47 protein-coding genes and 1 pseudogene are annotated in these 56,976 nt (G+C 65.0%); 16 read left to right on the forward strand and 32 right to left on the reverse strand.

All coding sequences use genetic code 11. The annotated features are described in order from the left end of the window. Window positions 1-87 precede the first annotated feature (87 nt). The 5 genes from M2S36_RS22585 to M2S36_RS22605 are packed head-to-tail and all read right to left on the reverse strand — an operon-like array spanning window position 88 to window position 5,419. Complete coding sequence (locus M2S36_RS22585) at window positions 88-1,152, reverse strand: 2,3-butanediol dehydrogenase (protein ID WP_243434184.1); 1,065 nt, start codon at window positions 1,150-1,152, stop codon at window positions 88-90. Between the two features lie 52 nt (window positions 1,153-1,204). Continuing rightward, a complete protein-coding gene (locus M2S36_RS22590) occupies window positions 1,205-2,311 on the reverse strand; it encodes an acetoin dehydrogenase dihydrolipoyllysine-residue acetyltransferase subunit (protein WP_207832803.1) in 1,107 nt (368 codons plus the stop codon). Further along, complete coding sequence (locus tag M2S36_RS22595) at window positions 2,308-3,330, reverse strand: alpha-ketoacid dehydrogenase subunit beta (RefSeq protein WP_013970705.1); 1,023 nt, start codon at window positions 3,328-3,330, stop codon at window positions 2,308-2,310. Before M2S36_RS22595 ends, M2S36_RS22590 begins: the two co-directional genes overlap by 4 nt. Window positions 3,331-3,363: 33 nt before the next feature. Further along, complete coding sequence (locus M2S36_RS22600) at window positions 3,364-4,341, reverse strand: thiamine pyrophosphate-dependent dehydrogenase E1 component subunit alpha (protein WP_207832806.1); 978 nt, start codon at window positions 4,339-4,341, stop codon at window positions 3,364-3,366. Between the two features lie 22 nt (window positions 4,342-4,363). Continuing rightward, entirely contained in the window at window positions 4,364-5,419 is a 1,056-nt protein-coding gene (locus tag M2S36_RS22605; protein WP_207832808.1) for an ATP-NAD kinase family protein, read from the reverse strand. Between the two features lie 283 nt (window positions 5,420-5,702). Between M2S36_RS22605 and M2S36_RS22610 the strand changes: the two genes are divergently transcribed. After that, the gene (locus M2S36_RS22610; protein ID WP_063911097.1) at window positions 5,703-7,556 is read left to right on the forward strand and encodes a sigma-54-dependent Fis family transcriptional regulator; all 1,854 of its coding nucleotides are present in this window, start codon (window positions 5,703-5,705) and stop codon (window positions 7,554-7,556) included. Between the two features lie 185 nt (window positions 7,557-7,741). On the opposite strand, the gene accC is transcribed toward M2S36_RS22610, so the two are convergent. The 6 genes from accC to M2S36_RS22640 form a co-directional block, all read right to left on the reverse strand. Continuing rightward, on the reverse strand, window positions 7,742-9,097 hold the full coding sequence (accC, locus tag M2S36_RS22615) for an acetyl-CoA carboxylase biotin carboxylase subunit (protein ID WP_046615992.1): 1,356 nt from the start codon (window positions 9,095-9,097) through the stop codon (window positions 7,742-7,744). A gap of 17 nt (window positions 9,098-9,114) precedes the next feature. Then, on the reverse strand, window positions 9,115-9,579 hold the full coding sequence (gene accB, locus M2S36_RS22620; RefSeq protein WP_207832813.1) for an acetyl-CoA carboxylase biotin carboxyl carrier protein: 465 nt from the start codon (window positions 9,577-9,579) through the stop codon (window positions 9,115-9,117). A 100-nt stretch (window positions 9,580-9,679) separates the two neighbouring features. Further along, window positions 9,680-10,135, reverse strand: coding sequence for a type II 3-dehydroquinate dehydratase (aroQ, locus tag M2S36_RS22625; RefSeq protein WP_003255330.1), 456 nt, complete (start codon window positions 10,133-10,135; stop codon window positions 9,680-9,682). A gap of 179 nt (window positions 10,136-10,314) precedes the next feature. Continuing rightward, on the reverse strand, window positions 10,315-12,087 hold the full coding sequence (locus M2S36_RS22630; protein ID WP_207832815.1) for a protein-disulfide reductase DsbD: 1,773 nt from the start codon (window positions 12,085-12,087) through the stop codon (window positions 10,315-10,317). Window positions 12,088-12,292: 205 nt separating this feature from the next. Beyond that, window positions 12,293-14,254, reverse strand: coding sequence for a methyl-accepting chemotaxis protein (locus M2S36_RS22635; RefSeq protein ID WP_333957879.1), 1,962 nt, complete (start codon window positions 14,252-14,254; stop codon window positions 12,293-12,295). Between the two features lie 245 nt (window positions 14,255-14,499). Continuing rightward, window positions 14,500-15,858 (reverse strand): diguanylate cyclase, encoded by a 1,359-nt coding sequence (locus tag M2S36_RS22640; RefSeq protein ID WP_207832819.1) that lies wholly within the window; start codon window positions 15,856-15,858, stop codon window positions 14,500-14,502. A gap of 246 nt (window positions 15,859-16,104) precedes the next feature. Between M2S36_RS22640 and M2S36_RS22645 the strand changes: the two genes are divergently transcribed. The 5 genes from M2S36_RS22645 to M2S36_RS22665 all read left to right on the forward strand — a co-directional run bounded on the left by M2S36_RS22645 (window position 16,105) and on the right by M2S36_RS22665 (window position 21,054). Further along, window positions 16,105-17,172: a DUF2333 family protein gene (locus M2S36_RS22645; protein ID WP_207832821.1), complete on the forward strand. Its 1,068-nt coding sequence runs from the start codon at window positions 16,105-16,107 to the stop codon at window positions 17,170-17,172. Window positions 17,173-17,174: 2 nt separating this feature from the next. Next, window positions 17,175-17,711, forward strand: a complete 537-nt coding sequence (locus M2S36_RS22650; protein ID WP_207832823.1) for an NUDIX hydrolase — start codon at window positions 17,175-17,177, stop codon at window positions 17,709-17,711. 298 nt (window positions 17,712-18,009) lie between these two features. Next, entirely contained in the window at window positions 18,010-18,381 is a 372-nt protein-coding gene (locus tag M2S36_RS22655) for a translation initiation factor Sui1 (RefSeq protein ID WP_063911103.1), read from the forward strand. A 152-nt stretch (window positions 18,382-18,533) separates the two neighbouring features. Beyond that, a complete protein-coding gene (gene speA, locus M2S36_RS22660; RefSeq protein WP_207832825.1) occupies window positions 18,534-20,447 on the forward strand; it encodes an arginine decarboxylase in 1,914 nt (637 codons plus the stop codon). A gap of 151 nt (window positions 20,448-20,598) precedes the next feature. Next, complete coding sequence (locus M2S36_RS22665; protein ID WP_063911105.1) at window positions 20,599-21,054, forward strand: REP-associated tyrosine transposase; 456 nt, start codon at window positions 20,599-20,601, stop codon at window positions 21,052-21,054. 121 nt (window positions 21,055-21,175) lie between these two features. On the opposite strand, the gene M2S36_RS22670 is transcribed toward M2S36_RS22665, so the two are convergent. Continuing rightward, a complete protein-coding gene (locus tag M2S36_RS22670) occupies window positions 21,176-22,513 on the reverse strand; it encodes an MATE family efflux transporter (RefSeq protein WP_333957880.1) in 1,338 nt (445 codons plus the stop codon). A 160-nt stretch (window positions 22,514-22,673) separates the two neighbouring features. On the opposite strand from M2S36_RS22670, the gene M2S36_RS22675 reads away from it, so the two are divergent. Next, complete coding sequence (locus M2S36_RS22675) at window positions 22,674-27,575, forward strand: alpha-2-macroglobulin family protein (RefSeq protein WP_233688297.1); 4,902 nt, start codon at window positions 22,674-22,676, stop codon at window positions 27,573-27,575. 161 nt (window positions 27,576-27,736) lie between these two features. On the opposite strand, the gene M2S36_RS22680 is transcribed toward M2S36_RS22675, so the two are convergent. After that, window positions 27,737-28,030: a hypothetical protein gene (locus M2S36_RS22680; RefSeq protein WP_025337571.1), complete on the reverse strand. Its 294-nt coding sequence runs from the start codon at window positions 28,028-28,030 to the stop codon at window positions 27,737-27,739. A gap of 77 nt (window positions 28,031-28,107) precedes the next feature. Between M2S36_RS22680 and pbpC the strand changes: the two genes are divergently transcribed. Both pbpC and M2S36_RS22690 read left to right on the forward strand, forming a co-directional pair. After that, window positions 28,108-30,462 (forward strand): peptidoglycan glycosyltransferase PbpC, encoded by a 2,355-nt coding sequence (gene pbpC / locus M2S36_RS22685; RefSeq protein ID WP_233694891.1) that lies wholly within the window; start codon window positions 28,108-28,110, stop codon window positions 30,460-30,462. Window positions 30,463-30,554: 92 nt separating this feature from the next. Beyond that, window positions 30,555-32,219 carry a ShlB/FhaC/HecB family hemolysin secretion/activation protein gene (locus M2S36_RS22690; protein ID WP_333957882.1) on the forward strand — a complete coding sequence of 555 codons (1,665 nt, stop codon included), beginning with the start codon at window positions 30,555-30,557 and terminating at the stop codon, window positions 32,217-32,219. A gap of 118 nt (window positions 32,220-32,337) precedes the next feature. Here the strand turns inward: M2S36_RS22690 and M2S36_RS22695 are convergent, their stop codons facing one another. The 8 genes from M2S36_RS22695 to M2S36_RS22730 all read right to left on the reverse strand — a co-directional run bounded on the left by M2S36_RS22695 (window position 32,338) and on the right by M2S36_RS22730 (window position 38,545). After that, window positions 32,338-33,114, reverse strand: coding sequence for a response regulator transcription factor (locus tag M2S36_RS22695; protein ID WP_233694893.1), 777 nt, complete (start codon window positions 33,112-33,114; stop codon window positions 32,338-32,340). 120 nt (window positions 33,115-33,234) lie between these two features. Beyond that, the gene (locus tag M2S36_RS22700; RefSeq protein ID WP_233688300.1) at window positions 33,235-33,705 is read right to left on the reverse strand and encodes an A24 family peptidase; all 471 of its coding nucleotides are present in this window, start codon (window positions 33,703-33,705) and stop codon (window positions 33,235-33,237) included. Window positions 33,706-33,984: 279 nt separating this feature from the next. Continuing rightward, the gene (locus M2S36_RS22705) at window positions 33,985-34,554 is read right to left on the reverse strand and encodes a DUF4136 domain-containing protein (protein ID WP_207832838.1); all 570 of its coding nucleotides are present in this window, start codon (window positions 34,552-34,554) and stop codon (window positions 33,985-33,987) included. A gap of 19 nt (window positions 34,555-34,573) precedes the next feature. Next, window positions 34,574-35,209, reverse strand: a complete 636-nt coding sequence (locus M2S36_RS22710) for a DUF4136 domain-containing protein (protein WP_333957885.1) — start codon at window positions 35,207-35,209, stop codon at window positions 34,574-34,576. Window positions 35,210-35,230: 21 nt separating this feature from the next. After that, a complete protein-coding gene (locus M2S36_RS22715) occupies window positions 35,231-35,980 on the reverse strand; it encodes a methyltransferase domain-containing protein (RefSeq protein ID WP_100413275.1) in 750 nt (249 codons plus the stop codon). Beyond that, on the reverse strand, window positions 35,977-36,282 hold the full coding sequence (locus M2S36_RS22720; protein WP_333957886.1) for a MazG-like family protein: 306 nt from the start codon (window positions 36,280-36,282) through the stop codon (window positions 35,977-35,979). Before M2S36_RS22720 ends, M2S36_RS22715 begins: the two co-directional genes overlap by 4 nt. A 56-nt stretch (window positions 36,283-36,338) precedes the next feature. Next, a complete protein-coding gene (locus tag M2S36_RS22725; protein ID WP_207832843.1) occupies window positions 36,339-37,190 on the reverse strand; it encodes a MaoC family dehydratase in 852 nt (283 codons plus the stop codon). 2 nt (window positions 37,191-37,192) lie between these two features. After that, window positions 37,193-38,545: a 3-oxoacyl-ACP reductase gene (locus M2S36_RS22730; protein WP_207832845.1), complete on the reverse strand. Its 1,353-nt coding sequence runs from the start codon at window positions 38,543-38,545 to the stop codon at window positions 37,193-37,195. Between the two features lie 118 nt (window positions 38,546-38,663). Between M2S36_RS22730 and M2S36_RS22735 the strand changes: the two genes are divergently transcribed. Continuing rightward, window positions 38,664-39,941: an acetyl-CoA C-acetyltransferase gene (locus M2S36_RS22735; RefSeq protein ID WP_233688303.1), complete on the forward strand. Its 1,278-nt coding sequence runs from the start codon at window positions 38,664-38,666 to the stop codon at window positions 39,939-39,941. A gap of 80 nt (window positions 39,942-40,021) precedes the next feature. Continuing rightward, window positions 40,022-40,801, forward strand: a complete 780-nt coding sequence (locus M2S36_RS22740; protein ID WP_207838095.1) for an AraC family transcriptional regulator — start codon at window positions 40,022-40,024, stop codon at window positions 40,799-40,801. Between the two features lie 126 nt (window positions 40,802-40,927). On the opposite strand, the gene M2S36_RS25200 is transcribed toward M2S36_RS22740, so the two are convergent. From M2S36_RS25200 to M2S36_RS22760, 5 genes and pseudogenes are all read right to left on the reverse strand, one after another. Further along, window positions 40,928-41,695 (reverse strand): methyl-accepting chemotaxis protein, encoded by a 768-nt coding sequence (locus tag M2S36_RS25200; RefSeq protein WP_372239043.1) that lies wholly within the window; start codon window positions 41,693-41,695, stop codon window positions 40,928-40,930. Between the two features lie 90 nt (window positions 41,696-41,785). Beyond that, a pseudogene (locus M2S36_RS25205) lies at window positions 41,786-42,931 on the reverse strand (HAMP domain-containing protein); the annotation flags it as partial. A gap of 107 nt (window positions 42,932-43,038) precedes the next feature. Continuing rightward, a complete protein-coding gene (cueR, locus tag M2S36_RS22750) occupies window positions 43,039-43,449 on the reverse strand; it encodes a Cu(I)-responsive transcriptional regulator (protein WP_063911119.1) in 411 nt (136 codons plus the stop codon). After that, on the reverse strand, window positions 43,446-45,845 hold the full coding sequence (locus M2S36_RS22755; protein WP_207838102.1) for a heavy metal translocating P-type ATPase: 2,400 nt from the start codon (window positions 45,843-45,845) through the stop codon (window positions 43,446-43,448). Before M2S36_RS22755 ends, cueR begins: the two co-directional genes overlap by 4 nt. A 52-nt stretch (window positions 45,846-45,897) precedes the next feature. Next, entirely contained in the window at window positions 45,898-46,284 is a 387-nt protein-coding gene (locus M2S36_RS22760) for a hypothetical protein (RefSeq protein WP_207838104.1), read from the reverse strand. 144 nt (window positions 46,285-46,428) lie between these two features. Here M2S36_RS22760 and M2S36_RS22765 point away from each other — a divergent pair, with 144 nt between their 5' ends. Together M2S36_RS22765 and M2S36_RS22770 are read left to right on the forward strand one after the other, a co-directional pair. Then, window positions 46,429-46,626, forward strand: coding sequence for a heavy-metal-associated domain-containing protein (locus M2S36_RS22765; RefSeq protein ID WP_063911122.1), 198 nt, complete (start codon window positions 46,429-46,431; stop codon window positions 46,624-46,626). Window positions 46,627-46,819: 193 nt separating this feature from the next. Then, window positions 46,820-48,001: a multidrug effflux MFS transporter gene (locus M2S36_RS22770; RefSeq protein ID WP_207838105.1), complete on the forward strand. Its 1,182-nt coding sequence runs from the start codon at window positions 46,820-46,822 to the stop codon at window positions 47,999-48,001. On the opposite strand, the gene M2S36_RS22775 is transcribed toward M2S36_RS22770, so the two are convergent. Beyond that, entirely contained in the window at window positions 47,952-48,149 is a 198-nt protein-coding gene (locus M2S36_RS22775) for a hypothetical protein (RefSeq protein ID WP_082888227.1), read from the reverse strand. The two genes, M2S36_RS22770 and M2S36_RS22775, sit on opposite strands and share 50 nt — an antisense overlap. A gap of 490 nt (window positions 48,150-48,639) precedes the next feature. Here M2S36_RS22775 and M2S36_RS22780 point away from each other — a divergent pair, with 490 nt between their 5' ends. After that, a complete protein-coding gene (locus M2S36_RS22780) occupies window positions 48,640-49,353 on the forward strand; it encodes an ArsR/SmtB family transcription factor (protein WP_207838107.1) in 714 nt (237 codons plus the stop codon). A 31-nt stretch (window positions 49,354-49,384) separates the two neighbouring features. Here the strand turns inward: M2S36_RS22780 and M2S36_RS22785 are convergent, their stop codons facing one another. The 5 genes from M2S36_RS22785 to M2S36_RS22805 all read right to left on the reverse strand — a co-directional run bounded on the left by M2S36_RS22785 (window position 49,385) and on the right by M2S36_RS22805 (window position 53,911). Then, window positions 49,385-50,332 (reverse strand): adenosine deaminase, encoded by a 948-nt coding sequence (locus tag M2S36_RS22785; protein WP_233694896.1) that lies wholly within the window; start codon window positions 50,330-50,332, stop codon window positions 49,385-49,387. Window positions 50,333-50,418: 86 nt separating this feature from the next. Beyond that, window positions 50,419-51,105 carry an SDR family oxidoreductase gene (locus M2S36_RS22790; RefSeq protein WP_207838112.1) on the reverse strand — a complete coding sequence of 229 codons (687 nt, stop codon included), beginning with the start codon at window positions 51,103-51,105 and terminating at the stop codon, window positions 50,419-50,421. Between the two features lie 541 nt (window positions 51,106-51,646). Then, complete coding sequence (locus M2S36_RS22795; protein ID WP_207838114.1) at window positions 51,647-52,231, reverse strand: IMPACT family protein; 585 nt, start codon at window positions 52,229-52,231, stop codon at window positions 51,647-51,649. Between the two features lie 9 nt (window positions 52,232-52,240). Further along, the gene (locus tag M2S36_RS22800) at window positions 52,241-52,903 is read right to left on the reverse strand and encodes a TetR/AcrR family transcriptional regulator (protein ID WP_012270360.1); all 663 of its coding nucleotides are present in this window, start codon (window positions 52,901-52,903) and stop codon (window positions 52,241-52,243) included. Window positions 52,904-52,993: 90 nt separating this feature from the next. Continuing rightward, window positions 52,994-53,911 (reverse strand): LysR family transcriptional regulator, encoded by a 918-nt coding sequence (locus M2S36_RS22805; protein WP_046616867.1) that lies wholly within the window; start codon window positions 53,909-53,911, stop codon window positions 52,994-52,996. Window positions 53,912-54,029: 118 nt separating this feature from the next. On the opposite strand from M2S36_RS22805, the gene M2S36_RS22810 reads away from it, so the two are divergent. Together M2S36_RS22810 and M2S36_RS22815 are read left to right on the forward strand one after the other, a co-directional pair. Next, window positions 54,030-55,376, forward strand: a complete 1,347-nt coding sequence (locus M2S36_RS22810) for an aspartate aminotransferase family protein (protein WP_207838117.1) — start codon at window positions 54,030-54,032, stop codon at window positions 55,374-55,376. A gap of 73 nt (window positions 55,377-55,449) precedes the next feature. Then, complete coding sequence (locus tag M2S36_RS22815) at window positions 55,450-56,943, forward strand: CoA-acylating methylmalonate-semialdehyde dehydrogenase (RefSeq protein WP_085626064.1); 1,494 nt, start codon at window positions 55,450-55,452, stop codon at window positions 56,941-56,943. Window positions 56,944-56,976: the final 33 nt, after the last annotated feature.

Below are 56,976 nucleotides of genomic sequence, written 5' to 3' on the forward strand. Positions count from 1 at the left end.
CACCGGCGAAGCCGGTGCCATGCACCGCGTCGCCTGCTTCGCGGGCATGCCCGCTCCCACAGGTTCCGTTTAGCCTTTGAGGTGCAATCAGCGCACGCCCGGCGAAACGATGATTTTCACGTTCTCCTCCTTGTTGTTGACCAACTCCTCGAAGCCCAGCTCGACAATCTGCTCCAGTCCGATCCGCCCGGTCACCAGCGGGCGAATATCCAGCCTGCCGTCAGCGATGAAGGCAATCACATCGGCAAACTCGCCGTTATAGGCCAACGCCCCCAGCACCTGCTTTTCAGTGGACACCAGTTCGAAGAAGTTGAACTCGCTCGGCTCCTCGAATATCCCCACCAACACGCACTTGCCCGCCTTGCGGATGGTGTCGATGGCCAGCTTGGCCGTGTGCTTGTTGCCGATGCATTCAAAACTCACATCCGCTCCCAGCCCGGCAGTCAGCTTGCGGATTTCCGCCAAGGCGTCGCACTGGCTGGGGTCCAGCACTACGCTGGCGCCAACTTCTTTAGCCTTGGCCTTGCGCGCCGAGGACATTTCCAGGGCGATCACCTGCGCCGCCCCCGCTGCCTTGGCACACATGATGGTGCACAGGCCGATGGTGCCGGCGCCGACCACCACCACGGTCTGGCCCAGCAGGCTACCGGCCTTTTTCACCGCATGCATGCCCACCGCCAGCGGCTCGATCAGCGCCCCGGCCTCCGACGGGAAGCCCTGCGGTAGCCGATACAGCAGGTTGGCGGGCACGTTGACAAGCTCGGCAAAGGCGCCGTTGTTCATCAGGCCGGTGAAGGCCAGACGCTCGCAGATGTTGTACAGGCCATGGGTGCAGTAATAGCAGGTGCCGCAATGCTGACAGGCGTCCGCAGCCACCGGGTCGCCGACGGCAAAACCTTCCACGCCTTGACCCAGCTTGGCAATCTGGCCGCAGAACTCGTGGCCGAGGATGCACTGGCCCTGGATGCCGGTCAGCGGGTGCGGTGCCTCCACCGGGATGAATACCGGGCCGGCGACGTATTCGTGCAGGTCGGAGCCGCAGATGCCGCACCAGTCCACCTTGATCTGCACCCATCCGGGCGCAGGGTCGGCCGGCAGGGGCACCTGTTCGACGCGAATGTCATTGCGGCCATGCCAGACGGCGGCGCGCATGTGGGTGTGGCTCAGGTCGTTCATGGGTTTTCTCCAGGCTCACGGAAAGGGCTTAGTGCTTGCGCAGGAATGCGAGCAGTTGCTGGTTGACCTGTTCGGCCGCTTCCATCTGCACCATGTGCCCAGCCTCAGGCAGCACCAGCACTTCAGCCTCCAGCCCTTCGGCATGGCTGGCCGGGATGATCGCGTCCTTGCCGCCCCACACCACCAGGGCCGGGTGTTGCCCCAGCACCCCGCGCAGGTCGTGGCGCTGCCGGTCGCCGTCGGCGATGTCCGATGCCAGCAGGCGCAACGCGTCGTCCACCCCTTCCAGGCGCTTGAACTTGAGCATGTCCTCCAGCATCTGCCGGGTGACCAGTGCCGGGTCGGCAAACAGCTGCACCATCTGCGGCTTGAGGGCATTGCGGTTGGCGGCAGCGACGAAGCCTTGCAGGTACTGCCCGTTGATCGCCTCGCCCAGCCCGGCGCTGGCCACCAGGCTCAGGCTGGCCACCCGCTGCGGTGCCAGGCGCGCCACGTTCAGGCTGACTGCGCCGCCCATGGAGTGGCCGGCCAGGTGGGCCTTGGTGATGTCCAGGTGGTCGAGCAGGGCCAGCACGGTTTCGCTCAGTTCATCCAGGTCGCCGCGTTGCAGGGCCTTGCCCGACTCACCATGCCCCGGCAGGTCGAGGGCGATCACCCGCCGCTCGGCTGCCAGCGCCGGGTGGTTGAACAGCCAGTTGTTGAGGTCGCCGCCAAAGCCGTGCACCAGCACCAGCGGCGTGCCGCCATCGCCCAGCTCGAACCAGCGCAGCAGGCGACCGCCCACTTCCGCCTTCTGTGGCACTGGCCCCTGGGCCTGGTCAGCGCCACCTTCGGCGACGAACTCGGCCTGGAAGCGCTGCACCACGGCATCGATTTCAGCCTCTTCGGCTTCCCCTTCCACCACCACTGCCAGCAGCGCACCGACCGGCAGGGTTTCATCCGGCCTGGCCACCTGGCGACGCAGTACGCCGCTGAACGGGGCTTCGACGCTGCTGCTGATCTTGTCGGTCTCGACGTCCAGCACCTCGTCGCCCTTGTTGATTTCATCACCTTCCTGCTTCAGCCAGGTGTCCACCCGGCCCTCGGTCATCGACAGGCCCCACTTGGGCATGGTCAGGGTATGGATCTGGCTCATGCGGCACTCCTTGCGGCTTCGATCACTTTGCGTACCGCAGCCTCGATCTTCGCCGCGTCAGGGATGTACAGGTCTTCCAGTGCATCGGAGAACGGCACAGGAGTATGCGGGGCGGTGACCATCTCGATCGGGCCCTTGAGCGCGCCGAAGGCCTTCTGCGCCACCAGTGCGCTGATGTCGGTGGCCATGGAGCAGCGTGGGTTGGCTTCGTCGATCACCACCAGGCGGCCGGTCTTTTCCACGCTTTCCAGAATGCTGTCTTCGTCCAGCGGGCTGGTGGTGCGCAGGTCCAGCACCTCGCAGTCGATACCCTGGCGGGCCAGGTTGTTGGCGGCCTCCAGCGCCACATGCACCATGCGGCCGTAGGTCACCAGGGTCACATCGTCGCCATCACGCAGGAAGTTGGCTTCGCCGAACGGCACGGTGTAGACCTCTTCCGGCACCTCGCCTTGCATGCTGTACAGCAGCTTGTGCTCGCAGAAGATCACCGGGTCGTTGTCGCGGATCGCCTGTATCAACAGGCCCTTGGCATCGTACGGCGAGGACGGGCAGACCACCTTCAGGCCGGGGATATGCGTCCATAGCGAGGTGAGCATCTGCGAGTGCTGGGCCGCTGCGCGCAGGCCGGCGCCGTACATGGTGCGCATCACCAGCGGGGTGACCGCCTTGCCGCCGAACATGTAGCGGAACTTGGCGGCCTGGTTGAGGATCTGGTCCAGGCAGCAGCCGGCGAAGTCGACGAACATCAGCTCGCACACCGGGCGCAGGCCCTGGGTGGCGGCACCGACGGCGGCGCCGACGTAGCCGATTTCCGACAGCGGCGCGTCGAGCACGCGCCCCGGGAACTGGTGGTACAGGCCCTTGGTCACGCCCAGCACGCCACCCCAGGCGTCATCCTCGCCGGGGGCACCGGCGCCGCCGGCGACGTCTTCGCCAATGATGAACACCGTGTTGTCGCGGCGCATTTCCTGGGCCAGGGCTTCGTTGATGGCCTGCTGGTAGCTGATCTTTCTTGCCATGGTGATTCTCCTGTTGTTCTTGTAATCCGCGGCTCAGGGGTAGGCGACGTAGACGTCGGTGAGCAGGTCGGCGGGCTGTGGCTTGGGATCGGACTTGGCGCGGCGCACAGCGTCTTCGATCAGGTCTTCGACGCGGGCGTCGATGGCGTCCAGTTGCGCAGCCGTGAGCAGGCCGGCGCGGGTGGTCTTGTTGCGGAACTGCATGAGGCAGTCGCGGGATTCGCGCAGGTTCTTCACTTCATCGGGGGCGCGGTAGGTTTGTGCATCGCCTTCGAAATGGCCGTAGTAGCGGCTGAGCTTGACCTCGATCAGCGATGGGCCTTGCCCGGAACGTGCGCGCTCGATGGCAGCACCGGCGGCCTCGTACACGGCAAAGAAGTCGAAACCGTCGATGGTGACGCCGGGCATGCCGAAACCGGCAGCGCGGTCGGCGATGTGGTCGCAGGCCACCGACCAGGTCGAGGCGGTGGCTTCGGCGTAGCCGTTGTTCTCGGCCACGAAGATGCACGGCAGGTTCATGATCGATGCCATGTTCATGGCCTCGAATACGGCACCTTCGTTGGAAGCGCCATCGCCGAAGAATGCCACCGACACATCGTCGTTGCCCTTGATCTTGGCCGCCAACGCGGCGCCGGCCACCAAGGGGGCACCGGCACCGACGATGCCGTTGGCGCCGAGCATGCCTTTTTCCAGGTCGGCGATATGCATCGAGCCGCCTTTACCGCCGCAAACGCCGGTCTTCTTGCCGTAGATCTCGGCCATCATGCCGTACACGTCGACCCCCTTGGCGATGCAGTGGCCATGGCCGCGGTGGGTCGAGGCGATGCAGTCGCTGTCGCGCAGGTGGGCCATGACCCCGGCAGCGGAAGCCTCTTCGCCGGCATACAGATGGACGAAGCCGGGGATCTCGCCGGTGGCGAACTCCACGTGCAGGCGCTCCTCGAAGGCGCGGATGGTGCGCATCACTTCATAGGCATGCAGCAATTGTTCGGTACTGAGTTGATTGGACATCTTGTTGTTCTCCAGGGTTGTCTCAACACGGGTTTGCAGGGTGCAACCGGTGGCCGCGCGGTACGGCCAGCAGGTGATGGCGGGCGGCATGCGCCAGCACGGCCTCGACGTCCACGCTCAATGGGCCTTGGTGGTCGAGGGTGATAGTGGGGGTATCGCGCTCGGCGAATTCGATTTCGCGTTCGCCGTCCAGCGCCAGCGTGCCGCTGGCCAGGCTCAGGCGGTGGGCGACGCCGGGCGTCAGTGGGCCGCTGGCGGTGATGCCGCAGCCTTGCAGCAGGCCGGGTGCCAGCGGCGCGAGCAGCGCTTGTTCGGCGCCGGGGTTCAGGCGTACCCAGGCGCCGTGCGGGTCCTGGCGCGAGACCGGGCACCACAGGCCGCACAGGGCCGAGAGGCCGATGGCATGGGGTTCGGCGAAACAGGCGAAGACTTCGCAAAGGTCCTCGCTGCGGCTCAGTGCCCGAGCGCCGATGAAACGCTGGGGCGACACCGCCACCTCCACCAGGGCCCATTCGGCAAGCTGCTGCTCGGGCACCTTCACCAGCAGGCGCTTGTTGCGGCGCAGGCCGATGCTGGCCGGTACCCGGCCGCTGGCAAGCAGGCCGCCGGCCAGGCCGGCGCTGGTGGCCTCGCGCAGTTCGGGGAAAGCATTGTTGGTGCCGGTGGACAAGGTCAGCAGCGGTACGTCACCGGCCTCGGCGGCCACTGCCTTGTGGGTGCCGTCGCCGCCGAGCACGGCGATCATCGCCACGCCTCGCTCGACCATGCGGCGGGTGGCCAGGCGGGTATCGGCAACGGTCTGGGTCAGCGGCAGGTCGAGTATTTCGAGGGCCGGCCAGTGCTGGTCACGGGCTGCCGGGCCCTGGCTGGCCTTGAGCACGGCGGCGGCGATGCCGGTCATGTCGCTGGGCAACAACACCTGGCCGATGCCGGTGGCACCAAAGGCAGCGAGCAGGCGCTGGATTGCCGAGGCCTTGTCGGTGCTCGAATAGAGCCCGGCGTTGGCGGTCAGGCGGCGCAGGTCGCGGCCAGAGGCAGGGTTGGCAATGATCCCGACGGTCGGGGCGGGTAGCGGCATGGCGCACCTCGTATTCTTGTTTGTCAGGGCAGGAGCAAGCGCGGTGCCAGCTTCTTTTGAATTGGCTGAAGTGCCTGCAATAGAGCGGTTTCATTGCGCCCCGTCAGGTGCTGATGGTTCTGCTGGCGAGACGCCCGGTGCCAGCGCTGGGCCGACCTTGCCGAGACGCTGAGACGCTGCGTCTCAAGCCGCCCGGTAATCACGCAGTGCTTGTCGGGGCATGCCCGGAAGCGCTTAATGGCCGGACAACGATAAAAACAGCAACGAGAACCGGAGGGCCTGAATGCTTGCCGCGAACTCCCGAGCCCATGTCGACTGCGTCAGCAGGGTGTTGAAGAATGCCGACCGCCTGCCGCAGGCGCCGGTGCCACCGCTGATTCTCGATTCATGGCGCCGCTCCATGGAGCTGTACCGCCTCGATCCCGGGTCCCAGCAGGGGCCGCGCATCCTGTCCCAAAGCCTGCTCAACGAATGCCGCGAACGCGCCGAACTGTTCCTGCGCATTGCCAGCGATGCCGTGGCCCGCTTGCATGAGCGGGTACGCGGTGCCGACTACTGCGTGTTGCTCACCGATGCCCTGGGGCGCACCATCGATTACCGGGTCGAGTCGGCCATCCGCAACGACTGCCGCAAGGCCGGGCTGTACCTGGGCACCTGCTGGTCGGAGGGCGAGGAGGGCACCTGCGGCGTGGCGGCGGTGTTGACCAGCAAGGCCCCGGTCACGGTGCACAAGCGCGACCACTTCCGCGCTGCGTTCATTGGCCTGACCTGTACGGCGGCGCCGGTGTTCGACCCGCTGGGCGAGTTGCTGGGCGTCGTGGATGTCTCGGCCCTGCAGTCGCCGGACGACCGCCGCAGCCAGCACCTGATCCGCCAACTGGTCGAGCAGACCGCCCGCGAGATCGAAAATGCCTTCTTCATGCACAGCGCCCAGGGCCATTGGGTGATGCGCGCCCATGGCACGCCGGGCTATGTGGAAAGCCAGCCCGACTACTTGTTGGCCTGGGATGCCGATGGCCGCCTGCAGGCGATCAACAGCCTGGCGCGTCAGCGGCTGGTGGCGCACCTGGGGCGTTTGCCCGAGCACATTGGCGAGCTGTTCGACATGGACCAGCTGCGCCGTGTGAACGCATCGTCCGCTCAACGCCTGCCGGGCCTGGGCGGGCTCTACGGCCGGGTCAGCGCACCCCGCCAGCGCCAGCCTGCGCAGCCGTTGCGTCAGGCCCAGGACGCCCGCATCGAGCAGCACCTGCGGTTGGCCACACGGGTCAAGGACTGCAACCTGGCGGTGCTGGTGCAAGGCGAGACCGGGGCTGGCAAAGAGGTGTTCGCCCGCCAGCTGCACCAGCAAAGCCTGCGTCGCGATGGCCCGTTCGTCACCCTGAACTGCGCGGCCATTCCGGAAAGCCTGATCGAGAGCGAGCTGTTCGGCTATGTGGCCGGGGCTTTCACCGGTGCTTCCAGCAAAGGCATGCAGGGGCTTTTGCAGCAGGCCGATGGCGGCACGCTGTTCCTCGACGAAATCGGTGACATGCCGCTGAACCTGCAAACCCGGTTGCTGCGCGTGCTGGCCGAGGGTGAAGTGGCGCCGCTGGGCGCGGCGCGGCGGGAGCGGGTGGATATCCAGGTGATTTGCGCGACCCATCGTGATTTGGCGGCGATGGTGGAGGAGGGGCGTTTTCGTGAGGATTTGTACTTCCGCCTGGCCAATGCCCGGTTCGAGTTGCCGCCGCTGCGCGAGCGTGAGGACCGCCTGGGGCTGATTCACCAGTTGCTGGCCGAGGAGGCCGAGGCCTGTGGGGTTGAGGTGGTGCTGGCGGATGATGCGCTGCAGGCGCTGCTGGTTTACCGCTGGCCGGGGAATTTGCGCCAGCTGCGTCAGGTGTTGCGCTATGCCTGTGCGGTGAGTGAGGGCGGGCGGGTGCAGTTGCAGGACCTGCCGCAGGAGGTGCGGGGTGAAGCGGTTGGCTCGGCTGAAAGCGGGGTGTCGTGCCCGGCGCGGCAGTTGTTGCTGGATGCGCTGATCCGCCATCGCTGGAAGCCGGCCGATGCGGCGCGGGCCCTGGGGATATCGCGGGCGACCTTGTACCGGCGGGTTCATGAGCATCACATCGAGATGCCGCGGATGAAGGGGTAGGGTCCTGGGGGCGCGTTGCGCCCCTTTCGCGACACAAGGCCGCTCCCACAGGTACAGCGTCAACCTTGAGACCTTGCGAAACCCTGTGGGAGCGGCCTTGNNGGGCCGCAAAGCGGCCCCAGGATCTCCCAGGCAATAAAAAACCCCGGCACAAGTCCGGGGTTTCGGTACATCACACTACGCGATCACTCCTGGCTAGCCAGTTTGTGCTCGAGGTAGTGAATGTTGACGCCGCCTTTGCAGAAACCTTCATCACGCACCAGGTCGCGGTGCAGCGGGATGTTGGTCTTGATGCCGTCGACGACGATCTCGTCCAGGGCATTGCGCATGCGCGCCATGGCTTCGTCGCGGTCCTTGCCGTAGGTGATCAGCTTGCCGATCAGCGAGTCGTAGTTCGGCGGAACCGAGTAACCGCTGTACAGGTGCGAGTCCACACGCACGCCGTTGCCGCCCGGGGCGTGGAAGTGCTTCACCTTGCCTGGGCTCGGGATGAACTTCTTCGGGTCTTCGGCGTTGATACGGCATTCCAGCGCATGGCCACGGATCACCACGTCTTCCTGGCGGAACGACAGCTTGTTGCCAGCGGCGATGCTCAGCATCTCCTTGACGATGTCGATACCAGTGACCATCTCCGAAACCGGGTGCTCAACCTGCACGCGGGTGTTCATCTCGATGAAGTAGAAGCGGCCGTTCTCGTACAGGAACTCGAAAGTACCCGCACCACGGTAGCCGATCTCGATGCACGCATCGACGCAGCGCTTGAACACTTCCTGACGGGCTTTTTCATCGATGCCCGGGGCTGGCGCTTCTTCCAGCACCTTCTGGTGGCGGCGCTGCAGCGAGCAGTCACGGTCACCCAGGTGGATGGCGTTGCCCTGGCCGTCGGACAGTACCTGTACTTCCACGTGGCGTGGGTTGGTCAGGAACTTCTCCAGATAGACCATCGGGTTGCCGAAGGCGGCACCGGCTTCGGTACGGGTGAGCTTGGCCGAGGCAATCAGGTCCTCTTCCTTGTGCACCACGCGCATGCCGCGACCACCACCGCCACCGGCGGCCTTGATGATCACCGGGTAGCCGACGTCACGAGCGATCGCCAGGGCGACCTCTTCGTCTTCCGGCAGCGGGCCATCGGAGCCCGGCACGGTCGGTACGCCCGACTTGATCATCGCGTCCTTGGCCGAAACCTTGTCGCCCATCAGGCGAATGGTGTCGGCTTTCGGGCCGATGAAGGCGAAACCGGATTTTTCCACCTGCTCGGCGAAGTCGGCGTTTTCCGCCAGGAAGCCGTAGCCCGGGTGGATCGCGGTGGCGCCGGTCACTTCGGCGGCAGCGATGATCGCCGGGATATGCAGGTAGGAATCCTTGGACGATGCAGGGCCGATGCAGACCGACTCGTCTGCCAGGCCCAGGTGCATCAGTTCACGGTCGGCGGTGGAGTGCACGGCGACGGTCTTGATACCCAGCTCTTTGCAGGCACGCAGGATCCGCAGGGCAATTTCCCCGCGGTTGGCGATCAGGACTTTTTCGAGCTTCCCAGACATCGTTGGCTCTCCGCGATTCAAACGATGGTGAACAGCGGCTGGTCGAATTCAACCGGCTGGCCGTCTTCTACCAGGATGGCGTCGATGACACCGCCAACATCGGCTTCGATGTGGTTCATCATCTTCATGGCTTCAACGATGCACAGGGTGTCGCCTTTCTTCACGGTCTGGCCAACTTCAGCGAAGTTCGGCGAGGTCGGCGAAGGCTTGCGGTAGAAGGTACCTACCATCGGCGAGCGGATCACGGTGCCTTTCAGGGCCGGGGCGGCGGCAGCGGCTTCAGCGGCCGGAGCGGCAGCGGCGGCGACCGGGGCAGCAACAGGGGCAGCGGCTACCGGAGCCGGTGCGAAGTACTGCTGGGCAGCTGGGGTCTTGCTGTGACGGCTGATACGGACCGACTCTTCGCCTTCCTTGATCTCCAGTTCGTCGATGCCAGACTCTTCCAGCAGCTCGATCAGTTTCTTGACTTTACGGATATCCATTAATCATCAACTCCCAAAGGTTCGGTCAGGGGGCGAAATACAAAAAAACGTATCTGAAACGTTTCTCTCGAACCCTGGCCCACTGAGGCCAGGGTTTTCATCATTTGGGCTGTGCGTTGGCAGCCAGTTGTTCCAGCGCGGACTCCAGGGCCAGGCGATAACCGCTGGCGCCCAGGCCGCAGATCACCCCTACGGCAACATCGGAAAAGTAGGAGTGGTGGCGGAACGGTTCGCGTTTGTGCACGTTGGACAGGTGCACTTCGATGAATGGGATGCTCACCGCAAGCAATGCGTCACGTAATGCGACGCTTGTGTGGGTGAAAGCAGCCGGATTGATCAGGATGAAGTCCACACCCTCGTTGCGTGCGGCGTGAATGCGGTCGATCAGTTCGTATTCAGCATTGCTCTGCAGGTACTGCAGATGGTGGCCTGCGGCGCGGGCACGTTGCTCCAGGTCCTGGTTGATCTGGGCCAGGGTCACGGCGCCGTAGTGGCCAGGCTCGCGGGTACCGAGCAGGTTGAGGTTGGGGCCGTGAAGCACCAGTAGCGTTGCCATCTGCGGATTCCTTGGATTTGTAGGGCAATTCGACACAGCGCGGCGAGTGTGCCGTAAAGCGACGGCAAGTGTCCAGTTCCCGGCAATAGCCAGCACGATGTCCGAGGTTCGCGCGAAGTATGTGACCAAATGATTAGGTTTGGTCACTGATTTCAGGATTTTTCACAGCTCGGGGGAAGTTATAGACCGACTTTGTCGCGTACGCGTGTCAGAATTTGCGCAAATTCACCGGCATTTATCTCGCCAATGACCCGATCAGCGGTTATTTCGCTACCGTTCGCGGCAAAGAACAACAGGGCAGGAGGGCCGAACAGCTGGTAGCGGTCGAGCAGGCTGCGTTGGTCGGCATTGCTTTCGGTGATGTCGAAACGCAGCAGTTTGAAGCCGGCCAGCTGTGCTTGCACCTGCGGCGCGGTCAACACCTCGCGTTCGATCACCTTGCAGCTGATGCACCAGTCGGCGTACCAGTCCAGCAGTACCGGCTGGCCGGCCGCCTTGGCCTGGGCCAGTGCGGCGTCCAGTGCGGCGGGGGTAGTGATGGTCTGCCAGCTATCCGCCTGCACCGCCGGGCTGTTGCCGGTGGCCACAAGGGTTGCCGGCGGTAGCGGGCGCAGCGGGTCGCCCTGGCCGCTGAGGGCGCCGTACCAGCAGGCCAGGGCGTACACCAGCAAGGCCAGGCCAAGCAGTTGGGCCAAGCGCTGGCGTGCGGTCTTGACGACGAACTCGAGGGCGCCGAGGAACAGTGCCACGCCAGCGGCGAGGAACCCGACCAGCAGCAAGGTCATCGGGCCCGGCAACACACGGCTGAGCAAGCCGATGGCCAGGCCCAGCAGCAGGACGCCGATGGCGTTTTTCACCGTGTTCAGCCAAGGGCCGCTTTTCGGCAGCCAGGCCGCGCCACCGGTGGCCACCAGCAGCAAGGGTGCGCCCATGCCCAGGCCCAGGGCGAACAGCTTGAGTGCGCCACCCAGGGCATCGCCGCTGGCGCTGATGTACAGCAACGCACCGGCCAGGGGCGCCGACACACATGGCGAAACCAGCAGGCTGGAGAGCACGCCGAGTATTGCCGCGCCCAGCAGCGAGCCGCCCCGGGTGTGGCTGGCGACATTGTTCAGACGGTTGCTCAAGGCCTGCGGCAGTTTCAGCTCGAACAGGCCGAACATGGCCAGGGCAAATACCACGAAGAACAGCGCGAAAGGCACCAGCACCCAGGCCGACTGCAGGCGTGCCTGCAGGTTCAGGCCGGCGCCGAACAGCCCCATGAGGGCACCGAGTACCGCGAAGCTGGCCGCCATCGGCAGCACGTAGGCCAGCGACAGCGCCAGCCCGCGCAGGCCACCGGCCTGGCCTCGCAGCACCACGCCGGAGAGGATCGGCAGCATCGGCAGCACGCAGGGGGTGAAGGTCAGGCCGACCCCGGCGAGGAAGAACAGCAGCAGCGACTTCCAGGTCCAGGCGTGTTCAGCGGTGGCCGGGGTGCTTGCGCCGCCTTCGCCATCGATGCTCAGGCGTGCGGTTTCCGGTGGGTAGCACAGGCCTTTGTCGGCGCAGCCCTGGTAGCCCACCAGCAGGGTGAAGGCACGCGGATCGTTGCGCGGCAGCTCGATATCGAGCACGCCGTGGTACACCTCGACATCGCCGAAGAATTCATCGTGCTTGGCCTCGCCCTTGGGGATGTTCGGTGTGCCCAGGGCAATGTCGGCCGGTTCGGTGCGGAACTGGAAGCGGTGGCGGTAGAGGTAGTAGCCATCGGTGGCGACGAAGCGCAGCTTGATGGTTTGCGCATCGGCCTGCACCAGGTTGAGCTTGAAGGCCTCGTGTACCGGCAGGAAGTCGGCGTTGTTGGCCAGTGACGCGGCGCCGAGGGTGGCACTGGGGCGGTTGTCGAGCAGGCCTGTGGCGAAGGCAGGGCTGGCCAGCAGCAGGAACAGCAGGAAAAACAGGCGGCGCATGGCGGACTCGCGAGGTGGAACGTGCTGGGCATGATAGCGGAGTTGGTGCAGGTTGGGGCCATGCTGGCGGAAGGGGCGACACATGGCCGCTGGCTCATGTGCTGCCTGTGCCGGCCTCTTCGCGGGTAAACCCGCTCTCACCTCGAGCGCATAGGCTATCCCTGTGGGAGCGGGTTTACCCGCGAAGAGGCCAGTACAGGCCAACCTAGACTCTGAAGGCCCGCACCGCCCGGTTCAGTTCACCCCCCAAACTCAGCAACTGCTCGCCTTGCTCACGCCCCTCGCCAATGCGCTGCAGGTTGTCCTCACCCAACTCATGTATCCGCTCGCTGTGGTCGCGAATCTCGCTCACGGCACCGCTCTGCTGCGCCGTGACATCGGCAATCCGCACCGCAGTGTCCGAAATGGTGCGAATGGCACAGACAATCTCGTCCAGCGCCCCATCCGCCGCCTGGGCCTGGTTGGCCGTGGCCTCGGCATGTTCGAGCTGCGCGCGCATCCCGGCCACCGAACTTCTGGCTGCCTGCTGCAAGCGGTCGATCAAGGCCTGAATCTCGCCGGTAGCCCCGGTGGTGCGCTGCGCCAGCGAACGCACCTCATCGGCCACCACGGCAAATCCACGGCCCATCTCACCGGCCCGGGCCGCTTCGATCGCGGCATTCAGCGCCAGCAGGTTGGTCTGCTCGGCAATCGAGCGGATCACTGTCAGCACGCCGCCGATGGTGGCCGACTCTTCCGCCAGTTGTTCGATCATGCGGGCGTTGCCCTGCACTTCATCGACCAGCTCACGCAAGCCCGACAGGCTCTGGCCAATCACCGCCTGGCCTTGCTCCACTGCACGCCCGGCATCGCGGCTGGCGTCGGCGGCGGCGCTGGCGTCGCCGGCCACTTGCTGGATGGTCGCTTCCAGTTCGCCCAGGGCATCGCGGATCTGCCCGGTGTCGCCGGCCTGGCGCTCGGCGCCGTCATGCAGGGCGGCGCTCATGCCGGCCAGGGCGTGGCTGCTGCCAGCCACCTGCTCGGCGTTGTGGCGGATGGTGCCGACCAGCTCCACCAGGTACTGGCGCAGGCGGTTGAGCGATTCCTGGATGTCGCGCAGTTCGCGGTTGGTCTTGCCCAGGGCGATGGCCTTGGCGAAGTCGCCCTCGGCCCAGCGTGACAGGGCCGGGGCCAGGCCGGTCAGGGTGCGCGCCAGGCGCCGTTGCAAGGTGTCGATCAGCAGGGCGATAAGCAGGATCAGGCCGATCATCAGGCCCTGGATGATGCGCACTTCGGCGGCAATTTTCGCGTGCTGGCCGCGTACCTCGGGCTCCAGCGCCGCGATGGCCTGCTGTACGGCCTCCAGGCGCTGGCTGGTGCTGGCGGCCAGGGCGACGCGGCGCTCGATCTGTTCGCGGGTGCGCTGCAGTTCGGCCGGGTAGCGGCTGAGCAGGCTCTGCAGTTCGCGTTTGAGGCCAACGGCAATGTCTTCCTGCTGGGCGCTGGCCTGGGTTTCCAGGCCCATCATCGCGGCGAAGTCGTCGGCACCGGATTCGGCGGTACGGGTTACGCCCAGCAAGGGCAAGGCGTCGATCGCCTGGGCCTGGGCGCGGATCAGTTGCAGCTCGCGCTCCACTTCGTCGGCCAGTTCCGGGCGGCCGCTGCTGACCAGCTTGTCCCGGGCCAGCGACAGGCGGCCGAGGTGCACGGTGGCGTCGAGCAATGGCACCAGGTAGCGGTTGGCGTCGGCGCTGCCGCTGTCACGGGCGTAGCCGGCCAGTTGTTCGAAGTTGGCTCCCAGTTCCCGCTCGCCCTGCAGCAGCAGGGCTTGCGGGTCGCCAGCCAGCTTGCCGGCGGCCAGCAGCTCCTCGGCGGTAAAGGCCTGCAGGCTGTCCAGGCTGGGGCGCAGTTTGTCGGCCAGTGCGCCAGGCCACTCGGCCAGCGCGGCCTGCAGTTTCTGGTTGGCCTCCATGGCTGCGGCATGGCGCAGGGCATCGCCGCTGCCCAGGTAGGCCTGGATGTTGCGGGCCGCCTGGTTCTGGAACTGCTGGGACAGGCCCAGGTAGCGCTCCATCAACTGGTAGGGGCGCTCCAGGGCACGCTGCGACCACCACAAGGTGGCGCCCAGGGCAATACACACGGTTACCAGCAACAGGGTGTTGAAATTGGTCAGCCACTTCAGGCGCATAGCCGCGAGCTTCCTGCGGGGAGGGGAGAGGTCGGTGGCTGAAGTTATTGCGATTTTGTGACGGGGTGATGACGACAGGCGGTTGGCGTCATAAAAAAGTGGCACAGTGCCTGTATTTGCATTGCCTGTACTGGCCTCTTCGCGGGCTTGCCCGCTCCCACAGGATATCTACCAGACCTGAATGCAGCGCAATCCCTGTGGGAGCGGGCAAGCCCGCGAAGAGGCCGGTACAGGCGATGAAGAACTCAGGGCTCTACACGCACCACGCAATTACGCCCCGCATGCTTGGCCCGGTACAGCGCCTCGTCCGCCGCACTGGCCATGGTCAGCGCATCCAGCCCCTCATCCAGCTGCACCACGCCTGCACTGAAGGTGCACTGCAAGTCCCGAGGCTGCGCCGGGTAGAGAATCTCGGCAAAGCGCCGGCGGATCTCGTCCAGCACCTTGTGCGCCGCGTCCAGCGCGGTATTGGGCATGACAACGGCGAACTCTTCGCCACCATAACGGCCAATGAAATCGGTCTTGCGCAAGCGCTGCTTGAGAAACAGCGCCAGGCTCTTGATCACCCGGTCGCCCATGGGGTGGCCGTGGCGGTCGTTGATCTTCTTGAAGTGGTCGATGTCGAGCATGGCAAAGCTCAACGGCTGCTGCTCGCGACGGGCGCGGAAGCTGCAGTCTTCCAGCAGTTGCAGGATGTGGGTGTGGTTGTACAACCCGGTCAGGCTGTCGCGCACCATGCGCGCCTTCAGGTGCCGGGCACGGGCGGCGCGGTTGCGCACGGTGGTGATCAGGTGGCGTGAGCGAAACGGTTTGGTCAGGAAGTCATCACCGCCTTCGCTCATGGCATCCAGCTGCTTGTCCAGGTCGTCCTCGGCAGACAGGTAGATGATCGGCACACTCACATAACGGTCGCTGTGGCGGATCACCTTGGCCAGCTCAGGGCCGGTGCAGGCCGGCATGTACAGGTCGAGGATGATCAGGTCGGGCTGGAACTCGGCCAGCTCGGCCATGGTGCGGATCGGGTCGGTCAGGCTGCGGGTGATCATGCCGGCGCTGGCCAGCACACGTTCGGTGTACAGGGCCTGGGTGCGCGAGTCGTCGATGATCAGCACGCGCAACGGGTCGTGCTGGGCGGCATTGGTCAGCAGTTCGACCTTTTCCAGCAGGCTGGAGGCTTCCAGGGTGCCGGTGAGGAAGTCCTGGCCACCGGCGCGCACGGCGGCCAGGCGGGTCGGGGTGTCGGTTTCGTGGTGGCTGAAGAACAGCAGCGGGATGTGTCGGGCCAGCCCCTGCTGCACCTGGGCAGCCAGCAGCAGGCCTTGGCCGGTGCCGCTGAAGTCGACATCCATGATGATGGCCGAAGGCGGGTATTCGTCGATCGAGGCGTGAAACGCCGCAGGGCTGGCCAGCGCCTGCACCACCAGGCCAAAGAACTCCAGTTGCTGGGCCAGGCGCTGGGCACGTTCGTGGTCCTGCAGCAGGATGTACACCGGCTTGCGCAGGGGCGGCAGCAGCACCTGATCGAGCGGGTCGTCCTTGCGCAGGCCGCTACGCGTCTGCTGTTGGGCGGGGCACTGCGGGCTCGGCTCGACTGCTTGGCTCATGTCCTGGCTACTTTAGGTTGGGATGTGCAGGGGCAATGATGGCTCTATGCTAGCAGCTCTTGCCGGATGCGTGAGTGCCCTGCATCAACAAAGCGGGTAGAACGAATATTCAGTTGCTGACTGATTGGTCGCTTATGCGTAAGGCGGTGTCTGCTTTATAGTGCTGCCACGCGGGCTTGCCGTGGCACCCTGGCGCAGGCCTGTGGTCCAAGCCCCTGAACCGTCGTGACTGATAAGGACAAAGCCATGCTGGACTGGAAAAACCGCGAGGCCAAAGCCGAGCCCCGCGAGCGTGTCGACGGCCGTGGCGCCGCCGCCCGTAGCTACCTTGGCGGCCTCTGGAGCCGTGCCCTGGGGACCCTGATCGGGTTGTACCTGCTGGTGTGTATCGGCCTGGGCTGGTACTGGAGCCAGGAGCCGGACCTGTTCCCGGTGCAGCAGAACGCCCAGGCCGCCGCCGAGCGCACTGGCCAGCAGATGGTGGTGGGTTACACCACTATCGAAACCCTCAAGACCGTGGCCGGCACCTTGCTGAACAAGCCGGGTGGCTACATTTCCAACGACCGCTTCCCGCCGGGGCTGTGGATGGACAACATGCCGAGTTGGGAATATGGCGTGCTGGTCCAGGTGCGCGACCTGTCCCGTGCCCTGCGCAAGGACTTCGCCCGTTCGCAGTCGCAGTCCACCGAAGACGCCGACCTGGCCAAGGCCGAGCCGCGTTTCAACTTCGACAACAAGAGCTGGATCTTGCCGTCGAGCGAGTCGGAGTTCGAAGAGGGCATCAAGTCGCTGACCCGCTACCAGACCCGTCTGGCTGCCGGCGACAAGGGCGCGATCTTCTACACCCGTGCCGACAACCTGAACAACTGGCTGGGTGACGTGGCCACCCGCCTGGGCTCGCTGTCGCAGCGGCTGTCGGCCAGCGTTGGCCGGGTCAAGCTCAACACCACGCTGAAGACCGAGTCGGTGGTCGCCGGCCAGGCGCCGCAGGTGGACGAGGAGCTGGTGGAAACCCCGTGGCTGCAGATCGATAACGTGTTCTACGAAGCCCGTGGCCAGGCCTGGGCACTGTCGCATCTGCTGCGCGCCATCGAGGTGGACTTTGCCGACGTGCTGGCGAAGAAGAACGCCACGGTCAGCGTGCGCCAGATCATCCGTGAGCTGGAAGCCTCGCAAGAAGCGCTGTGGAGCCCGATGGTGCTCAACGGCAGCGGCTTCGGCATGTGGGCCAACCACTCGCTGGTCATGGCCAACTACATTTCCCGGGCCAACGCCGCGGTCATCGACCTGCGTCAGCTGCTGTCGCAGGGTTGATGATGGCTATCAGCCCAAACGAGGCCGCCCACCGGGCGGCTTCCGACCGTGAGCTGGTCACCTGGGTGGACGAAGCCGACCAGGTGCTGGGGGCCTTGCCTCGCGCCGAACTGCGCGAGCGCGGCCTGATCGGGCGTTGCACGTTCATTTTGCTGTTCAACAGCGCCGGTGAGCTGTGCGTGCACCGGCGCACCCTGAGCAAGGCGCTGTACCCGGGGTACTGGGATGTGGCGGCAGGCGGCATGGTGACGGCCGGGGAGGCGTATGCCGATTCGGCGGCGCGGGAGCTGGCCGAGGAGCTGGGGATCGACGGTGTGGAGCTGCGCTTTCATGAGCGGTTCTACTTCGACCAGCCGGATAACCGCTTGTGGTGTGCGGTGTATTCGGCGGTTTCGGATGCGCCGTTGCGGCTGCAGCCGGAAGAGGTGATCGAGGCGCGCTTCATTGGCCTGGAACAGGCTGAAGAGGAGAGCCTGACGAAGCCGTATTGCCCGGACTCGTTGGCGGCGTTGCAGCGCTATAAAGCAAGCCTCAAATAGATGCGTGGGCCATGCCGGCCCCTTCGCGGGTAAACCCGCTCCCACAGGGATTTCACAGGCCGTGAAACCTGCGCAGTACCTGTGGGAGCGGGTTTACCCGCGAAGGGGTCGCAAAACATTCGCAAAATGCCGCAATCCAGTACTTAGCAACGGCCGGATTTATCGTTAAACTGCGCGCCCTTTTCGGGCTGCCGCAGGTCTTGCGGTGGTAGCGCCGCCCCTGCCAGAGTGGGGCTTCGCGGTCGGGCTCAACCCCCTGGGGCCGACCAGTTTTTGTCCTCAGCACAGAGGAACAAAAGTGGCCAAGAAAGCTTCTTCCTTCGCCGCCCTTGGCGGTCTCGTTTACTCCACCGACGCTGGTCGGCACTGCCCCGACTGTGGCCAGCCGGTGGATGCCTGTACCTGCAAGCAGCAAATCATCCCCGAAGGCGATGGCATTGCCCGTGTGCGCCGCGAAAGCAAAGGGCGCGGCGGCAAGACCGTGACCACCGTCACCGGCGTGCCGCTGCCGCTCGACCAGCTCAAGGAGCTGGCCTCTACCCTCAAGCGCCGCTGCGGTACCGGTGGCGCCCTGAAGGATGGGGTCATCGAAATCCAGGGCGACCATGTCGAGCTGCTGATCGGTGAGCTGACCAAGCAGGGTTTCAAGGCGAAAAAGTCCGGCGGCTGATGCGGCCACGCGATTTTTTGCCCAGTGCTTTCTAAACTCGTTGCCGTGACCAGGGTCTATCCCAGGGCACGGACGAATCGTCATTTTTGGCTTTTACACTGCGCCCGCCTCCTTGCGGGGCAGTGTCTTCGACTTATCTATAGGGGACTTGAATGTCCGTACGACGCACACGCAAAGACGATGGTAGCCAATGGACCGTGGCCGACAGCCGCAGTGTTTATGGCATCCGCCATTGGGGCGCTGGTTATTTCGCCATCAATGAAGCCGGGCGCGTCGAAGTACGCCCCAACGGCCCGAAAAGCGCACCGATCGACCTGTTCGAACAGGTCGACGAACTGCGCCAGAGCGGCCTGTCGCTGCCATTGCTGGTGCGCTTCCCCGACATTCTGCAGGACCGCGTGCGCCAACTGACCGGCGCCTTCGACGCCAACATCGCGCGCCTGGAATACCAGAGCAAGTACACCGCGCTGTACCCGATCAAGGTCAACCAGCAGGAAGCGGTGGTGGAGAACATCATCGCCACGCAGAACGTCTCCATTGGCCTGGAAGCCGGCTCCAAGCCTGAGCTGCTGGCAGTGCTGGCGCTGGCGCCGAAAGGCGGCACCATCGTCTGCAACGGCTACAAGGACCGCGAGTTCATCCGCCTGGCGCTGATGGGCCAGAAGCTCGGCCACAATGTGTTCATCGTCATCGAGAAAGAGTCGGAAGTGGCCCTGGTGATCGACGAGGCTGCCGAGCTCAAGGTCAAGCCGCAGGTCGGCCTGCGCGTGCGCCTGTCGTCGCTGGCCTCGAGCAAGTGGGCCGACACCGGTGGCGAAAAGTCCAAGTTCGGCTTGTCTGCCGCCCAGCTGATCTCGGTGGTGCAGCGCTTCCGCGATGCCGGCCTGGACCAGGGTATCCGCCTGCTGCACTTCCACATGGGCTCGCAGATCGCCAACCTGGCCGACTACCAGCACGGCTTCAAGGAAGCCATCCGTTACTACGGTGAGCTGCGTGCGCTGGGCCTGCCGGTCGACCACATCGACGTTGGCGGTGGCCTGGGTGTGGACTACGACGGTACCCACTCGCGCAATGCCAGCTCGATCAACTACGACATGGACGACTACGCCGGCGTGGTGGTGGGCATGCTCAAGGAGTTCTGCGACGCGCAGGGCCTGCCGCACCCGCACATTTTCTCCGAGAGTGGCCGTTCGCTGACCGCGCACCACGCCATGCTGGTGATCCAGGTGACCGACGTCGAGAAGCACAACGACGACGTGCCGACCATCGAGAACAAGGAAGCCCTGCCCGAGACCGTGCAGTGGCTGGTCGACCTGCTCGGCCCGACCGACATCGAGATGGTCACCGAGACCTACTGGCGCGCTACCCACTACCTGGGTGACGTGGCTGCGCAGTATGCCGATGGCAAGATCAGCCTGGCCGAGAAGGCCCTGGCCGAACAGTGCTACTTCGCCGTGTGCCGCCGCCTGCACAACTCGCTGAAAGCCCGCCAGCGCTCGCACCGTCAGGTGCTGGACGAGCTGAACGACAAGCTGGCCGACAAGTACATCTGCAACTTCTCGGTGTTCCAGAGCCTGCCGGATACCTGGGCCATCGGCCAGGTACTGCCGATCATTCCGTTGCACCGCCTGGACGAAGAGCCGATGCGTCGTGCCGTGCTGCAGGACCTGACCTGCGACTCCGACGGCAAGATCAACCAGTACGTCGACGAGCAGAGCATCGAGACCAGCATGCCGGTGCATGCGGTGAAGGAGGGCGAGGACTACCTGCTGGGTGTGTTCCTGGTCGGTGCCTACCAGGAAATCCTCGGTGACATGCACAACCTGTTCGGTGACACCGATTCGGTGAACATCTACCAGAACGCCGACGGTAGCGTGTACCACGCCGGTATCGAGACCCACGACACCATCGAAGACATGCTGCGCTACGTGCACCTGTCGCCGGAGGAGTTGATGACCCACTACCGTGACAAGGTGGCCAGCGCCAAGATCACTGCGCGTGAGCGGACCCAGTATCTGGATGCCTTGCGCCTGGGGTTGACCCGGTCTTCGTACCTGTCGTCGTAACCGCCAGGCCGCTCCTGCCTTTTTTGTGGGAGCGGCCTTGCGTCGCGATATGAGGGCGAAGCCCTCACCGCGTCATACCTGGTAATGGTCCAGTCCTCGCCTGTCACATCAGCGCCGCTACCTTTGAATGCAATGTTCAAAGGAGGATGACATGGAAAGTCCCGGCTCCCATCGTTTACGTAGTGGCCGAGTGTCCGAACCAGGGCGTCTCTACCTGCTCACCACAACCACTCGCAACCGAACACCGTTGTTCAAAGACTTTTTGTTCGCCAGAACAGTTATCCAGCAATTACGGCTCAGCGAAGAGTGCAAGGCGTGTCGATCTCTGGCGTGGGTCTTGATGCCGGATCATCTTCACTGGCTTGTTGAGCTTGGGCCGTCGAGCCTGAGTAGGCTGATGTGCGAGTTCAAGTCCAGAAGCAGTTGTGCGCTGTACAAGGTAGGGGCCGACAGGCGGCATATCTGGCAGACCAGCTTTCATGACCGGGCTTTGCGCCGCGAGGAGGATGTGAGGGCCGTCGCCCGCTACATCATTGCAAACCCGATTCGGGCTGGCCTGGTAAAGCGGGCTGGCGAGTATCCACATTGGGATTGTGTGTGGCTGTGAGTCAGCAGGTGAGGGCTTCGCCCTCATTTCGCGACACAAGGCCGCTCCCACAAAGTCCTGCGTCCGCCGATCAATGTGGGAGCGGCCTTGCGTCGCGATGGGCCGCAAAGCGGCCGCGGCATTACTGAATCCACTCACCTTTCTCCTGCAACCGCCACCCCACCCACCCCAACGTCACCACCCGTAACGCCATGAATCCGAGAAAGGCCAACCACAACCCATGGTTGCCAAATCCGCTCATGACCACCCCAAGGGGCAGCGCAATCAGCACCGACAGCAACATCGCATTGCGCATCTCCCGCGCCCGGGTCGCACCAATGAACAGCCCATCCAGCAAGTAACTCCACACCGCAATCAACGGCAGCAATGCCAGGTACGGCAGGTACGGATAAGCCGCTGCCCGCACACTCTCGATGTCGGTCTGCAAATCGATGAACAGGTGCCCTCCCAGCAGGAACAAGCCGGCAAACCCCAGGCTGGTGATCAGCGACCAGCCACAGGCCACCACCAGCGAGCGGCGCAATGTGTCGCGGTCGCGGGCGCCAATGGCATGGCCGCACAGGGCCTCCACCGCATGTGCCAACCCGTCAAGCGCATAAGCGGTCAGCAGCAGGCCGTTGAGCAGCAGGGCATTGGCCGCCACGGTGGCTTCGCCCAGGCGTGCGCCTTGCACGGTAATCAGCAGGAACACCAGTTGCAGCGCCAGGCTGCGCAGGAAGATGTCGCGGTTCACCGCCAGCAGCGGCCGCCAGGCCTGCCAGCGCTTGAGCGCCGCCCACACGATCTGCCCCGGGTAGGCGCGCAAGGCCGGGCGGGTAAGGGCCAGGCCGAGCAGGGCGGCGCTCCATTCGGCAATCACCGACGCCCGCGCCGAACCCAGCACGCCCCAGTTCAGGCCAAGCACGAACCACAGGTTCAAGGCGATGTTCAGCAGGTTGGTGGTCAGCAGGATGGCCAGTGGCGCCCTGGCGTTCTGCGTGCCGAGGAACCAGCCGACCAGCGCGTAGCTGGCCAGTGCCGCAGGCAGGCCGAGCAGGCGGGTGTGGAAGAAGTCTTCGGTGGCTTGCTGCAGGGCCGTGCTGGGTTGCATCACGTGCAGCGCCAACTGGCTGAAGGGCAGGGCCAGCAGGCCGATCAGCAGGGCGAAACCGACCGCCAGCAGCAGCCCTTGCACCAGCACCTGGCGCAACGCAGCACCATCGCCACGGCCGGCGGCCTGGGCGGCGAAGCCGGTGGAACCCATGCGCAGGAAACCCATCAGGCCGACCATGAAGGTGAACAGCGTGGCCCCCACGGCCACGGCGCCAAGCTGGTGGGCGTGGGGGAGGTGGCCGATGACGGTGCTGTCGACCAGGGCTACCAGCGGCACGGAGATGTTGGACAGGATCATCGGCGCGGCCAGGGCCCAGACCTTGTGGTGGGTGGGGCGGTGCTGCCAGTCGGTGGAGAGTTGGGACATTTGCATTCCATGGGACCCTGGGGCCGCTGCGCGCCCCTCCTTTTAACGAATGGCACAGTGTAACGGCCTGGCAACCAATGCGCGCAACGCCGGGTATTGCACCCGCCATTGCGCTATAGTTGCTGCCCTCACGTACACGCTGCCAAAGAGTTCCTACTCCATGTTCAACAAAGGATTGTTGCTGGCCTGCGCGCTGGCTTTGCTCAGTGCCTGTGACTCTTCGACGCCGGACAAACCGGCGCCAGCCGAAAAGCCGGCGGCCACTGCGCCCGCCGCCACCCCGGCGCCCGAGCGCGAAGACCCGGCCGTACTCGCCAAGCGCTACGAGGGCCGCGAGCTCACCGTGCTGGATGTTTCCGAAGTGCAGCTCGATGGCGCTGCAACGCTGTCGATCAGCTTCTCCGCACCGCTGGATGCCAAGCAGGACTTCGCCAGCAAAGTGCACCTGGTCGACACGGTCAAAGGCAAGCTCGACGGCGCCTGGGAACTCTCCGACAACCAGATGGAGCTGCGCCTGCGCCATCTGGAGCCGCAGCGCAAGCTGGTACTGACCGTCGACAAGGGCCTGCAGGCAGTCAACGGCAAGCAGCTGGACAGCGAGTCGGTCAGCCGCCTGGAAACCCGCGACATGCAGCCGACCATCGGCTTCGCCAGCCGTGGATCGCTGTTGCCCACGCGCCTGGCCGAGGGCCTGCCGGTGATTGCCCTCAACGTCGACAAGGTCGATGTCGAGTTCTTCCGCGTGAAGCCGGACATGCTCTCGACCTTCCTGGTCAACTGGGGGCGCAACAGCAGCCTGTACTACTACCAGTCCAAGGAAACCCTGGAGATGGCCGAGCTGGTCTACAGCGGCCGCTTCGATCTCAACCCCGCACGCAATACCCGCGAAACCGTGCTGCTGCCAATCGCCGGCATCAAGCCGCTGCAGGAGCCAGGCGTGTACCTGGCAGTGATGCGTGCCTCGGGCACCTACGATTACTCGCAGCCAGCGACCCTGTTCACCCTCAGCGACATCGGTGTGTCCGCGCATCGCTACCGCGACCGCCTGGATGTGTTCGCCCAGGCCCTGGAGGGCGGCAAGGCGATGAACGGCGTCAACCTGGAAATCCATGACGACAAGGGCAAGCTGCTGGCCCAGGCCAGCACCGATAGCGATGGCCACGCCCAGCTGCCGATCACGCCCAAGGCCGACACCCTGATCGCCACCCAGGGTGTGCACACCACCTTGCTGCGCCTGAGCAGCGCGGCACTGGACCTGGCCGAGTTCGACATCACCGGCCCGCAGGCCAACCCACTGCAGTTCTTCATCTTCGGCCCGCGTGACCTGTATCGCCCAGGCGAAACGGTGTTGCTCAACGGCCTGCTGCGCGACCAGGACGGCAAGCCGGTCAAGGCTCAGCCGGTGAGCGTGGAAGTGCGCCGCCCGGATGAGCAGGTCAACCGCAAGTTCGTCTGGGAAGCCGACAGCAACGGCCTGTACCAGTACCAGCTGCAGCTGGCCAGCGAGGCCCCGACCGGCCGCTGGCAACTGCTGCTCGACCTGGGCGGCGGGCGCAAGCAGGTGTATGAATTCCTCGTCGAAGACTTCCTGCCCGAGCGCCTGGCGCTGGAACTCAAGGGCAGCAGCAAACCGTTGGCTCCGGATCAGGATGCGCGCATCCAGGTCAATGGCCGTTACCTCTACGGCGCCCCGGCTGCCGGCAACCGCCTGAGCGGCCAGGCCTATGTTCGCCCGCTGCGCGAGGCGGTGCCGGCGCTGCCGGGCTACCAGTTCGGCTCGGTCACCGAAACCGAGCTGAACCAGGACCTGGAGCTGGACGAAGTCACCCTGGACCAGGCCGGCAAGGCCGTGGTCGATATCGAAAGCCGCTGGGCCGAAGCCCGCTCGCCGCTGCAACTGACCGTACAGGCCAGCCTGCAGGAGTCCGGTGGCCGGCCGATCACCCGGCGCCTGGAACAACCCATCTGGCCGGCCGAGCGCCTGCCAGGCCTGCGCGGCCTGTTCGACGGTGAGGAAACCGACAGTGACGGGCCGGTGGAGTTCGAGTTCCTGGTGGCCGACCGCGATGGCAACAAGCTGGCGGCCAACGACCTCAAGGTGCGCCTGGTACGCGAACGTCGCGACTACTACTGGAACTACTCGCAGAGCGATGGCTGGAGCTACGCCTACAACGAGAAGTTCCTCACCCAGAGCGAGGAGACTGTCAGCGTCAAGGCCGGCTCCACCGCCAAGCTGAGCTTCCAGGTGGAATGGGGCCCGTACCGTGTCGAGGTGGAAGACCCACAGACTGGCCTGGTGTCCAGCGCGCGCTTCTGGGCCGGCTACCGCGCCCAGGACAACGCCGAAGGCGGTGCGGTGCGGCCGGACCAGGTCAAGCTGGCGCTGGACAAACCGGCCTACGCCGACGGCGCTACCGCCAAGGTCACCGTCACCCCGCCCGCAGCCGGCAGTGGCTACCTGATGATCGAGTCCAGCGATGGCCCGCTGTGGTGGCAGGAGATCGACGTGCCCGCCGAGGGCAAGACGTTCGACGTGCAGCTGGACAAGCAGTGGGCGCGCCACGACCTGTACATCAGCGCGCTGGTGATCCGCCCCGGCGAGCGCAAGGCCAACGCCACGCCGAAACGTGCGGTGGGCGTACTGCACCTGCCGCTGGACCGCGCCGAGCGCAAGCTGGCGGTGAGCCTGCAGGCGCCGGAGAAAATGCGCCCGAAACAGCCGCTGACCGTGAAGGTCAAGGCTGCAAATGCCGATGGCAGCGTGCCCAAGCAGGTGCATGTGTTGTTGTCGGCGGTGGACGTGGGCATCCTCAACATTACCGACTTCAAGACCCCCGATCCGTTCGCCAGCCTGTTCGGGCGCAAGGCCTACGGTGCTGACCAGCTGGATATCTACGGCCAGTTGATCGAAGCCGGCCAGGGCCGCCTGGCCAGCCTGGCGTTCGGCGGTGACGCGGCGATGGCCAAGGGTGGCAAGCGCCCCAATACCACGGTGACCATCGTCGCCCAGCAAAGCCTGCCGGTGACCCTGGACGACAAGGGCGAGGGCCAGGCCACGGTCGATATCCCCGACTTCAATGGCGAACTGCGGCTGATGGCCCAGGCCTGGACCGAGGAACACTTCGGCATGGCCGAAGGCAAGACCGTGGTCGCTGCGCCGTTGATTGCCGAGCTCTCGGCGCCGCGCTTCCTGGCCGGTGGCGACCGCACCAGCCTGGCGCTGGACCTGGCCAACCTGTCGGGCCGTGCCCAGCAGCTGAACGTTGAAATCAGCACCGAAGGGCAGCTGAGCCTGGCGGCCAACGCCGTGCAGAACGTTGCCCTGGCTGAAGGTCAGCGCTCGACGCTGATGATCCCGGTACAGGCCCAGGGTGGCCTGGGGCAGGGCAAGGTGCATGTGCGGGTCACTGGTCTGCAGCTGCCGAACGAGCCGACCGGCGCGTTCGAGCGTGAGTGGACGCTGGGCGTGCGCCCGGCCTACCCGGCGATGCTCAAGCATTACCGCGTGGCCTTGAAGGACCAGCCTTGGACCCTGCCTGAAGCAGACCTGGCCGCCTTTGAACCCGCTGGCCTGGAAGCCAGCCTGGCCTTGTCGAGCCGGCCACCGCTGAACCTGGCCGAGCAGATCCGTGCCCTCGAAGCCTACCCCTACGGTTGCCTGGAACAGACCACCAGCGGCCTCTACCCGTCGCTGTACGCCGATGCCGACAGCCTCAAGCGCCTGGGCATCAAGGGCGAGCCGGCCGATGTACGCAAGCGCAAGATCGAGATGGGCATCGAGCACCTGCTGGGCATGCAGCGCTACAACGGCAGCTTCGGCCTGTGGAGCTCGGACAGCGAAGAAGAGTACTGGCTGACCGCTTATGTTACCGACTTCCTGCTGCGTGCTCGTGACCAAGGCTATGGTGTGCCGGCCGAAGCGCTGAAGAAGGCCAGCGAACGCCTGCTGCGCTACCTGCAGGAGCGCAACCTGATCGAGGTCGACTACAGCGAGAACGCCGAACACACCCGCTTCGCCGTGCAGGCCTACGCGGCGTTGGTACTGTCGCGCAGCCAGCAGGCGCCGCTGGGTGCCCTGCGTGGCCTGTTCGAACGCCGCGCCGACGCCCGCTCTGGCCTGCCGCTGGTACAACTGGCGGTGGCGCTGGACAAGATGGGCGACAAGCCGCGTGCCGAGCAGGCCCTGCAGGCGGGCCTGGGCATCAGCCGCGGTAAAGGCTGGATGGCCGACTATGGCAGCGCCCTGCGCGACCAGGCACTGATCCTGGCGCTGCTGCAGGAAAGCAACCTGGCCAGCCGCCAGGTCGACCAGCGTCTGTTCGCCCTGGCGGATGAGCTGGCGGCCAATCGCTGGCTGTCGACCCAGGAGCGCAATGCGCTGTTCCTGGCCGGCCGTGGCCTGTTGGGCAAGCCGGAAGGCCAGTGGCAGGCGCGCCTGGACAGCGCGGGCGAAGTGCGCGAGTTCAACAATGCCGAGTCCGGCATGAAGCTCGAAGGCCCGTTGCTGGCCTCGCCGCTGAGTGTGCAGAACCAGGGCAGCGAGACGCTGTACCAGCAACTGACCCTGTCGGGTTACCCTCGCCAGGCGCCTGCGGCCGGTGGCAACGGCATGCAGATCCGCCGTGAGTACCTGGGCATGAATGGCCAGCCGCTGGACCTGCACAACCTGCGCAGTGGCGACCTGGTGCTGGTGCACCTGGCGCTCAAGGCTGAAGACCGGGTGCCGGATGCGCTGGTGGTGGATTTGCTACCGGCAGGTCTGGAGCTGGAAAACCAGAACCTGGCGCAGAGTGCCGCCAGCCTGGACAACGCCAGCAGTGCGGTGAAGGAATGGCGCGAGTCGATGCAGAACGCCAGTGTGGTGCACCAGGAGTACCGCGATGACCGTTACGTCGCCGCGCTCAAGCTGGACAGCTACGGCACCACCCACCTGCTGTACCTGGCGCGGGCGGTGACCCCGGGCACCTACCGCGTGCCGCCGCCGCAAGTCGAATCGATGTACCGGCCGAACCTGCAGGCCGTGGGGGATGGGCAAGGGGAGATGACCGTAAGAGCCCGCTAAGCGCCTGTCAGGCGCGGGCTATGTGGGAGCGGCCTTGTGTCGCGCAAGGGCCGCAAAGCGGCCCCGGCAACTCAAGCGGCGGAGCTGAAAATCTGGGGCTGCTGCGCAGCCCTTTCGCGACACAAGGCCGCTCCCACAGGTCCGCGCCGGGCAGTTCAATGTCAGTGTATTACCCAGCTCATCACCCACAACCCCAGCAGCAGCCAGATGATCCCGAGGATGATCGAGGCACGCATGAACGCGCGGATTGCCGAGTACAGCAGCACCAGCCCGATGATCAGGGCGAGGATGCTGAGCAGCGAGGTTTCCATGCCCAACGTGCGCGCCAGGCCATCGATGAAATTGCCACCGGCACTGGCCAGCAGGTTGAACAGCCCGCTCAATGCGTCGACGATGAAGCGGATCAACGACCCCAGCGCCTGGCCCAGCCACTCGAAAAAACCTTCTACATGCATAGTTGCTTCCTGATGAACGAATCGGCGAGGTTGCCGTTCCCAAGCCTTTGGCCATCACCTGGCCAGGTCGGTTCCCGATGCCAAGCTTAACGCGGCCGCGTACCCGTGCGGGCAGGCTGTTGCGTGCCACTATGATCGGCATGCTCGTGTTGTTCGGCTTGTTGTGGCTGGCCGACCGCCTCTGGCCGCTGCCCATGCCCGGCGACGACCTGGCCCGGGTGGTGCTGGCCGAGGACGGCACGCCGTTGTGGCGCTTTGCCGATGCCGATGGCGTTTGGCGCTACCCGGTCAGCCCCGACGAGGTTTCGCCGCTGTATCTGCAGGCACTGCTGACCTACGAGGACCGCTGGTTCTACAGCCACCCCGGGGTCAACCCGCTGGCCCTGGCCCGCGCTGCCTGGCTGAACCTGCACGGCGGGCGTGTGGTGTCGGGCGGCAGCACGCTGTCGATGCAGGTCGCGCGCCTGCTCGACCCGCATGAGCGCACCCTGGCCGGCAAACTGCGCCAGCTGTGGCGCACGGCGCAGCTGGAGTGGCATTTTTCCAAGCGCGAAATCCTGCAGATCTACCTGGACCGCGCGCCCTTCGGCGGCACCCTGCAGGGCGTGGCAGCCGCCAGCTGGGCCTACCTGGGCAAGTCGCCCATGCACCTGACCCCGGCCGAAGCGGCGCTGCTGGCCGTACTGCCCCAGGCGCCCAGCCGCCTGCGTCCGGACCGCCACCCCGAACGTGCCCAGCGCGCCCGGGACAAGGTGCTGCAACGCCTGGCCGAATACCAGGTGTGGCCGGCACAGCAAATCCGTGAGGCAGCCGAAGAACCGCTGCTGCTGGCGCCACGTCAGGAACCGGCCCTGGCGCCGCTGCTGGCCCGGCGCCTGAACAGCAGCGACAGCCCGCCGCTGATCCGCACCACGCTCGACGCCGCGCTGCAGCGGCGCCTCGAAGACCTGCTGCTGGGCTGGCGCGCACGGCTGCCGGAGCGCACCTCCGCCGCCATCCTGGTGGTCGAGGCGCAAACCATGGCGGTGCGTGCCTACCTGGGCTCGATCGACCTGGCCGACGAGCGCCGCTTCGGGCATGTCGACATGGTGCGTTCGTTGCGCTCGCCCGGCTCCACGCTCAAGCCGTTCCTCTACGGCATGGCGCTGGATGACGGCCTGATCCATTCCGAGTCGCTGCTGCAGGATGTGCCGCGACGCTATGGCGACTACCGCCCCGGTAACTTCTCCATGGGCTTCAGCGGGCCGGTATCGGCCAGTTCGGCGCTGGCGCTGTCACTCAACCTGCCGGCGGTGCAGCTGCTGGAGGCCTACGGCCCGAAACGCTTTGCCGCGCAACTGCGCATGGCGGGCATGCCGTTGATACTGCCGCCCCTGGCCGAGCCCAACCTGTCGTTGATCCTGGGGGGCGCGGGCAGTCGCCTGGAGGACTTGGTGGGTGGCTACGCTGCGCTGGCGCGGGGTGGCAACAGTGCGCGAGTGCGCCTGCAACCGCAGGACCCGTTACTGGAACGGCGCCTGCTGTCACCGGGGGCGGCGTGGATCATCCGGCGCATCCTCAGCGGCCAGGCACGTCCCGACCGCGACCCGCATGCCGAACTGGTGCAGCGCCCGCAACTGGCCTGGAAAACCGGCACCAGCTATGGCTTTCGCGATGCCTGGTCGATTGGTGTGGGCCCGCGCTACCTGATCGGCGTATGGATCGGCCGCCCCGACGGCACGCCGGTCCCCGGGCAATTCGGGCTGGCTTCGGCAGCGCCGCTGATGCTGCAGGTGCACGACCTGTTGAGCAACCGTGACAGCCAGCGTGGCATCAGCGTGCCGGTGGAGCGGGTGCCGGCGAATGTCGGCGTGGCGGCAATCTGTTGGCCGCTGGGCCAGCCGATGAACAAGCAGGATCCCAACTGCCGGCGTCAGCGTTTCGCCTGGACCCTGGATGGCACCACGCCGCCAACCCTGCAGGCCGCCGACCAGCCACTCGGCCTGGGCCTGCGCGAAAGCGTGTGGGTCAACGACCAGGGGCTGCGCGTCGATGGCAGTTGCCCGGGCGCCAAGGCCCGCGACATCGCCCTCTGGCCGGCCCCGCTGGAGCCTTGGCTGCCACGCGTCGAGCGGCGTGTGGCGCGCCTGCCGGCCATCGACCCGGCCTGTCCGCCGCAGCTGTCGGCCAGCGCGCCACCGCTGTCGATCGTGGGCGTGCGCCCGGGCGACAACCTGCGCCGCCCGGCCACCAGCAGCGAACCGTTGCAACTGCATGTGTCGGCGCTGGGTGGTGGAGGGCGGCGCTGGTGGTTCCTCAACGGTCAGCCATTGGGCGAAACCCAAGGTCAGGACAGCCTGCTGGTGCGTTTCCAGCAGGTAGGCCAGGCTGAAATCAGCGCGCTGGATGAAAGCGGCGAGACGGCGCGCGTGGCGTTCCAGGTCAGCGAGTAGCCGTTCGACGAGGACCGAGGCAGCACCTACGCTTGCAGGTAACGGGTGTGACCGGCTGGCGCCCCGCAACCCAAGGGAACATGGAGCGCCCTATGCGTCCTCTGGCCGTGCCCCTGTTGTTGCTGCCTTGGGCGCTTGCGGCCCATGCCGAACCTTTGCCGGGTTTTCTCGACAGCCATGAGTACGAACGTCGCCTGCCCGGCGCCAACCTGCCGATAGATGCCTACCGCCCGGTCAGCGCTCACCTGCAGCTGGGCGTGGCGGATGGCGACAGCCCCACGTGGGCGCCTGCGAATACCCCGTTGGTGCTGCATAAAGTGCGCTTCGAAGGTGGCACGGTGTTCCCCTTGAGCGACCTGCGCGAACACTATCAGCCGCTGATCGGGCGTCAGACCACGTTGGGCGAACTGCAGCAATACACCGCGCGCCTGACCCAGCGCTATCGGCAGGAAGGCTACCTGTTGTCGTACGCCTACCTGCCGCCGCAGGAGGTGGCCGATGGCCGGGTCAATGTGGTGCTGGTCGAAGGCTATATCCGTGATTACCGCGTGGATGGCGATATTGGCCCGGCCAGTACCTATCTGCACCAGTTGCTGGAGCGGCTTGCCGCCGAGCGACCGCTGACCCGGGAAACGCTGGAGCGCTACCTGGGCCTGGCCGAGCGCCTGCCGGGGGTGACGATAGAGCCGCAGCTGGCGGTGGCGCAAACCGCTGATGGCGCCGCTCGGTTGACCGTGCATGCGCGGCGCAAGCCGTTCAGCGCTGCGGTTACCGTGGTCGATGGCAACCGCGACGACGCGCAGGCGCTGTTGACGGCAACCAGCCACGCCCAGACCCGCTTTGCCGAACAGATCGAGGCCAGCCTGTTGCTGCCACCGGGGGATGACCAGGTGCATTACCAGCGTCTGGCCTACAGCCAGTATCTGGACGCGGGCGGCAGCCAGTTGCTGCTGTCGGCTTCGCGCTACCGCAGCGAACCCGGCACGCGTATTCGTCTGGACGATGGCCGCGATATCACCCGTAAGCGCGACAGCGACCGCTATGCGATCGGCCTGCGCCAGCCGGTGATCGTCAGGCCGGATGAACGGATGGTGGTGCAGGGGCAGGTGTATTCGGTCAGTGAGCACTTCGAAGACCGGGTGGATGGGTTGCCATTGGCCCGGGACTACGACACCTATGTGCGTGCGCTGTCATTCGAGGGCGACTGGCGCAAGGTGGAAGCGGGGCGTTTGCGTATCGCCAGTGTCGGGGTCTATCAGGGGCTGGATTACCTGGGGGCGCGCAGCGACGCCGGCTACGATCTGGATTTTCTGCGGTTGCGGCTTTCAGGGTTGCAGAGTGATGCGTTGCTCGATAGCTGGCAGGGAGTGGTGTCCGGGGCGTTGTACTGGAGTGATGACCGCTTGCCCGACAGCGAGCGTGCGGGGTTTGGCGGGCAGAACTTCGGCCGTGGCTACCCGCGTGACCAGGCGGACGGGGACAAGGGCTGGGGTGTGGCTTACGAGTTGAACTACAGCGTTCGTGATAGCTGGCTGGCGCTGGTGCAGCCCTATGTGGTGTTGGATACGGCGCAGGCCTGGCACAACCGCGGGCCGGTGGAGGACGCCCATCTGGCCTCGGCGGCGCTTGGTGTGCGGTTGGGCGATGGGCGCTTGTTCAATGTGGCGCTGGAGGTGGCCAAGCCTCTGGCGGATGTGGCATTGGATAGCCTGGACCGTAGGCCGCGGCTGACTCTGACTGTTGGCGTTCAGTTGTAAGGGGGCGCTGTGGGCGCGGGCATGCCCGCGAAGAGTCCAACGCGGTGCACGGCACCGGCTGTGCCGGTGTTCGCGGGCGCGCCCGCTCCCACAGGTGTCGTGATTGGCTGCAAGGCACTCAATGGGTGGTAAATCGCTGATGCATCGGCGAAGAGCTGGGCGTCAGCGCCAGTGCCAGCTGGGTGCGGTTGTGCATGTGGGTCAGGCGCAGCACCTGCGACACATACAGTTTCACGGTGTTCTCGGTAATGCCCAGCTCACAGGCGATCTGGTAGTTGGTCTTGCCCTTGCTCACCAGGCGCGCCACTTCCAGCTGGCGTGGCGACAGCTTCTCGAACGCCGCTGGCAGCTCGCTTTCGCTTTCTTCCACATCTGTGGCACGCCGGTGAGTACCTTGGCCACGGGCTCTTTCCAGATCCTGGTAGAGCTCGTCAATCGACTCGGCCAGTTCCTGCAGGCGCTGATTCAATCCGCCAAGGTCGCGGAAGTTGCGCTGGCGCTCCAGCAACGCCTCTTCCTGCCGACGTACGCCTTCCAGCAGTTCATCGAGGTCCATCGGTTTCTGGTAGTAGTCGGCAAAGCCTTCGCGTAACGCGCGGATCACGTCCTGTTTCTCGGCACGCCCAGTCAACATGATGGCTTCGAACATGCGCTGGCTGCGGTCGACCCCTTTCAAGGCTCGCACCAGTTCGATGCCATCTCGTTCCGGCATATGCAGGTCACAGATGAGCAGGCCGATGGCCGGGTCTGCCGCATAGCGCTCGATGGCTTCGTCAGTTGAATGGGCTGGTACGCAGACATAGCCCTTGGTTTCGAGGAATTCACACAGTTGTTCGACAATGACCGGTTGGTCATCTACCACTAGAATCTTCAATTCACTCACTGGTCTGGTCACGATCCACTCCCTGTTCGTATACGGCCCTGCTCCCGGGGCCAGACGCTCTGGCAGCTTAAAAATAGCCGCACCACGCGAATATGTACAAGGTATGTACAAGGCATCGGACCACAGGCAAATTCATTGGATCCAGACAGCTGTCAAAAGAAAGCCGGTCAGCACATAGGGGACAAAGGCCTGCTTGTCGCCCATTTCCTCGGTCAGGGCCTGCAAACGTTTTTTCACCTTTGGGTTGAGCAAGGTCCACAGACGCCGGCGGGTGAGCAGCCACAGCAGCACGCTGACACCGGCGCCAATAAAGGTACCAAGCACGTATTGCGGGCTGGTGGCCAAGGCCAGTGCGCCCATCAGCTTGACGTCATCGGCACCGAAACGTCCAAGCATGTAGCCAGGCAGGGTCAGTAACATGACGATGGCCAGCGCCCAGCCGGCATCGCTGGCATCGGCGCCGATCCAGCTGTGGCCGGTGGCGAACAGCCAGATCAGGGCGCAGGTAGCCACGCCAAGGGTGAGCATGTTGGATATCTGGCGTTGACGCACGTCCTGTTCGGAGCACAAGGCAAGCCACATCAGGAGAACAATGCTTTGCATTGGCAGGTCGTCCTTCCCAAATGTTGAACACATCTACCCGGTCAGTCAGGTTTCCTTAAGTGAAGATAGACGGGAACCTGCGGGGGAGTGGGGTGGAAAGGCAAAAAGGCGTGGCCGGGACGGATTTTGTCGCTGCTGAAACAGGCCTCGCAGGCGACCCTTGTGGGAGCGGGTTCACCCGCGAACACCGGCAAGGCCGGTGCCATGCACCGCGTCGTTCTCTTCGCGGGTGAACCCGCTCCCACAGGGACTGTGGCGCATGCATAAACGCGTTGGGGGTTACTTCCTGCTGCCCGGCGGGTAGTTGGCCAATACCTTGGTCACGGTGTTGTGGATTGCGCTGTTGCGTTCCTCGGGGCTCGGCGGGTAGTTGTTCATGATCTGCTCGGCACTGCCGCGCCACACCAGCTTGCTGTCATGCCCATCGAACAGGTCGATCTGGATGGTGGCGACCTTGTAGTCGACGCTGCGGGTTTCGTTGTACATCGGGCCACCCCAGTAACCGCCCCAGTAGCCCCCCCAGCCACCGCCGTAGTGGGTGGTGATCTGTTGCTGACGCTGCTCGACGATCAGGTAGGCGCGCACTGTCAGGTCGGGCCGCGCACCACCTTGTACCGGGCGCAGGCCGCGCTGGTCGAGTTGGTCGGCGACCGCCTGGCGAATGCGCTGCTCGGTCAGGTCGCTCTTGATTCGCGGGTCGTCCGGGCGGTACTGCAGCCCCGGCTCCTGCCATGCCCAGCTGCGGTAGGCGGCAAAATCACGGCTGGCATCGAAATCCTGCTGGACGTTATTGCTGGAGCAGGCGGCGAGCAATAACGCGAATGACAGTAGAAGGAGACGGCGCAACATGATGGTTCTCCGTTAGATATCAACTGGGAGGATAGCCGCTGAGCGCCTTGTGCACGGAATCGCGCAAGGCACTTTCGCGTTCACGCGGCGAGTCCTTGTCGCTGCCGCTTTCGGCGCTGGCACTCCATACCGGCTGGCCGCTGCGGGCGTCGTACAGGTCGATACGCACCACCATCACCTGCACCTCGTAGGTGCGCACGACGGGCACGCTGGCATAGGCCCCATAGCCATGGCGGTAGCCGCCATAGCCGACACCCCCGTAGGGGTACGGGCCGTAGTAGGGGTCGTAGGCATCGTAGTCACGTACCTGGCGCAAGCGCTTTTCCAGGCGTATGTCGGCGCTGACCAGCAAGTCGCCGGGGCTGCCCCGGGCGGGGCGCAGGCCGTGTTGGTCGAGCGCGCCGCTGACGGCATCGGCCAGTTGCGCCGGGTCGGTATCGACCGAGCCGCTGGGCAACTGGCCATTGCGCCAGCTCCAGCTGCGATAGTGGCCGTAATCACGGGTGGGTGCCGGATAGGCACTGGCATCGAAGGTAGTGGCCGCCTGGGCAGGGGCCGGTGGCAACGGGCGGCTGCTGGCCACATACGGGTTGCTGCCCTGGCAGCCAGCCAGGGCAAGCGGCAGCACGACCAGGCACAACAGACGGTACGGCATGTATTCCTCCCGGCGGGTGGTTCAGCGAGGGCGGCAGACCCAGTGCAGGTAGCGGCCGAGCCCGGCGAAGCTGGGGTGGCGACGGTAGGCCAGTTCCATTTCCAGCAGGTCGAGCAGCTCGGCCTTGCCCTGGAATTCCTTGGGCATGTAGTCGTGGAACACCCGCACGCCACTTTCGCTTTCAACCTGCCACATAGGCTCAAGTTGCGCCCTGAGTTCGCGTGGATCAAGCGGTTTTTGTGGGGTCAGGCTCTGCTTTTCACCTTCCAGCCGATTGCTGCGCAACTTGCGGAAATGGCCCTTGAGCAGGTTGCGATAGACCAGTGCGTCGCGGTTGTAGAAGGCCAGGGACAGCCACCCGGAGGGGGCGGTGAGCTGGTGCAGCACTGGCAGGATGCTTTCGGGCTCGGCCAGCCATTCAAGGACGGCGTGGCATAGCACCAGGTCGTAGGGTTCGGTCAGCTGGCCGAGCAGGTCTTGCCAGGGGGCCTGGATGAAGGTGGCCGGTTGGCCGGCTTCGGCAAAGCGCGCCCGTGCGCCGTCGAGCATCGGCGCGGCGGGTTCGGCCAGGGTCAGCTGGTGGCCGCGCTGGGCCAGCCACAAGGCCATGTGGCCCAACCCGGCACCGATGTCGAGAATGCGCAGCGGGCGGTCGGGCAGGGCTTCGGCCAGGTCGGCCTGCAACACGGCCAGGCGGATCGCGCCCTTGGCACCGCCGTAGATCTTCTCGGCAAAGCGGGTGGCCAGCTCATCGAAGTGACGGTCGTTCATCGGGCGAAGCGCCTCTCGCTGTCGGCCAGCTTGGCCCGCACCACCTGGTCCATGTCCAGGCCCAGCTCGCTGCACAGCAGCAACAGGTACAGCACCACATCGCCGATTTCCTGGCCGGCGTGGGCCAGCTGGTCGGCGGGCAACTGGCGCGATTGGTCCTCGCTCAGCCACTGGAAGATTTCCACCAGCTCGGCCATTTCGACGCTGGCGGCCATGGCCAGGTTCTTCGGGCTGTGGAAGCGGCGCCAGTCGTTGTTGTCGCGGATCTGGTGCAGGCGTTGGGTGAGTTCTTGCAGGTTCATCGGGGGTCTCCTAATGCTGCATAGCTTCTGCGCAGGCCCGATGCAAAGCAAGGGGCCTAAAGCCGAGCCCAGCGCCCGACCATATGCAGCACCCCTCCATGCCCATCCAGCCGCAGCTCACCCGCAGCCCCCGCCTCACTGGCACCTAGCACCACCTCCGACGGCAAGCGCACCGGTTTGCGGAAATCCACCTCGAAGGCATAGCCACTGTGCGGCAGGTGCCCGCGCAGTGCTGCCAGGGCCATGGCCTTGCTCCACATGCCATGGGCAATCGCCGTGGGGAAGCCGAACAGCCGAGCACTGGCGGCGCTGAGGTGGATCGGGTTGTAGTCCCCGCAGACCTTGGCATAACGCCGGCCGATATCCTTGTCGGCGTACCAGCGGCTCGCCTCTGGTAATGCTTGTGGCTCGTCCTCGGCAGGTTCGCCTGCCTCGCTTTCCAGCTTCAGCCCGCGCACCAGCATACGGCTGGTCTCGCGCCAGATCAGGCCGATGCCGTCTTCGGCTTCGGTAACCAGGTCGAAGGTGCCGCCCTTGGCATGTGCTTGCAGATTGGCCGCATACACCGCAAAGCGCAGCCCTTCGATACCGCCCAGTGGGCGCACCACTTCGATGCGGTTGTGCAGGTGCACCAGGCCGAGCAGCGGGAAGGGGAAGTCTGGCGCGGTCATCAATTGCAACTGCAGCGTGAATGCCATGACATGGGGATAAGTCCCCGGTAGCCGGCCATCGTCGGTGAAGTGGCACAACCGTCGATAGGCGGCCAGGTTGCCCGGCTGGACGCGGATGAAACAGCGCAGGCCGTCGTCCGGCAGATGAGCGCCGCTGATGGTGCGCTTGCTGACCGCGCGCAGGTACAGGTTGGCGCGCGAAGCCGGGCTGTGCAGGTCGTGCCAGTGTCGGCTCATGTTCAAGCCCCCATCAAGGCCTGGCCGCATACCCGCAGCACCTGGCCGTTGACTGCCCCGGAGCCCGGCTGGCTGAGCCAGGCGATGGCTTCGGCGACATCCTGCGGGCGGCCGCCCTGGCCCAGCGAACTCAAGCGTCGCCCGGCCTCGCGCAGGCCCATGGGCATGGCGGCGGTCATGTGGGTTTCGATGAAGCCGGGGGCCACGGCATTGATGCTGCCGCCGCGCTCGGCGAGCCGGGGCGCCCACGCCTGGGCCAGGCCGATCAGCCCGGCCTTGCTCGCGGCATAGTTGGCCTGCCCGCGGTTGCCGGCGATGCCGCTGACCGAGGCCAGCAGCGTGATGCGCGCGTTTTCACCCAGGGCGCCGTTGTCGTACAGCGCCTGGGTCAGCAGCTGCGGTGCCTTGAGGTTGACCGCCAGCACCGCGTCCCAGTATTCCGGGGTCATGTTGGCCAGGGTCTTGTCACGGGTGATGCCGGCGTTGTGCACCACGATGTCGATGCCGTCGGGCAGGGCCGCGAGCAGTTGCGTTGCCGCGTCGCTGGCGCAGATGTCCAGGGGCAGCGCCTTGCCGCCCAGGCGCGCGGCCAGGGCATCGAGGTCCTGGCTGGCCTGCGGCACATCGAGCAGCAGTACGTCGGCGCCGTCCCGCGCCAGGGTTTCGGCTATGGCGGCACCAATGCCGCGCGCGGCGCCCGTCACCAGGGCGCGGCGGCCAGCCAGAGGCCGTGTCCAGTCCTTGACCTGGCTGGCGCAGGCTTGCAGGCGTAGCACCTGGCCGGAGATGAAGGCGCTTTTGGGCGAGAGGAAGAAGCGCAGGGCGCCTTCCAGCTGGTCTTCCGCGCCGGGGCCGACATATAGCAACTGCGCGGTCGCACCGTTGCGCAGTTCCTTGGCCAGCGAGCGGCCGAAGCCTTCCAGGGCCCGTTGGGCGATACTGGCCAACGGGTTGTCGAGGCTTTCTGGCGCACGGCCCAGCAGCACCACATGGGCGCACGGCGCCAGGCTGCGCAGCAGTGGCTGGAAAAATTCGCGCAACTGCTTCAACGCGTCGCTGTCGGACAGGTGACTGGCATCGAATACCACGGCCTTGATCTTCGGTCCCAGGCCAGCTACCCATGCCTCGGCCTTGAGGTTGTCGGTATTGAAGCTGTAAAGGGTGTCGGTCAGGCACGGGGCAATGGCTTCGACCTGGCTCGCCAGTGCCCCGCCACCCAGTACCAGAGCACCTTCGACCGGGCGCAGGCGGCCTGTCTGCCAGCGCTCCAGCGGCGCCGGGCGTGGCAGGCCAAGGGCATCCACAAGACGGCGGCCGAGGTTGGAGTTGGCAAAGCCGAGGTAGCGATCGCTCATGAGTGGGTCTCCCGGAAGGCAAGCTTGAAAGTGTGGACCAACTTTGTGGCAAGGTCGTTCGAATGCGGTAAAAACACCTAGGCTGTACGGATCAAATTGTTTCAGGAGGAACAAGCGCATGCGTTCACTTCGCCGGGTCGCGATCCTGGGCGGCAACCGAATTCCCTTCGCCCGCTCCAATGGTGCCTATGCCACGGCCAGCAACCAGGCGATGCTCACTGTCGCCCTTGAAGGGCTGATCGAACGCTACCGCTTGCATGGGTTGCGCATGGGGGAGGTGGTGGCCGGTACGGTGCTCAAGCACTCGCGTGACATGAACCTGACCCGTGAGTGCGTGTTAGGCTCGCGTCTGTCGCCGCAGACGCCGGCCTATGACATCCAGCAAGCCTGCGGCACCGGGCTGGAGGCGGCGCTGCTGGTGGCCAACAAGATTGCCCTGGGGCAGATCGACTGTGGCATTGCCGGCGGCGTGGACACCACCTCCGATGCGCCGATTGCGGTCAACGAAGGCCTGCGCCACATCCTGCTGCAAGCCAACCGTGGCAAAAGCCTGGGCGAGCGGCTCAAGCCGTTCCTCAAGCTGCGCCCCCACCACCTGAAACCCGAATTGCCGCGTAACGGTGAACCGCGCACCGGGATGTCGATGGGCGAGCATTGCGAACGCATGGCCCAGGCCTGGCGCATTGGCCGTGCCGAACAGGACGAGTTGGCGCTGCTCAGCCACCAGGCGCTGGCTGCCGCGTACGCCGAAGGTTGGCAGGATGACCTGCTGACGCCGTTTCTGTCGTTGACCCGTGATAACAACCTGCGCCCCGACCTGAACCTGGAGCAACTGGCCCGGCTCAAGCCGGCCTTCGATCGCAGCGGGCAGGGCACGCTGACGGCGGGCAATTCCACACCGCTGACCGATGGCGCTTCGCTGGTGTTGCTGGGCAGCGAGGAATGGGCCGAGCAGCAGGGGCTGCCGGTGCTGGCGTATCTGGTCGATGGCGAAACCGCTGCGGTGGATTTCGTTACGGGACGCGAAGGGCTATTGATGGCGCCAGTGTATGCGGTGCCGCGGCTGCTGGCGCGCAATGGCCTGACGCTGCAGGACTTTGACTATTACGAGATTCACGAAGCCTTTGCTGCCCAGGTGCTATGCACGCTCAAGGCCTGGGAAGATGCCGATTATTGCCGCGAACGGTTGGGGCTGGATGCGCCACTCGGGGCGATCGACCGCAGCAAGCTCAACGTCAAGGGCAGTTCGCTGGCGGCCGGGCACCCGTTTGCCGCCACCGGGGGGCGGATATTGGCCAACCTGGCCAAGTTGCTGGCGAGGGCGGGGAAGGGGCGAGGGCTGATTTCGATCTGCGCGGCGGGTGGGCAGGGGGTGACGGTTATCGTAGAGCGCTGAGGCAAACCCTGTGGGAGCGCGCCTGACTTGACCATGAATCAACTGTTAGGCTTGTCTGATCAGAACTACAAGAAGCCGCCATGCCGATCATCGGACACCCCCGCGCCATCCCGGCGCTGGACCACCTGCCCAGGCCGCTCTATGCCCGTGCCGAAAGCCTCGGCGCCGGCTCCTGGACCACCCGCCACCAGCACGACTGGGTGCAGTTCTCCTACGCGATCAGCGGCGTCCTCGGGGTGTATACCCACGAGGGCAGCTACTTCGCTCCGCCTCAGTGGGGCGTGTGGATACCAGCCGATGCCGAACATGAGGTGGTCACCTCGATGCAGGCCGAAATGCGCAGCCTGTACGTGCGCCGGGATGCCTGCCCATGGGCACCGGAACAGTGCCGTGTGCTGGAAGTGACCCCGCTGGCGCGCGAACTGATCAAGCAGTTCTGCCTGTTCCCGGCAGACTACCCGGAGGGTGACAGCGCCGAGGCGCGGCTGGTGGCGGTGCTGCTCGACCAGTTGCGCACGCTGCCCGAGGTCGGTTTTTCGCTGCCACTGCCACGGCACCCGGGGTTGCTGGCGCTGTGCAATGGCCTGATCGCTGCACCGGACCAGCCGCAGACCTTGCAGCAGTGGGCGCGGGAGTTGGGGTGTTCGGAGAAGACGCTGATGCGGCTGTTCCAGCGGGAGACGGGTTTGAGCTTTCGCAACTGGCGGCAGCGTATGCGGCTGTTGTCATCGCTGGCGCTGCTGGAGGCGGGGGAGAGTGTGACCGAGGCGGCGTTGGGGTGTGGGTATGACTCCACCTCGGCTTACATTGCGGCGTTCAAGCAATTGTTTGGCGCGACGCCGGGAGAATTGAAGCTTTAGTGATTGGTCGCCTGTGCCGGCCTCTTCGCGGGCACGCCCGCTCCCACAGGTACTCCACAGCCTGCAAAGCTGCGGTGATTCTGTGGGAGCGGGCATGCCCGCGAAGAGGCCGGCACAGGCAACACATCAGGTACGGAACCTGCGCACCAGTGCATCCAGCTCATTGGACAACCCGGCCAGGCTCTCCGAATCCACCCGCGCCGCCTGGGCAAGTTCCGCCACCAGCTGCGCATCGCCGTGAATCTGGCTGATGTGCCGGTTGATGTCCTCGGCCACCTGGTGCTGCTCTTCGGCCGCCGTGGCGATCTGGGTGTTCATGTCGCGGATCACATCCACCGACTCGCGGATCTGCCCGAAGCTGTCACGGGCCAGGCCGATGCGGCTCACCGACTGCTGCGAAACCTCCAGGCTGGCGTGCATCTGTGCGGCCACTTCGGCGGTGCGGCTGGCCAGGTTGCCCAGCAGGCCGTCGATCTCGGCGGTGGAGTCGGCAGTCCGCTTGGCCAGCGCACGCACTTCGTCGGCGACCACGGCAAAGCCACGGCCCTGCTCGCCGGCACGGGCCGCTTCGATGGCGGCGTTGAGCGCCAGCAGGTTGGTCTGCTCGGCAATCGAGCGGATGGTGCCGAGGATCGACTGGATGGCGTTGCTGTCACGCTCCAACTGCTGGATCGACTGCGCCGACTGTTCGATCTCCTGGCTCAGGCGGTCGACGCTGTGTACTGCGGCATCGATCTGCTGCTGCCCTTCGCGTGCCTGTTGCTGGCCGCTGTCGGCCGACTGCGCCGCCTGGCTGCAGGAGCGAGCCACTTCGTTGGCGGTGGCGACCATTTCGTGGAAGGCGGTGGAGACCATGTCCACTGCTTCGCGCTGGCGGCCTGCGGCTTCGGCCATGTCGCTGGAAACCCGGGTCGAGCTGCTGGAGGTGCTGAGGATCTTGCTGGCGGCAGTACCGATGTGCTGGATCAGGCTGCGAATGGCGCCGAGGAACTGGTTGAACCAGTTGGCCAGTTGCGCGGTTTCGTCACGGCCACGGATTTCCAGGTTGCGGGTCAGGTCGCCTTCGCCCTGGGCGATATCTTCCAGGCCGCTGGTGACGCTGTTGATCGGACGCACGATCAGCTTGGCGAAGGTGGCGCCGACCACGGCGAACAGCGCAGCCAGCACCACGGCCACGATGCCGATCAGCCAGGTCAGGCGGGTGGTGGTCTGCATCACTTCGCTTTGCTCGATCAGGCCGATCAAGGTCCAGCCCAGCTGTTCATCCGGGTAGATGTTGGCCATGTAGCGCACGCCATTGAGCTCCACTTCGGCCAGCCCCTTGCCGTGCTTGGCCAGCTCGGCGTACCCGTCGCCAAAGCTCGCCAGTTGCTTGAAGTTGTGCTTGGCGTCACGGGGGTCGACCAGTACGTTGCCGTTGTTTTCCACCAGCAGCAAGTAGCCGCTTTCGCCCAGCTTGATCTGCTGGACGATCTCGGTGAGGCCTTTGAGCGACACGTCGACGTTGACCACGCCCCCAGGGTTGCCCAGCTGGTTGGCGACGGTGCGCACGGTACTGACCAGCACGGCGTCGTCGGCAGCCCAGTAGTAGGCGCCGGTACGCAAGGTCTTGCCAGGGTTGGCCATGGCCAATTGGTACCAGGGGCGGGTGCGCGGGTCGTAATTGACGAACTTCTGCCCGGCCGGCCAGCCGACGTAACCACCGTCATTCACCCCATAGGACAGGTACGCATAGCTGGGGTGCGTGGTGGCCAGACGAGTCATGAACTCCAGCACTTTGCTGGCATGGTCGCCCAGTTCATAGGACGGGGTTGCGCTCATGTACTTGTTCAGTTCGCTGCCCGTGGCGGCGACCAGGGGCTGCGAGGCCATGTACTCGACGTTCTGGTTGATGCCCTGGAAGAAGATGTTCATTGCGTTGCTGACCTGGCGGATTTCCCGGCTGCTGCCATCGAGGAATCCGTCGCGGGCTTCGCCACGCAGGTTGAGGACCACCAGGGTGGCCACAAGGACGATGGGCAAGCCGGCGATGACCGCGAATGCCCAGGTCAGTTTCTGTTTGATGCTCATCGACGCTCCCGGATTTTTATTTTCGATACACGAGGCAGGTAACAACTGCATCGGCAGCATCCGGGTTTAATGTAGGAAAACGCCCGTATTTATTGGACAAAGTCGCAGTTGGTGACTATTCGGTCGTGTTTGGACGTATATGGCATACCAAAGGATTGCGGGGCGCCTCAGTGACAGCAGCCGCCCGCAGCGCCGTTGGCCAGGTCCTTGAGGATCGGGCAGTCCGGGCGCTCGTCCCCCTGGCAGTGCGAGACCAGTTCGCCGAGGGTGTCGCGCAGGCTCACCAGCTCTTCGATGCGCCGGTTCAGTTCATCGATATGTTGCATGGCCAGCGCTTTCACATCAGCGCTGGCGCGTTGGCGGTCCTGCCACAGGGTCAGCAGCTTGCCGACCTCCTCGAGGGAAAAGCCCAGGTCGCGGGAACGCTTGATGAAGGCCAGGCTGTGCAAGTCTTCCGCCTGGTACAGGCGGTAGCCGCTGTCGCTGCGCGTGGCGGGCTTGAGCAGGCCGATGGACTCGTAGTAACGGATCATCTTGGTGCTGAGCCCGCTGCGGCGGGCGGCCTGGCCGATGTTCATGGGGCCTCCTGAGTGTTGCTGGTGGGTTTCCAGGCCTTGAGCCACAGCGCGTTGCTCACCACGCTGACGCTGGACAGGGCCATGGCGGCGCCGGCCAGTACCGGGTTGAGGTAACCCAGCGCAGCCAGCGGGATGCCGATCAGGTTATAGATGAACGCCCAGAACAGGTTCTGGCGGATCTTCGCATAGGTCTTGCGGCTGATCTCCAGGGCGGCCGGTACCAGGCGCGGGTCGCCGCGCATCAGGGTGATGCCGGCGGCCTGCATGGCCACGTCGGTACCGCCACCCATGGCGATGCCGATATCGGCTGCAGCCAGCGCCGGAGCATCGTTGATGCCATCACCGACCATGGCAACCACGCCATCCTGCTTCAGTGCGGCCACGGTCGCGGCCTTGTCGGCCGGCAGCACTTCGGCATGCACGTCGTCGATGCCCAGGGCGTCGGCCACCACTTTGGCGCTGCCGCGGTTGTCGCCGGTCAGCAGGTGGCTGCTGATGCGTTGCGCGTGCAGGGTATCGATCGCCTGCGCGGCGCCGGGCTTGAGGCTGTCACCGAAGGCGAACAGGCCCAGCACCCGCGGCTGTGCGCCGCGTTCGATCAGCCATGACAGGGTGCGCCCCTCGGCTTCCCAGGCCTGGGCCTTCGCGGCCAGGTCTCCGGGTGGCAGGGCGCTTTCGTCGAGCAGCCGGCGGTTGCCCAAGGCCAGCTCGCGGCCCTCCACGCGCCCGGCGATACCACGCCCGGTCAGCGACTGGCTGTCGGCAACAGCAGGCACGTCCAGGCCCTGTTCGGCACAGGCATCCAGTACCGCCTTGGCCAGCGGGTGTTCGCTGCCGCGCTGCAGGGCGCCGGCCAGGCGGTGCAGGTCGGCGCTGCTGCCCACCTGCGCCTGGCTGTGGACAACGCGCGGGCTGCCGGAGGTGAGGGTGCCGGTCTTGTCGAACACCACACGGTTGACCGCATGGGCTCGCTCCAGGGCTTCTGCGTCCTTGATCAGGATGCCATGGCGGGCGGCGACCCCGGTGCCGGCCATGATCGCTGCGGGTGTGGCCAGGCCGAGGGCACAGGGGCAGGCGATGACCAGCACGGCGACGGCGTTGATCAGCGCGGTTTCCAGCGGTGCGCCAGCCAGCCACCAGCCGACCAGGGTGATCAGCGCCAGTACCAGCACGGCCGGGACGAATACCTGGCTGACCCGGTCGACCAGCTTCTGGATTGGCGCCTTGGCCGCCTGGGCGTCTTCCACCAGGCGGATGATGCGCGCCAGCACGGTTTCGGTACCCAGTGCCTGGGTACGGACCAGCAGCCGGCCTTCGCCATTGATGGCGCCACCGGTGACGCTGTCCCCGGGTTGCTTGGGCACCGGCAGGCTCTCGCCGCTGATCAGGGCTTCATCGGCATGGCTGCTGCCGTCTTCGACCACGCCATCGACCGGGAAGCGCTCGCCGGGTTTGACCAGTACCAGGTCGCCAAGGCGCAGTTGGGCAATGGCCACGTCTTCTTCCTGGCCATCGACCAGGCGCACGGCACGTTCCGGGCGCAAGGCTTCGAGGGCCCGGATGGCGCTGGCGGTCTGGCGTTTGGCACGGCTTTCCAGGTACTTGCCCAGTAGCACCAGGGCAATCACCACGGCCGAGGCTTCGAAGTACAGGTGCGGGGCCATGCCGGCGGGGGCTTGCGCCCACTGGTACAGGCTCAAGCCGTAACCGGCGCTGGTGCCCAGGGCCACCAGCAGGTCCATGTTGCCGGCACCGGCGCGCACGGCTTTCCAGGCGGCCACGTAGAAACGCGCGCCGAGAATGAACTGCACCGGCGTGGCCAGCAGGAACTGCACCCACGCTGGCAACATCCAGTGCAGGCCAAACGGCTGCACTACCATTGGCACCACCAGCGGCAGGGCGAGCAGCAACGCTGCAGCGACCGCCAGGCGTTCGTTACGCAGGCGGCGTTGGGTAGCAGGCTGGTCGGCCTTGGCGGCTTGCGGCAGGCTGGCGCTGTAGCCGGCCTTTTGCACGGCGTCGATCAGCAGGTTGTCGTCGAGGGCCGCGAGCACTTCGAGGTGTGCGCGTTCGCTGGCCAGGTTGACGCTGACCTGCTCAACCCCCGGCAGCTTGCCGAGGGCGCGCTCTACGCGGCCGACGCAACTGGCGCAGGTCATGCCGCCAATCTGCAGTTCGACGGTGCGGGTGGGCACGCCATAGCCGGCTTCGCGTACGGCGTCGACGAGGGCGGGCAGGCTGTTGGCCGGGGCCTGGACCCGGGCCTGTTCGGTGGCGAGGTTGACGCTGACCTGTTCAGCGCCGGTGACCTTGCGCAGGGCGCGCTCGACCCGGCCGGCACAGCTGGCGCAGGTCATACCGGAGATCGGCAGGTCGTATGTGGTGGATGCGGGCATGGCTCTCCTCCTTGGACAGGCCTCCAGCATCAACCTTGCCACGCAGGTAAGGTCAATAGCCCAGGCCGGCTCGCTTCAACTCCAGCCCATAGTGCCCCATGGCGATGCGGTATTTGTTGATCTGGCCCGCCTGCAGGTTCAATCGTGTGCTGCGCTGGTCCTCGACACCCGCGGCGCAGCCGGGCATTTGCCCGGGCAGCAGGCGCAGGCGCACGTCTACCGGGCCGGGCGGCAGGTTGAACGAGGTGGACTGCTCCTGGAATACGCGCCCGGAGAGCTGGTCGTTGAGGTAGATGCCGATTTCGCAACTGGTGGCCACTTCCAGGCGCTCCCGGGAAATGATCAGCACGCTGTAGTCCGAGTTGCCCTCGGCGCTGGCCGGTGGCACTGCAGCCAGCGTGCTCAACAGCCCGACGACGCCCAATGCTGCCCTGAACATGAAAAATCTCCTGCTTGCCTGATCATCAAAGGCGCAGCTTGGCCGACGCGCGCGCGGATTTCCACCCCGGCTGTTGTCGGCAGGACTTGACCTTGCCCCGATGGCAAGCTTGAGACTCGTGGAAAACCTGAAGGAGGTAACCCCATGCAAGTGTTCAATGTACAAGGCATGACCTGTGGCCATTGCGTGAAAGCCGTGACCCGGGCGGTGCAGGAGCAGGATGCCGCGGCCAAGGTGGAGGTCGACCTGGCGGCCAGGCAGGTACGGGTGCAGAGTGAGTTGGCGCAGGAGCAGATTCTCACGGCCATTCGCGATGAAGGTTATCAGGCCGAGGCGGCCTGAATACTGACCTGTGGGAGCGGGCGTGCCCGCGAACACCGGCGCAACCGGTGCCATCCACCGCGCCGCCTGATTCACGGGCACGCCCGCTCCTACAGGGGCCGCACCAGGCCCAGTATTGTTGCAAATGTTTTCATGTCGATAGGGTCCACAGCAGGTAGAATCAAGCACTTGCTTAGCCTGCTATGGATTCCTGATGAACCTGCGAATGGTGCTCATCCTGGGCGCACTCAGTGCGTTCGGGCCTTTGGCGATCGACTTCTACCTGCCCGCCTTCCCGGCCATGGCGCAGGCGTTCGCCACCGATGAAAAACACGTCCAGGCCACCTTGGCCGCCTACTTCCTTGGCCTGTCCATCGGGCAACTGGCCTACGGGCCGGTGGCTGACCGCTTTGGCCGACGCAAGCCGCTGATGTTCGGGGTGACCCTGTTCACCCTGGCGTCACTGGCCTGTGCCTATGCCCCCAACCTCGACACCCTGGTGCTGGCGCGTTTCGTACAGGCGCTGGGCGGTTGCGCCGGGATGGTGCTGTCGCGGGCCATTGTCAGTGACAAGTGCGACCCGGTGGCCTCGGCCAAGGTGTTCTCGCAACTGATGCTGGTCATGGGGTTGGCGCCAATCCTGGCACCGATGCTGGGCGGGGTGTTGGTGAACCTGGCCGGCTGGCAATCGATCTTCCTCGCCCTTAGCCTGTTCAGTGCAGGTTGCCTGCTGGCGGTCAGCCTGGGCCTGCCGGAAAGCCTGCCCGAGCACATACCACGGCAACCGCTGGCTGGCGCCTTGCGTCAGTACATGCGTCTGCTCGCTGACCGGGTGTTCATCGGCCATGCCTTGACCGGTGGTATCGCCATTGCCGGCATGTTTGCCTACATCGCCGGTTCACCTTTCGTGTTCATCAAGCTCTACGGCGTGCCGGCCGAGCATTACGGCTGGTTATTCGGCACCAATGCTGCCGGCTTTATCCTGGTGGCGCAGGTGAATGCACGCTTGCTGGCCAAGCGTGGGCCGGCGTTCCTGCTGGCGCGTGCGGTGTGGTTGTACCTGGCTGCGGGCCTGACGTTGCTGGGCGTGGCGGCATTGCGACCAACACAGCTGTGGCCATTGCTGGTACCGCTGTTCGTCTGCATTTCCAGCCTCGGTTGCATCATCCCCAACGCCTCTGCCTGTGCCATGAGCGGGCAGGGCACGCGGGCCGGGAGTGCCTCGGCGCTGATGGGCTGCCTGCAGTTCAGTGTCGCCGCCGGCGCAGCGGCGCTGGTCGGGCTGCTGCATGATGGTAGTGCGGTGCCGATGGCGCTGGTGATCAGCTTGTGCGGGGCACTGGTGGTCAGTGTCGCGCTGCTGACCCGACGTTTGCCGGCCAAGGTTCCCGCATAAGCGGGTGAGGTGCCTGCAGGCGGGTTTCCAGCGTGGCGACGAAGGCACGCGCCTCGGCCTCGCTGCGGAAACTGACCACGTGTTGATCGAGCTGAACCTGCCAGGGGCAGGCGGGGTTTCGGCTCGACGCGCTGACGACAATTTTCATCGCGGCATACCTCCAAAGGGGGGAGAGCGGATGAAGTGTAGCGCTACCCCTTCTTCCTGCCATGACCTGCTTCAGTGTCCTGACTGACGGTCGACTGGAAACTTTTCTACACGCTTTTGCCTGCTTGGGGCGCTATGCCCGCAAGCACGTGGAACCTTCGCTTTGGCTTGCGCTACTTGTGGAAATCAGGTGTCGGCCGCGTCCGAAGTTGCATTCGGTGTTTTTTCCGCCTGTCGTTCCCGTGCCCCTGCCAGGGTGTGCCGGGCTGCTTGCCCGTGCGGTCCGGGCAGGTTTCACGCACCGTTTCACTGCTTGCCATGGGTAGGCATACCCAGTGGTTTTTTTGCCTGCGGCACCACTGCGCGGGGCTGCCTGAATGGCGTTTTTTGCGGCTTATACTGGCGAACCAGGCCAGTGCCAGCGAGAGGCGCTTCCCTGCCAGGGTTGGCCATCGCATCCACACAGTGAACTTGCAGGGAGTTACAGGGACATGAACGCAGCCAGCAGTATCAGCCAGATCGCCAGCCTGATGGCCGACCCCAAACGCAGTGCCATGTTGTGGGCATTGATCGATGGCACGCCGCGGCTGGCCAACGAGCTCGCGGTAATGACCGGCCTGACCTCGTCCTCGGCCTGCGCTCACCTTTCGCTGTTGTCGTCGGCCGGTTTGCTCCGGCACGAAGCGCGGGGCCGCAAGCGCTACTTCCGCCTTGCCACCCCGCAAGTCGGGGCGGCGGTGGAGGCCCTGGCCAGTGTCCAGCTGGAGAGTACCAAGGGGGAGCGGGCCAAGGCGCCGGTATCATCGCTGCCCATGTCGATACGCAGGGCGCGTCGCTGTGGCGATCACCTGGGTGGGGAACTGGCCGGTGAGCTGTATCACCGTCTGGTGGTGGCCGGCTGGCTGGAGGGTAGCGGTCGCCAGCTGATGGTGAGCGAGGAGGGGCGGGCGCAGTTGGCTTTGGTCGGGGTCTACATCGATGCCTTGGCACCGCATCAGCAACGTGGCTGTGTGATCTGCCGCTGCACCGAGTGGAGCGATGAGGGGCCGCACCTGGGCGGGGTACTGGGGCAGGCCTTGTTCCGGCTGTTCCTGCAATCGGGGTGGATGCGCGAGGCCGAGGACTCGCGGGCATTGCATATCTCTGCACTGGGTGTTCAGCAGATCAATCGCATTGCCCGCGTGCCAACCTGGCAGGTCGGTTGACCGCGACACTGTCATGTCGCCGTCATGTCATTCAGACCAGCCGGGCATCCAGGCTGTTCTGGGCCAGCCGACGGGCCTGGTCTTCGGTCATGCCCAGGTGGGTGTACAGGGCGTGGAAGTTCTCGGTGACGTAGCCACCGAAGTAGGCCGGGTCGTCCGAATTGACCGTGACCTTCACGCCGCGCTCGAGCATGTCGAGGATGTTGTGCTGGCTCATGTGGTCGAATACGCAGAGCTTGGTGTTCGACAGCGGGCACACCGTGAGCGGGATCTGCTCGTCGATGATGCGCTGCATCAGGCGTTCGTCCTCGATGGCGCGCACACCGTGGTCGATACGCTTGACCTTCAGCAGGTCCAGGGCTTCCCAGATGTACTCGGGCGGGCCTTCCTCGCCGGCATGGGCAACGGCGACCAAGCCTTCGCTGCGGGCGCGGTCGAACACGCGCTGGAACTTGCTTGGTGGGTGGCCCATTTCCGAGCTGTCCAGGCCAACGGCGATGAAGGCATCGCGGAACGGCAGGGCCTGGTCGAGGGTTTTCTGTGCTTCATCTTCGCTGAGGTGGCGCAGGAAGCTGAGGATCAGGCCGCTGCTGATGCCCAGTTGCTCGCGACCGTCCTTGAGTGCCTGGTTGATGCCGTTGAGCACCACTTCGAAGGGGATGCCGCGGTCGGTGTGGGTCTGTGGGTCGAAGAACGGTTCGGTGTGGATCACGTTCTGCGCCTTGCAGCGTTGCAGGTAGGCCCAGGTCAGGTCGTAGAAGTCCTGCTCGGTGCGCAGCACGTCGGCGCCCTGGTAATACAGGTCGAGGAACTCCTGCAGGTTGTTGAAGGCATAGGCACCGCGCAAGGTCTCCACATCGGCCCAGGGCAGGGCGATCTTGTTGCGCTCGGCCAGGGCGAACAGCAGCTCGGGCTCCAGCGAGCCTTCCAGGTGCAGGTGCAGTTCGGCCTTGGGCAGGGCGTTCAACCAATCATACATAGTGGGTCATCTCGATCAGGTACGGTTGCCGCCATTCTACAGAGGCTGGCCGGGCAATGCGCCCGGCCAGGCTGTGACCCGGTGAATCACCAGACCAAGGGTTCGCCCTTGTAGTTGATGAAGCGCAGGCCGCCGTTGCCGCTTTGTGCCTTGATCTGTTCGAGCATGCCGCGGGTGCTGGTCAGCACATCGATCTCGGCGTTTTCGCCGCCCATGTCGGTTTTCACCCAGCCCGGGTGCATGGCCAGCACGCACAGGTCGGGGCGTTGTTGCTCGACGACGAAGCTGTTGATCATCGAGTTCAGGGCCGCCTTGCTGGCCTTGTACAGGCAGACTTCGCCGCCGTCGGGGATGGTCACGCTGCCCAGGATTGAGCTCATGAAGGCCAGCACGCCGCTGCCTTCGCGTACCTGGCCGACCAGGCGGCGGGCCACGCGGATGGGTGCCACGGCGTTGGTCATGAACAGGTCGCCGATGTCCTTGTTCTGCACCGCCTCCAGGTCTTGCGGCAGGGGGCCCATGACGCCGGCGTTGACGAATACCAGGTCGAACACTTGACCTTGCAGGCGTTGCTTCAGGCCATCGAGTTGAGCCGTATCGTTCATTTCCAGCTGCTCGATGCGCACGCCAGGTACATCGGCCAGGGCGCCGGGCTGCTGCGGGTTGCGCACGGTGGCGGTGATGTTCCAGCCGTCTTCGTGCAGGCGCTGCACCAGGCCCAGGCCCAGCCCGCGCGAGGCGCCGATGATAAGTGCAGTTTTTGCGTTAGCCATGTGTACGCACTCCGTGATCAGTTTGCAGGGAAAGGTATTGAGGATAATGCACTGGGGCCAATTTGCGGCCCTTCATTCAAAAGCGGTGCAGTACCTGTGGGAGCGGCCTTGTGTCGCGATGGGCTGCGAAGCAGCACCAGGATTTCAGCAACACCCCATGAATTGCCGGGGCCGCTTTGCGGCCCTATCGCGACGCAAGGCCGCTCCCACAAAGGATCGCGTTCTCCTGTGGGTAATTCGGCGTGCGAGCTGGCTAAAAAACGACCAGTCGCGCCGCGCCCTTGTCTGGGCGGGCACTTCGCCTGTTGGCGCACGGGTTATCCACAGGCTGTTCCACAGTTATTGTGTGCAAACCGAGAGGCTGCAGGCTGGCGCCTCTGGCCTCGTGCTGGGGATAACTTCTGGGCTTTCAGCAGTTTGCCGCTGTCATCAAACGGTGATCAAAATATGATCAAAGCTCTGTAGGCCTTGAAAACATTGACCTGCAAGCGAATGCCCCAAGCTTATCCACAGGCCGGCCCACAGTTGTTGTGGGCAATGTTCAGCGTGCTTCGAGCAGAATGCGTCCGCGGCTCAAGTCGGCCAACTGCTGCTGCAGTGGGGCCAGGTGGACGTCACCGAGTGCAATCAGCAGGTCCACGCCATTGGCGGTGAACTGCTCATCCAGGACCAGGCCGTCAACCTCCGCCAGGCGCAACTTCACCAGCGCCAGTTCGCTGAAACTGCAACTGCAGGTGAATTCGCTGCGCTGCACCAGCAGCCGCTTGGGTGCCTGTTGCAGGCACTTGTTGGCGCCGCCGCCGTAGGCCCTGGCCAGGCCACCGGTACCCAGCTGGATGCCGCCGTACCAGCGGATTACCAGCACCACCACCTGGTCGCAGTCCTGCGCTTCGATGGCCGCGAGGATTGGCCGCCCCGCGGTACCGCCAGGTTCGCCGTCATCGCTGCTGCGGTACTGGGCGCCGAGCTTCCAGGCCCAGCAGTTGTGGGTCGCGGCCAGGTCGCTATGGCGTTCGATGAAACTCATCGCTTCGGCGGCACTGCTGATCGGCCCGGCGAGGGTGATGAAGCGGCTTTTGCGGATTTCCTCGCGGTATTCGCAGAGGTCGAGCAGGGTAGAAGGCATAAATGACGGTCAGGCAGCCGGCTTGATGCCGCAGCCTTTCAGGATGATGTGGATAAGGTTGTTGCTCGCGTCTTCCATGTCCTGCTTGGTCAGGCGGCTGCGGCCGGTAACCTGGCAGATCTGGGTGGCGAAGTCGGCGTAGTGCTGGGTGCTGCCCCACAGCAGGAAGATCAGGTGCACCGGATCGACCGGGTCCATCTTGCCGGCTTCGATCCAGGCCTGGAACACCGCGGCCCGGCCCCGGAACCATTCGCGGTAGTCGGCACTGAAATATTCCGTAAGGCAGGTGCCGCCGCTGATCACTTCCATGGCGAAAATCCGCGAGGCTTGCGGGTTGCGCCGGGAGAACTCCATCTTGGTGCGAATGTACTGGCTCAGGGCTTCGCCCGGGTCATCCTCGACGCTCAAGGCGTTGAAGGTGCTGTCCCACAACTCGATGATGTTGCTGAGCACGGCAATGTACAGGCCCAGCTTGTTGGTGAAGTAGTAATGCAGGTTGGCTTTGGGCAACCCCGCCTTGAGGGCGATGGTGTTCATGCTGGTGCCCTTGAAACCATGGCGGGCAAACTCGTCTTCGGCGGCCTGGATAATGGCCTGTTCGTTCTTCTGGCGGATGCGGCCCGCGGGCTTGCCCGAGGCGGAGAGGCGATGCGCAGGGACTTCTAGGGTCATGGACGATTCCGTACGGGTCAGTGGCTGCGGCTGTCGGACAAGATTACCTGCCTGTGCCGAAGTGACAAGCGTTTGCGGCACAGACTGGCATCAGCGTGTCGCAGCCAGGCTTTCGAGGAAGCTTTCCAGCACCAGGTTAGGCCGTCGGCCTTTGCGCGTTACCCAGCTGAGGCTCAGGTCATAGAAGCGTTGTTGGGGCTTGAGGGCGCGCAAGCGGCCTTGCTGCACCCAGAACGTGGCGTAGTGGTCCGGCAGGTAGCCGATGTAGCGCCCGGTAAGGATGAGAAACGCCATGCCTTCACGGTCCGAAGCACTGGCCGTGCAGTTCAGCGCCTGGTAATGCGCCTGGATTTCGGCCGGCAGGCGGAAGGTGGGGGTGATGGCTTCCTGGCTGTTGAGGCGGTCGTCGTCGATCTGCTGGTCATCGGCATAGAACAGCGGGTGGCCGACCGCGCAGTACAGCAGTGAGCGCTCGCTGTACAACGGCTGGTACTCGAGGCCCGACAGCGGGCTGGTCTGCGGCACCACGCCGACGTGCAGGCTGCCGTCGAGCACGCCGTGCTCGACCTGGCTGGGGGCGATCATGCGGATCTGGATGCGCACGTCGGGGCCGCGGTCCTTGAGCTCGGCCAAGGCATGGGTGATGCGCATGTGTGGCAGGGTCACCAGGTTGTCGGTCAGGCCGATGTTCAGCTCGCCCCGCAAATGCTGGTGCAGGCCGTTGACTTCGGTGCGGAAGCTTTCCAGGGCGCTGAGCAGTTGCAGGGCCGAATGGTAGACCTCGCGGCCTTCCTCTGTCAGTGAGAACCCGGCACGGCCGCGTTGGCACAGGCGCAGACCGAGGCGTTGCTCGAGGTCGTTCATCTGTTGGCTGATGGCCGAACGGCCGATGCCCAGCACGTTTTCGGCGGCCGAGAAGCCGCCGCACTCGACGACACTGCGGTAGATCTTCAGCAGACGTATGTCGAAATCGCTGACTTGGGCGAGTGGATCGGGGCGTCGGCTCATTAGTTTAGTCAGGGCCTGTCTGAAGATTAGAAATGTTGGCTTTTTCAGACTTTATCGCCGTGCCAAGTTAGCTGCAACAACATCCATCGTTGCCTGATCGTCTTCCGAGGAACCGCCGATGAACATGCCCGAAACCGCCTCCGCCGGTATCGCCAGCCAGCTGAAGCTGGACGCCCACTGGATGCCTTACACCGCCAACCGCAACTTCCAGCGCGACCCACGCCTGATCGTGGCCGCCGAAGGCAACTACCTGTTCGACGACCAGGGGCGCAAGATCTTCGATGCCCTGTCGGGCTTGTGGACCTGCGGCGCCGGGCACACCCGCAAGGAAATCACCGAGGCGGTGGCTCGGCAGATCGGCACCCTGGACTACTCCCCGGCCTTCCAGTTCGGCCACCCGCTGTCGTTCCAGCTGGCCGAGAAAATCACCGAGCTGACCCCGGGCGACCTGAACCATGTGTTCTATACCAACTCCGGTTCCGAGTGTGCCGACACCGCGCTGAAGATGGTGCGTGCCTATTGGCGCCTGAAAGGCCAGGCGACCAAGACCAAGATCATCGGCCGTGCCCGTGGCTACCACGGTGTGAACATCGCCGGCACCAGCCTGGGTGGCGTCAACGGTAACCGCAAGCTGTTCGGTCAGCTGCTGGATGTCGACCACCTGCCTCACACCGTGCTGCCGGTGAACGCCTTCTCCAAAGGCATGCCGGAAGAGGGCGGTATCGCCCTGGCTGACGAAATGCTCAAGCTGATCGAGCTGCACGACGCCTCCAACATCGCTGCCGTGATCGTCGAGCCGCTGGCGGGTTCGGCTGGCGTACTGCCGCCGCCGAAGGGTTACCTGAAGCGCCTGCGTGAAATCTGCACCCAGCACAACATCCTGCTGATTTTCGACGAAGTGATCACCGGCTTTGGCCGCATGGGCGCGATGACCGGTTCTGAAGCCTTCGGCGTGACCCCGGACCTGATGTGCATCGCCAAGCAGGTCACCAACGGCGCCATCCCGATGGGTGCGGTGATCGCCAGCAGCGAGATCTACCAGACCTTCATGAACCAGCCGACCCCGGAGTACGCCGTGGAATTCCCGCACGGCTACACCTACTCGGCCCACCCGGTAGCCTGTGCCGCCGGTATCGCCGCGCTGGACCTGCTGCAGAAGGAAAACCTGGTGCAGGCCGCCGCCGAGCTGGCGCCGCACTTCGAGAAGCTGCTGCATGGCGTGAAGGGCACCAAGAACATCGTCGATATCCGCAACTACGGCCTGGCCGGCGCGATCCAGATCGCTGCCCGCGACGGTGATGCCATCGTGCGTCCATACGAAGCGGCGATGAAACTGTGGAAGGCAGGCTTCTATGTACGCTTCGGTGGCGACACCCTGCAGTTCGGCCCAACCTTCAACACCACGCCGCAGGAGCTGGACCGCCTGTTCGACGCTGTGGGCGAAACCCTGAACCTGATCGACTGATCGTTCTGATTCTGATGCCAGGCGCGTGAACACATCGCGCGCCTGCCTCTACCTTCTCTATCTGGAGTTTTGCATGAGCATTGTTCAGCACCTGATCCACGGCGAACTGGTTACCAAGGGTGAGCGCACCGCCGATGTCTTCAACCCGTCCACCGGCCAGGCCGTGCGCAAGGTCGAACTGGCCAGCCGCGCGACCGTGCAGGAGGCTATCGACTCGGCCAAGGCGGCTTTCCCGGCCTGGCGCAACACCCCACCGGCCAAGCGCGCCCAGGTGATGTTCCGCTTCAAGCAACTGCTGGAGCAGAACGAAGCGCGTATCGCGCAGATGATCAGCGAAGAGCACGGCAAGACCCTCGAGGATGCCGCCGGCGAACTGAAGCGTGGCATCGAGAACGTCGAATTCGCCTGCGCAGCGCCGGAAGTGCTGAAAGGCGAGTACAGCCGCAACGTCGGCCCGAACATCGATGCCTGGTCCGACTTCCAGCCGCTGGGCGTGGTTGCCGGTATCACCCCGTTCAACTTCCCGGCCATGGTGCCACTGTGGATGTACCCACTGGCCATCGCCTGCGGTAACGCCTTCATCCTCAAGCCTTCCGAGCGCGACCCGAGCTCGACCCTGTTCATCGCCCAGCTGCTGCTGGAAGCCGGCCTGCCGAAGGGCATCCTCAACGTGGTGCACGGCGACAAGGAAGCGGTGGATGCGCTGATCGAAGCGCCGGAAGTGAAGGCCCTGAGCTTCGTCGGTTCGACGCCGATCGCCGAGTACATCTACGCCGAAGGCACCAAGCGCGGCAAGCGCGTACAAGCCCTGGGTGGTGCGAAGAACCACGCGGTGCTGATGCCGGATGCCGACCTGGACAACGCCGTGAGCGCACTGATGGGTGCGGCCTACGGTTCGTGCGGCGAGCGTTGCATGGCCATTTCGGTGGCGGTGTGCGTGGGTGACCAGGTGGCCGACGCCCTGATTGCCAAGCTGGAACCACAGATCAAGGCACTGAAGATTGGTGCCGGCACCTCGTGCGGCCTGGACATGGGCCCGCTGGTGACGGCTGCTGCCCGTGACAAGGTGGTGGGCTATATTGATGACGGTGTTGCTGCTGGCGCCAAGCTGGTGGTGGATGGCCGTGGCTTCCGTGTGGCCGGTAATGAGGATGGCTACTTCGTCGGTGGCACCCTGTTCGACAAGGTGACCCCGGAGATGCGCATCTATAAGGAAGAGATCTTCGGCCCGGTGCTGTGCGTAGTGCGTGTGAACAGCCTGGAGCAGGCCATGCAGCTGATCAACGATCACGAGTATGGCAATGGCACCTGCATCTTCACCCGTGACGGTGAAGCGGCGCGCCTGTTCTGCGATGAGATCGAAGTGGGCATGGTCGGTGTGAACGTACCGCTGCCGGTGCCGGTGGCCTACCACAGCTTTGGTGGCTGGAAGCGCTCGCTGTTCGGTGACCTGCATGCCTATGGCCCGGACGGGGTGCGTTTCTATACCCGTCGCAAGGCTATCACCCAGCGCTGGCCGCAGCGGGCCAGCCATGAGGCTTCGCAGTTTGCGTTCCCTAGTTTGTAAGGGATGAAGCATGAAGCGGGGAGGCCGGTAGGC

This window comes from Pseudomonas sp. SF2 (genome assembly GCF_036858055.1).
In the GTDB taxonomy this organism is placed as follows: Bacteria; Pseudomonadota; Gammaproteobacteria; order Pseudomonadales; family Pseudomonadaceae; genus Aquipseudomonas.

Excerpts from the sequence above, each read along its gene's own strand:
- M2S36_RS22585 (WP_243434184.1), bottom strand. The coding sequence starts at position 1,152 with ATGCGCGCCGCCGTCTGGCATGGCCGCAATGACATTCGCGTCGAACAG.
- M2S36_RS22590 (WP_207832803.1), bottom strand. The coding sequence starts at position 2,311 with ATGAGCCAGATCCATACCCTGACCATGCCCAAGTGGGGCCTGTCGATG.
- M2S36_RS22595 (WP_013970705.1), bottom strand. The coding sequence starts at position 3,330 with ATGGCAAGAAAGATCAGCTACCAGCAGGCCATCAACGAAGCCCTGGCC.
- M2S36_RS22600 (WP_207832806.1), bottom strand. The coding sequence starts at position 4,341 with ATGTCCAATCAACTCAGTACCGAACAATTGCTGCATGCCTATGAAGTG.
- M2S36_RS22605 (WP_207832808.1), bottom strand. The coding sequence starts at position 5,419 with ATGCCGCTACCCGCCCCGACCGTCGGGATCATTGCCAACCCTGCCTCT.
- M2S36_RS22610 (WP_063911097.1), top strand. The coding sequence starts at position 5,703 with ATGCTTGCCGCGAACTCCCGAGCCCATGTCGACTGCGTCAGCAGGGTG.
- accC (WP_046615992.1), bottom strand. The coding sequence starts at position 9,097 with ATGTCTGGGAAGCTCGAAAAAGTCCTGATCGCCAACCGCGGGGAAATT.
- accB (WP_207832813.1), bottom strand. The coding sequence starts at position 9,579 with ATGGATATCCGTAAAGTCAAGAAACTGATCGAGCTGCTGGAAGAGTCT.
- aroQ (WP_003255330.1), bottom strand. The coding sequence starts at position 10,135 with ATGGCAACGCTACTGGTGCTTCACGGCCCCAACCTCAACCTGCTCGGT.
- M2S36_RS22630 (WP_207832815.1), bottom strand. The coding sequence starts at position 12,087 with ATGCGCCGCCTGTTTTTCCTGCTGTTCCTGCTGCTGGCCAGCCCTGCC.
- M2S36_RS22635 (WP_333957879.1), bottom strand. The coding sequence starts at position 14,254 with ATGCGCCTGAAGTGGCTGACCAATTTCAACACCCTGTTGCTGGTAACC.
- M2S36_RS22640 (WP_207832819.1), bottom strand. The coding sequence starts at position 15,858 with ATGAGCCAAGCAGTCGAGCCGAGCCCGCAGTGCCCCGCCCAACAGCAG.
- M2S36_RS22645 (WP_207832821.1), top strand. The coding sequence starts at position 16,105 with ATGCTGGACTGGAAAAACCGCGAGGCCAAAGCCGAGCCCCGCGAGCGT.
- M2S36_RS22650 (WP_207832823.1), top strand. The coding sequence starts at position 17,175 with ATGGCTATCAGCCCAAACGAGGCCGCCCACCGGGCGGCTTCCGACCGT.
- speA (WP_207832825.1), top strand. The coding sequence starts at position 18,534 with ATGTCCGTACGACGCACACGCAAAGACGATGGTAGCCAATGGACCGTG.
- M2S36_RS22665 (WP_063911105.1), top strand. The coding sequence starts at position 20,599 with ATGGAAAGTCCCGGCTCCCATCGTTTACGTAGTGGCCGAGTGTCCGAA.
- M2S36_RS22670 (WP_333957880.1), bottom strand. The coding sequence starts at position 22,513 with ATGTCCCAACTCTCCACCGACTGGCAGCACCGCCCCACCCACCACAAG.
- M2S36_RS22675 (WP_233688297.1), top strand. The coding sequence starts at position 22,674 with ATGTTCAACAAAGGATTGTTGCTGGCCTGCGCGCTGGCTTTGCTCAGT.
- M2S36_RS22680 (WP_025337571.1), bottom strand. The coding sequence starts at position 28,030 with ATGCATGTAGAAGGTTTTTTCGAGTGGCTGGGCCAGGCGCTGGGGTCG.
- pbpC (WP_233694891.1), top strand. The coding sequence starts at position 28,108 with ATGCCAAGCTTAACGCGGCCGCGTACCCGTGCGGGCAGGCTGTTGCGT.
- M2S36_RS22690 (WP_333957882.1), top strand. The coding sequence starts at position 30,555 with ATGCGTCCTCTGGCCGTGCCCCTGTTGTTGCTGCCTTGGGCGCTTGCG.
- M2S36_RS22700 (WP_233688300.1), bottom strand. The coding sequence starts at position 33,705 with ATGCAAAGCATTGTTCTCCTGATGTGGCTTGCCTTGTGCTCCGAACAG.
- M2S36_RS22705 (WP_207832838.1), bottom strand. The coding sequence starts at position 34,554 with ATGTTGCGCCGTCTCCTTCTACTGTCATTCGCGTTATTGCTCGCCGCC.
- M2S36_RS22710 (WP_333957885.1), bottom strand. The coding sequence starts at position 35,209 with ATGCCGTACCGTCTGTTGTGCCTGGTCGTGCTGCCGCTTGCCCTGGCT.
- M2S36_RS22715 (WP_100413275.1), bottom strand. The coding sequence starts at position 35,980 with ATGAACGACCGTCACTTCGATGAGCTGGCCACCCGCTTTGCCGAGAAG.
- M2S36_RS22720 (WP_333957886.1), bottom strand. The coding sequence starts at position 36,282 with ATGAACCTGCAAGAACTCACCCAACGCCTGCACCAGATCCGCGACAAC.
- M2S36_RS22725 (WP_207832843.1), bottom strand. The coding sequence starts at position 37,190 with ATGAGCCGACACTGGCACGACCTGCACAGCCCGGCTTCGCGCGCCAAC.
- M2S36_RS22730 (WP_207832845.1), bottom strand. The coding sequence starts at position 38,545 with ATGAGCGATCGCTACCTCGGCTTTGCCAACTCCAACCTCGGCCGCCGT.
- M2S36_RS22735 (WP_233688303.1), top strand. The coding sequence starts at position 38,664 with ATGCGTTCACTTCGCCGGGTCGCGATCCTGGGCGGCAACCGAATTCCC.
- M2S36_RS22740 (WP_207838095.1), top strand. The coding sequence starts at position 40,022 with ATGCCGATCATCGGACACCCCCGCGCCATCCCGGCGCTGGACCACCTG.
- M2S36_RS25200 (WP_372239043.1), bottom strand. The coding sequence starts at position 41,695 with ATGGCCGAAGCCGCAGGCCGCCAGCGCGAAGCAGTGGACATGGTCTCC.
- cueR (WP_063911119.1), bottom strand. The coding sequence starts at position 43,449 with ATGAACATCGGCCAGGCCGCCCGCCGCAGCGGGCTCAGCACCAAGATG.
- M2S36_RS22755 (WP_207838102.1), bottom strand. The coding sequence starts at position 45,845 with ATGCCCGCATCCACCACATACGACCTGCCGATCTCCGGTATGACCTGC.
- M2S36_RS22760 (WP_207838104.1), bottom strand. The coding sequence starts at position 46,284 with ATGTTCAGGGCAGCATTGGGCGTCGTCGGGCTGTTGAGCACGCTGGCT.
- M2S36_RS22765 (WP_063911122.1), top strand. The coding sequence starts at position 46,429 with ATGCAAGTGTTCAATGTACAAGGCATGACCTGTGGCCATTGCGTGAAA.
- M2S36_RS22770 (WP_207838105.1), top strand. The coding sequence starts at position 46,820 with ATGAACCTGCGAATGGTGCTCATCCTGGGCGCACTCAGTGCGTTCGGG.
- M2S36_RS22775 (WP_082888227.1), bottom strand. The coding sequence starts at position 48,149 with ATGAAAATTGTCGTCAGCGCGTCGAGCCGAAACCCCGCCTGCCCCTGG.
- M2S36_RS22780 (WP_207838107.1), top strand. The coding sequence starts at position 48,640 with ATGAACGCAGCCAGCAGTATCAGCCAGATCGCCAGCCTGATGGCCGAC.
- M2S36_RS22785 (WP_233694896.1), bottom strand. The coding sequence starts at position 50,332 with ATGTATGATTGGTTGAACGCCCTGCCCAAGGCCGAACTGCACCTGCAC.
- M2S36_RS22790 (WP_207838112.1), bottom strand. The coding sequence starts at position 51,105 with ATGGCTAACGCAAAAACTGCACTTATCATCGGCGCCTCGCGCGGGCTG.
- M2S36_RS22795 (WP_207838114.1), bottom strand. The coding sequence starts at position 52,231 with ATGCCTTCTACCCTGCTCGACCTCTGCGAATACCGCGAGGAAATCCGC.
- M2S36_RS22800 (WP_012270360.1), bottom strand. The coding sequence starts at position 52,903 with ATGACCCTAGAAGTCCCTGCGCATCGCCTCTCCGCCTCGGGCAAGCCC.
- M2S36_RS22805 (WP_046616867.1), bottom strand. The coding sequence starts at position 53,911 with ATGAGCCGACGCCCCGATCCACTCGCCCAAGTCAGCGATTTCGACATA.
- M2S36_RS22810 (WP_207838117.1), top strand. The coding sequence starts at position 54,030 with ATGAACATGCCCGAAACCGCCTCCGCCGGTATCGCCAGCCAGCTGAAG.
- M2S36_RS22815 (WP_085626064.1), top strand. The coding sequence starts at position 55,450 with ATGAGCATTGTTCAGCACCTGATCCACGGCGAACTGGTTACCAAGGGT.